Source organism: uncultured Parasphingorhabdus sp. (assembly GCF_963677535.2).
GTDB lineage: Bacteria > Pseudomonadota > Alphaproteobacteria > Sphingomonadales > Sphingomonadaceae > Parasphingorhabdus.
In genome coordinates, this window is the sequence record NZ_CAXXUT010000003.1 from 1,917,434 (window position 1) to 1,975,104 (window position 57,671).

Here is a 57,671-nt window from a genome sequence, read left to right on the forward strand (position 1 = left end):
TTTCATAGCCGATCAGGCGATATTCTTTCACATGGGCCGGATTGAACTCAATCTGGATTTTCACATCCTTGGCGATGGTGAAGAGGGTTGAGCTGAGTTCGGAGCCCAGCACCTTGCGGGCCTCCATCGCGCTGTCGATATAGGCATAATTGCCATTGCCGACATTGGCTATGCCCTCCATCAGCTCGTCGCGGATATTGCCGCTACCGTAGCCTAGCATCGTCAAAGTCACACCGCTTTCGCGCTGTTTGGCGACATATTTTTTCAGCTCGTCCGTATCCGACGTGCCGACGTTGAAATCGCCGTCGGTGGCCATGATGATCCGGTTGATGCCACTATCGATGAAATTGTCCCGCGCTGTCGAATAAGCCAGTTTGAGCGCATCGCCGCCCGCGGTCGATCCGCGAGCCGAAAGGCAATCGACCGCTTCCTTGACATGGTCCTTGTTCGAAGTGGGGGCGAGCAGCAGACCGACCGTGCCGGAATAGACCACGATCGAAACCCGGTCATCGCTGCGCAATTCTCCGGCCAGCGCCGTCAGCGTCGACTTGACCAGCGGCAGCTTGTCGCGGCTGTTCATCGAACCGGATACATCGACCAGAAAGACCAGATTGGCGCGCGGCCGTTCATCGCTGGCAACATCATAGCCGCGCAGGCCAATTCTCAGCAAGCGGCTGGCATCGTTCCAGGGAGTAGTCGAGATATCGGTCGACACGCTGAACGGTGTATCCCGGTTTTGCGGTCTGGGATAATCATAGCGGAAATAGTTGATCATTTCCTCGGTCCGCACCGCTGCTTCGGGCGGCATCTGTCCGTCGTTGAGAAAGCGCCGGACATTGGAATAGCTGCCGGTATCGACGTCGACGGCAAAGGTCGACACCGGTGCATCGGCGACCCGCTTGATGCTGGCAACATCCTTGCCGTCATAGCGTTCCCGATCCTGCGGTTGCTGATAGGGGCGCGGGAGCGGGTGGGGTGCGATGCTCCGTTCGGCCGCCGCCATGCCGCTGGCTGCGGATTTGCTGGCCGTCACGACCACTTGCGACGGGGGAGGCGGCGGCGGTGCTGGCACCATCGATGGCGAGGCAAGCGCAACACCGGAGCGGCGGCCGGTAATATGATCAGCGCGGGGGCGCGAGAAAATCGAACAGTTTACCGGATCGGGCGCGGCCGGTCGCGCAATCGATCGCGCGTCGAGCGATGGCGCGGCGGACGTCAGCGCAAGGCCGGTAACCGCGAGCATCGACATGGTTTTTGCTGGTATATTGAAATGGCGCATAGCTTCCCTCCATCGCTCCGACCCGTTCGCAAAGCTGGCACACCGCGTCTGACTGGAAAATGAACATTTGATATACTGTCACAGCGATCATGATGTTGGGAAAACAATATGTGCGGCTGGAAATTATCGGAATAGTTTACATTTTCGGGTCAGCAGATAAGTTGTGATTTTCTGCGGGGGACTGATTGTGACTGCAAATGGATTTGCGAGATTGGCGCGAAAATGGACGGGCCGGATGGCGCTTGCACTGGTAGCGGGGGCTTTGTCTGTCCCACCGGCGCTGGCGCAGGACGATGTGATGCTGACGGCGCACGAGCAGATGGCGCGCGACATTTATCGCGATATTATCGCTTTTCGCACGGCGCGTGGTCAGCAACAGGTGCCGGCGATGGTGTCCTATCTCGTCGACCGCTTCAAAAAGGCCGGTTTCGACGACGGCGATATACGCGTCACCGATTATGACAGTGACGGCGAAAAGACCCAGGGGCTGATGGTTACCTATCGCGCAAGGCCGGGTAGCACCGCCAAGCCGATTGTCCTGCTCGGGCACATGGATGTTGTCGATGCACTCGCCAAGGATTGGGTGCGTCCGCCGTTCACGCTGACCGAAGAGAAGGGCTATTTTTTCGGTCGTGCCACGATGGACAATAAATATGGCATCACCAATCTGACATCGACTTTCCTGCGGCTCAAGGCAGAGGGTTGGCAGCCGTCGCGCGATCTGGTGCTGGTTTTTTCGGGGGACGAGGAATCGGGCATGGTCTCGACCGAGGACCAGGCGGAATATGTCGCCAAGAATATCGATCCGGCCTTCATCCTGAACAGCGATGCCGGGGGGATCGCGCTGGCCGAGAACGGCACACCGGTCGCCTTTCGCGTCCAGTCGGCAGAAAAGACCTTCGCTACCTTTCATCTGACTGCGACCAATCCGGGGGGGCATTCGTCCCGTCCCCGTGCGGACAATGCGATATATGAACTGGCAGAAGCCCTGACGAAGATTGCAGCCTATAAATTTCCGGTGCGGGCAACCGATTTGACCAGGCAATATTTCGCCACTGCCGGCAAACTCACGCCCGGCGAGACCGGGCGGGCGATGCTGCGTTTCGCGGCGGACCCGACGGATGCTGCGGCGATCGCGACCTTGCAAGCCAATCCGGAGACGGTCGGTACGCTGGGAACAACCTGCGTCGCCACCATGTTGGAAGCGGGCCATGCCGAAAATGCCCTGCCACAGTCGGCTACGGCCACGGTGAATTGCCGGATATTCCCAGGTGTCAGCGCTGCAGCAACCGAGGCCAGGCTGAAAAAGATCATCGGCAATGACAATATTATGTTCACGCTGATGACCGATGTCACCGAAAGCCCGGAATCAAAGCTGCGTGATGAGGTGAAGGCAGCCCTTCGCTACAGTGTCGACAAGCGATATCCGGGACTGACCATATTGCCCTATATGGAATCGGGTGGGACCGATGGCATGCATTACCGCAATCTTGGTTATGACACGGTGGCGGTTTCGGGTGCCGCCATGAAGGCATCCGACATATATGCCCATGGTCTGAACGAGCGGCTGCCGGTCGCGTCTTTCTACGACGGTCTCGATCACTGGTACTGGATATTGAAAAAGCTGGCCGAATAGGCGCGTCAGGCCTTGTCCGGGCAGATCATTTTCAAGCCCCGCGCCGGATCACGAACCGCCAGCTATAGCCGCGATATTGCGGGATGAATTCGCTTTTCGTGCCGTGTTCGTGATCGATTTCGTCGAGAAAACGGCGCAGATGGCGCCGGGGATCGACGTGAAACAGCGCCAGCCATTGCTGCAGGAGCGCGCGAAAAGGCGGCGGCAAGCCCTCGCTCTGACCGAAATCGACAATGTGCAGTTCGCCATTGGGTTCGAGCAAGGTCAGCGCTTGCCGGATCGCGCCCTGCCAGTCGGGGATCATCGACAGGCAGAAGGACAGGAATATCCGGTCAAAGCTGCGCACATCGGACGGCATAGCCAGCGCCGGATTTTCGGCGTCTCCCTGAAACAGGATTATCCGCCCGGCCATTCCGCTCTGCCTCAGATTCCTGCGCGCCACCTTCAGCATTTCCGAACTGATATCAAAGCCGAAAAACTGCGCGTCCGGCCAGACTTTCGCCGCCCGAACCAGATTGCGCGCGGTGCCGCAGCCGACCTCCAGCACCCGGCCCCCGGGGGGCGGATCAAGCTCCTCGATTAACTGGTCCCGGCCGAGCAGATAATATTTGCGGGTCAGATCGTAGATACCGCTTTGGCTGCGATAGACGCGATCCATCAGCTTCGCGTGGCGATCGCTGGCCCGCTTGCGCAAAATATCGTCCATCAGGCTCATTTCAGCCGGTACAGATGCATCGCACCATAAATGGCCGAGCGGTCCTTGCGGGTCAGCGCCTGCGACAGCTGTGCGTCATAATACCAGCCGGAAAGCAGTTCGTCGGCAACCCGACCGGGCAGCAACGTCTCTTCCGCCGCGGTGCGGAACAGCACCCGGGCGCCGGGCTTTGCGGTTCGGTCGATTTCGCTCCACAGCCGGTTGAGCTGCTGGTCGGTCATCCAGTCCTGCGCATCGAGCAATATATAGCGATCCAGCGAACCGGCGTCCTGGCTGGCCAGAAATTCGATAAAATTTTGATGCCTGATCTCCAGCTGCCGGCTGCGTTCGCCAAGCCAGTCAAAACTCGCTTCTTCCAGATAGGGCGGTACCGATCCGGGAGCGGCGCTCTGATAGGCACGGCCAAAGGCCTGCTGCGCGAAATAATTGTCGGCCAGCGCAAAATCGCAGGCCAGTTTGCGGGTCCGCTCGCACAGCACATCGGCCATGTGCCGGTCACCGGCCAGCGCCCGGTATTGCGCAGGTGGAATGCCGAGCCCGAACAGCGCCATCGGGTTGGAGCAAAGGAAGCGCATCAGCTTCTTGTGAAACAAGGGGCCGATGTGCTGTTCGAACAATTCGATCTGCTCCTCGCGCGTCCGTGCCGCCATCATCAGCGACGGTTTCGCACCGCCAATCCGGCCCAGTATATGCACCAGCCCGATAAAATTGCCGAGCAGGCCCTTCCGATAGAAGCCTTTGGCAAAGCCGTTGATCCGCCGCCGCCCGAAATGGTCGCGGCCCTCCCAATATTTGCGGCTGGCTTCGTCGAGATGGGGGCGCAGCCGGTCGCGATAGACAGCAAGATTCTGCTTGTTATCGGCCTGACCGAAAAAGCGGAAGAAATCCTCGTGGCTGTCCAGCCGCTGCGCCGCCACCGATTTCAGCCGGTTGAGCGCAATATGGGCGGCGTTGAGATCGACGGCGGTGATCTTCGCGGGATTGGCGCGCAGATAGGACAAGGCGTTGCAGCCGCCGCTGGCAATGGTGACGATATGGTGATCCGGCCGGATGTCCAGCGCCTCCATGTCGGCAACCGGATCTTCCCAGATCTGCGGATAGACCAGCCCGCGAAAGGCGAGCGAAAAGGCGCGTTCGAGCAGCCCCGCCTTGCTCGCCCGGTTCTGCAATATCGCATCGTTCAATATGGTCGACTGTTTGACGGAACCCGCTTGTACGCTCATGGCGCTTCTCCGATGGTCTGTATCATGGGTGAGAATTAGGCTGGCGGGGTGACGCGGGCGTGACCGGCATGTGACAGGTTTGCGACGGCGGAGGGGATGTGGTGACGCCCAACTTTCGGTGGAAATACTAATCCATGTTATTGAACAAAACAGGAACATGGATTAGGGCGGGCCATGTCAAAAATTTCCCGATCCGATAAACTGGCGATTCTTGCGGATGCTGCAAAATATGATGCATCCTGCGCCTCGAGCGGCTCGGTCAAGCGCAATTCGGCGAAATCTGGCGGCATCGGCTCGACCGGCGGCATGGGCATTTGCCACAGCTATGCGCCGGACGGGCGCTGTATCTCGCTGCTGAAAATCCTGATGACCAACTATTGCATGTTCGACTGCCTCTATTGCATCAACCGCTCGTCGAGCAACGTGCGCCGCGCGGCCTTCACGGTGCAGGAAATCGTCGACCTGACGCTGGATTTCTACAAGCGCAATTATATCGAGGGCCTGTTCCTCTCTTCCGGGATCATCCGCAGTCCGGACTATACGATGGAGCAACTGGTTGAAGTCGCGCGGCGTCTGCGGATCGTGCATAAATTCGGCGGCTATATCCATTTGAAAACCATTCCGGAGGCTGATCCCGAACTTCTGAAACAGGCGGGGCAATATGCCGACCGGCTTTCGATCAATATCGAACTGCCCGACGATGAATCGATCGCCCGGCTGGCGCCGGAAAAGGACGGCAAGCTGATCCGCCGGTCGATGGACAATCTCGGCAAAAAGGTGCGCGAGGCGAAAGCTGAGCGAAAGACTTCCCGCAAGGCGCCGCTATTCGCACCCGGCGGGCATAGTACCCAGATGATTATCGGTGCCGATGCGTCCGACGATGCCAAGATTCTGACGACCAGCAATGGGCTTTACGGCGAATACGGTCTGAAGCGGGTCTATTATTCCGCCTTCAGCCCGATCCCCGACGCCAGCAGCAATCTGCCGGCTCAGGCGCCGCCCTTGCTCCGCGAGCACCGCCTGTATCAGGCAGACTGGCTGTTGCGCTTCTATGGCTTCTCGGTACCGGAAATCATGCAGGGCGGCAGAGCAGGGCAGCTCGACCTGAGCATCGATCCGAAGCTCGCCTGGGCGCTGCAGAACCGCGCCCGCTTTCCGGTCAATATCAATCTGGCCGACAAGGAAGTTCTGCTGCGCATCCCAGGCCTCGGCGGCAAGGGCGTCGGCCAGATTTTGCAGGCCCGGCGGTTCACCGCCTTGCGTCTCGCCGATCTCGAACGCATCTGCCAGTCGGTGAAGAAGATATTGCCGTTCATCACCACGGTCGACTGGCATCCGGGCAAGCAACTGGATTCCCTGAACCTCTACGACCGGTTGAAACCGCCACCCGAACAGCTCAGCCTGTTTGGAGCCTGACGCTTGTGAACATAATGCCAGCCGATATTCGAAGCGTGTACCGGATCACGCTTGCCAGCGAAGTCGACCGCGATGGTTGGCGCGACCATGCGCGACGGCTGTTGCAGGCGGGTGTCGCGCCGGATCAGGTGACCTGGACAGTCGAAGGGCGGGGCAATAGCGGCGAACTGGATTTGTTGCCACCAGCCGCCTTGCCGGAGCAAAGCAGCGACCGGATCGCGTGCCCCGTCCGCATATCGAAGACTTTGCTCTCGCTGATCAACACAGCGCTGCTGCACAGCAACGAGGACCGTTTCGAACTCGCCTATCGCATCCTTTGGCGCGCGCAATCGGTTCCCGCTCTGCACCGCAATCCCGCCGACGCCGATGTGCTGAAGCTGAACCGCTACGCCAAAGCGATCCGGCGTGACATCCACAAGATGCATGCCTTCGTCCGCTTCCGCAAAATCGGCGCGTCAGAGGGCCGCGAGCAATTTGTCGCGTGGTTCGAGCCGGACCATCATATCACCGCAGCGGTCGCGCCCTTTTTCCGCAACCGCTTCACCGGCATGGACTGGCTGATCGTCACCCCCGGCACGAGCATCGCCTGGGACGGGCGCAAGCTTTCGGTCGGTCCCGGCGGCTGCAAGGAGGATGTGCCGCAGGATGATGTGATCGAGGCCGAATGGCGGACCTACTACGCCAATATCTTCAACCCCGCCCGGGTCAAGATCAGCGCGATGAAGTCCGAAATGCCGATGAAATACTGGAAAAACCTGCCGGAAGCAGAGCTGATTCCTGCGTTGCTGGAGCAGGCGGGCACGCGGGTCAAGGCGATGGTGGCGGGCGCGCCCGACGATCTGCTATTTGACCCGAGGATGGATGATCGCGCTGCAAATCTGCCAACCTCTCTGGAGCAGCTCTATGCGCTGCTGGAACAGCAACCGGACGCGCCAAGAGAAAAATTCTCCGACCGATTGATCCGCGGCATTGGCCCGGATCATGCCGAGCTGTTGATCATCGGCGAGCAGCCCGGTGATCAGGAGGACCGGGAGGGAAGGCCGTTTGTCGGTCCGGCAGGCCAGTTGCTCGACCGCGCGCTGGAGCAGGCCCGTATCGACCGGCAGCAGACCTTCCTCACCAACGCCGTAAAACGCTTCAAATTCACCCCGCGCGGCAAGCGGCGCATCCACGAAACCCCCAATGTCGGCGAAATCAACTATTATCGCTGGTGGGTCGAACAGGAGATACGGCTGGTCGATCCGAAGCTGGTCGTGGCGCTCGGGGCAACCGCCGCCCGCAGCCTGACTGGCAAGGCGGTTAAAATCGCCCGCCATCGTGGCGAAATCCTGACCGGTGCCGACGGCCGGCCCGTCCTGATCACCGTCCACCCTTCCTATCTGCTGCGCATCCCCGATGAGCAGGGGCGACAGGTCGAATATGCCAAATTCGTCCGCGATCTGCAGCTGGCGAAAGAATCTGTGAACTGAATCAGGCCGGGCCTGTCGCGATACTCGCGGTTACGCCGCCAGACCGCGCTGCAGATCGAGACCGCTGGGTTGCTGAAACGGACGCAGTCCGAATTCCGGCAGGATCGCCAGCAAATGATCGAAAATGTCCGACTGGATATCCTCATAGGCGTTCCAGTCGGTGGTGCTGGTGAAACAGTAAATCTCTATCGGAAGCCCCTGCGGTGACGGGTCGAGCTGGCGCACGAGCAATGTCATTCCGTCGGCAATTTGGCTGTTGGCGCGCAGATATTCGACGACATAGGCGCGGAACGTGCCGATATTGGTAACCCGGCGGGCGTTGACCTCGTCCCGTCCGGCTTTCTCGATCGGCGCATTCCATTTACTCAGCTCAGTCTGCTTGTGGCCAAGATAGTCGTCGAGCAGCTGGAAGCGACGAAATCCGTCCTTTTCCCCGGGCGTAAGAAAGCGGATGCCGTTCTGGTCGATGAAGATCGACCGCTTGATCCGCCGTCCGCCAGCTTCGGACATGCCGCGCCAGTTCTTGAAACTCTCCGAAATCAGACGATGGGTGGGGATGGTGGTGATCGTTTTGTCCCAGTTCTGCACCTTGACGGTATGCAGCGCGATATCGATGACATCGCCGTCGGCATTTAGCGCCGGCATCTCGATCCAGTCGCCGACGCGCAGCATATCGTTGGACGTGAGCTGCACCGATGCAACCAGCGACAGCAATGTATCCTTGAACACCAGCAATATCACCGCCGCCATCGCGCCGAGGCCGGACAGCAGCAGCAGCGGTGACTGGTCCATCAGCGCTGCGATGATCAAAATCGCCGCGCCAACGTAGAGGATGATCTTGAGCAGCTGGATATAGCCCTTGATCGGCCGGGTCGCCGAACTCGGACGATGCTCGTATATGTCGTTGGCAAGGGTAAGCGCCTTGCTCAGCGCCATTGCGATGAACAGGATGATCGAAGCGGACACCACATTGCTGACCAGGGTGATAACCGGCGCCGGCAGATGGGGAACCGCACCGATACCATTGGAGATGATCAGCGCCGGTACGATATTGGCAAGCCGGGCCGCGACCGGTAGCGGCGTGAGGTCTTCATAGGGCATCCAGCGCGTGACGATGCGCAGCACGATATGCTTGATGATGAAATTGGCAATCCACGCAATCGCGAGCAATATTCCGACGCCGACAAGCGTTTCCGCCCATGGTGCAAGATTGGGCAGAAAGGGAATGCTGTTTATGACCGAAAGGCTGTGGCTCTGGAACTGCTGCATGGTGTCATGCCCGGGGGTGGCGGGCGCTGTCTCCGTCTTCAGGGGGGTATGGAAAGCGCGAATTATGGCCGCCGGCACCGGCGGTGTCAACGGAAGCAAATGCAAGCGTTTCTCCTTTCGACCTGCCTTGCGAAATGCTATTGTCGGATATCCATAACCCCCCGATGGTCAGGAGATTCATGACTTTCTTCGACACCGAACTGACCTTGCTTGTCCTCGGCATGATATTGTTCACGACCGTGCTCGCGGGAACCCTGTCCAGCCGCTTCGGTTTTCCGGCGCTGATCGGTTTTCTCGGCCTCGGCATGCTGGCCGGTGTCGACGGTCCCGGGGGTTTCTATTTCGAGAATTTCGAGCTGACCCAGGGCATCGGCATTGCCTGCCTGCTGTTCATCCTGTTCTCCGGCGGTATGGGCACAGCCTGGCGCGACGTCCGGCGCATGGCGGCCCCGGCCTTGCTGCTGGCCACCATCGGCGTCCTGATCAGCGCGGGGATCGTGGCGCTTTCCGCCATTTTCATACTGGGCTTCGGCCCGCTGCAGGGGGCCCTGCTGGGCGCGGTGATCGCCTCGACCGACGCGGCGGCGGTCTTTGCCGTGCTGCGCAGCTCCGGCCTCGATCTGCACGGCGATGTGCCGGCGCTGATCGAGACCGAATCCGGTTCCAATGATCCGATGGCGATTTTTCTGGTCGGCGCGGCGCTGTTCCTGATCGAAAGCCCGTCCGCTTCACCGCTCCAGCTCGCGCCCGACTTCGTCATCCAGATGGTGATGGGTGCGATCGTCGGCGTCGCCATCGGCTTCGGCATGCCCGAAGTGCTGAAGCGCGGCGGATATCAGCAAGGCGGCCTCGCCTTTGTCATTTCGATCGCCGCCGCCCTGATCGCTTTCGGGCTTGCCGAAGTGCTCGCCGGCAACGGCTTTCTCGCCAGCTATCTTGCCGGCATTGTTGCCGGCAACCGGACCTATGCCGCCAAGGCGACCGTCGCCGGCTTTCAGGACGGCATGGCCTGGCTGTCGCAGGTGGTGATGTTCTTCACCCTCGGCCTATTGGTCACGCCGTCCAATCTCGCGCCGGTCATCATACCGGGGCTTTCGATAACCTTCATCCTGATGTTTGTAGCGCGGCCGCTGAGCGTCTTCCTCTGCCTCGCGCCCTTCCGCCAGTTCGACTGGCGGTCCAAGCTGTTCGTGTCTTGGGCAGGATTGCGCGGCGCGGTGCCGATTGTTCTTGCGACATTCCCTATGGTCGCCGGGGTGCCGGGGGCCTTCGCGATCTTCAACGTCGTCTTTTTCGTGGTGCTGTTGTCCAGCATCATCCAGGGGCCGACGATCAAATGGGCCGCCGACCGGCTCGGAGTCTGAAGCCGGTCATCGCTATCTTGGTAATGGTCGAACCAGTCTAGAAACCAAAGCCAAGCGAGAATCCGATTGCGGTCTCGGCCAGATGGATATTCGCCTCGCCGCCGCCAAAGGGGGCGGGGATCGATCCGGAGCCGCTCACCGTCTGGCGCGGCGCGCGCATCGCATAGCCGGTGATCTCGAATGTCTCCGAAATCTTGTACGTCGCTCCGACGGTGTAGTGATCGCGGACCACGCCCGGTGCCAATATATTGAGCAGGGTCTCCGACTGCGGGACCGGGTTGGCAGAGCGTCCGTAACCGGCGCGCAGGGTCAGCTTGTCGCTGACCCGATAGACAGCGCCGAACTTCCACACGTCGATATCGTCCCAGCCGAAGCCGGGGCCGTCGTCGGCACCGAAGGGGACGCCCTGAAGCAGCGAGGCGATTGGGTTTCCGACCGAATTGACGTCCGAATATTCGATATGCTTGAAATCCGCCCCCAGGGTCAGACGTGGCGTTGCGTCGACCGAAACGCCCACGCCCCAGGAGGCGGGCATGTCGAAACCGCCTTGTTCGGCGAACAGTCCGGCATAGCGGTCAAACTTGCTGGTCCAGACTTTTGACTGGTAAAAGGCGCCGACGCGGAAGTTGTCACCAAAGCTGCCGAGATAGCCGACGCGGAAACCCGCGCCAAAGGCCCAGTCTTCGCCGCGGTTGGTGAAAGCGCCCGGGTTCTGCGAATTGGCCGCGAACGGCTGGATGCCCTCGACCTCAAAGCTCTGCACCACGAAATGCGGCGAAAGGCCAAGGCTCTGTCCCTCGGCAATCTCCACCGCAATGGTTGGCGCAATCGAAATCTGGCGCAGGTTCACGCCCGCCGGGCCGGTGGCTCCGAAACTGGCGAAGGGATTGGTCTCGTAAGCGGTGTTCATGCCGCCATTGCCGTTGACCGCAATGCCGATCGAAACCGTGTCGGACAGCGGTCGGACATAGGCAAATTCGGGCAGGATGAAGGGATTGGCATCATTGCCAGAATAGACCCCGTCGAGCCCCGCCTGGTTGCCGATAATCTCGGAGCCACGATCGGGGATGAAAATCTCGAAGCCGACATCCAGCCGGTGCTCGATGGCGGTCGCCGAAGCCGGGTTGGTGGCAATGGCGAACGCGTCCTGCGGCATCGCAATCGCCACGCCGCCAGCGCCTTTGGACTTGGCGCCGACACCGTTGAGAAAATAGCCGTCCGTCGCCTGGGCCGTACCCGGCATGCCAAGCGCCGCGCCAGCGAGCAGGAGGCTGGCCAGCGAACGGATCGGGCGATTGGCGGCAGGGGTAAGGAAGCGGGACATGACGATACGACTTTCTGTTGGTGCGCCGGCGCAACAGGAGAGGGTGTTTGCCGGAGCGCGTCCCTAGCGATCCCCACTGGCGCCCAGCAAGGCAGGAAAGATTGCGGGCGGCGTAGCTGAGCTTGGCGTGGTGGGGGCTTGTTTCCAATGGGTCGGTGCGGGCAACCGTTTCAAAGGTCATACGCGACGGCCGGTTGGTTTCCTACAAAGGCTGCAATTCTGCGGCCAGGGGGGCAAAGGTCGCAGAAAATAAAACAATTTGTTTGTGTAAAGTTCACCGTGCGACGCAAAATTGCCGGGCTCGCACGAAGACACGAAGCCACAAAGCGCAATCTCTTGGCGCCTTTGTGCGTGCGAGCGAGTCCCATGACCATGCCCCCGGCATACGGACACGCGAAAACCGTTTCTTGGCCCGAACTTTGACACGCAAGCTCGTCGAAAAAACCTAGTTTCCCGCCTCCCGCGCAACCTCGCGCCAGCCGATGTCGCGGCGGCAGAAGCCGCTCTCGAAATCGATCTGGTCAACCGCTGCATAAGCCTTGGCCTGCGCTTCGGTGGCGCTATCGCCTAGCGCGGTGACGTTGAGCACCCGCCCGCCATTGGCGACCAGAGTGCCGTCGACCTCCGCCGTGCCGGCATGGAATATCTTGGCGTCCTCACGCTCGGCTCTGGCGAGATTCTGAATCTTGCCGCCTTTTTCCGGCGTGGCGGGATAGCCTTTCGCCGCTATCACCACGGTCAGCGCGGTTTCCGGCGCGAACACCGGCGCGCTGGTCTGGGCGAGGTCGCCCTTGGCCGTCGCCATCATCAGCTTGGCGAGATCGCTTTCCAGCCGCATCATCAGCACCTGGCATTCCGGGTCACCGAAGCGGGCATTATATTCGATCAGCTGCGGCCCCGTATCAGTCAGCATCAGCCCGGCGAACAGGACGCCGCTATAGGGCGTGCCCTCGGCGGCCAATGTGTCGACGGTCGGCTGGATGATCTGCGCCATCACCTGCTGTTGCAGGGCGGCGGTGAGGACAGGGGCAGGGCTATAGGCGCCCATGCCGCCGGTGTTCGGGCCCGTATCGCCTTCGCCGACGCGCTTGTGGTCCTGCGCGCTGCCGAAGGGAACGACATTCTCGCCATCGGTGATCGCGAAGAAGCTGGTTTCCTCGCCGGTCAGAAATTCCTCGATCACCACTTCGGCGCCGGCGTCGCCAAAGCTGCCGTCGAACATGTCGGTGATCGCGGCTTCGGCCTGCTCGCGGGTCTCGGCGATGATCACGCCCTTGCCGGCGGCCAGGCCATCGGCCTTGATCACGACGGGGATGGAGAAGCCATCGAGTGCCTTGAGCGCATCAGCCGCGCTGGTGGCGCGGACATAGCCGGCGGTGGGAATATTGGCGCGGGCGCACAGGTCCTTGGTAAAGCCTTTCGAGCCTTCCAGCTGGGCCGCTGCCTTGTCCGGACCGAAGACGAAAATATCGGCTGTGCGCAGGCTTTCGGCGAGGCCGTCAACCAGCGGCGCTTCCGGGCCGACAACGACCAGATCGATGTCATGCTCGCCGCAGAACAGGATGACTTCGCCATGGTCGCTGATGTCGAGCGTGACCAGATCGGCGTGCTGCGCGATGCCGGGATTCCCTGGTGTCGCGTAAAATTTCCCGAGCATGGGGGATTGCGCCAGCTTCCAGGCCAAGGCATGTTCGCGGCCACCCGAACCGATCAACAGGATATTCATGGACGATTCCCTCTCATTAGACGCGAAGCTCCTAGCCGAGAGCGGGCAGGGTGACAACGCCCCGCCTTTGTCGGTTTCGGAAATTTCCGGAGCGCTCAAGCGAGTGGTCGAGGATCGCTTTGGCTATGTCCGGATCCGCGGCGAAATCTCGGGCTTCAAACGCGCCGCGTCCGGCCATGTCTATCTCGCGCTGAAGGACGACAAGGCGGTGATCGACGGGGTGATGTGGAAGGGCAATGCCGGACGGCTGCCGTTCCGGCCGGAGGATGGCATCGAGGTCGTTGTCTCTGGCAAGCTGACCACCTATCCGGGCCGCTCCAAATATCAGGTCGTGATCGACAAGATGGAGCTGGCGGGCGAGGGCGCACTGATGGCCCTGTTCGAAAAGCTCAAGGCCAAGCTGCTCGCCGAGGGCCTGTTCGACCAGGACCGCAAGAAAGCGATACCGTTCCTGCCGAAGACCATCGGCGTGGTCACATCGCCGACCGGTTCTGTGATCCGTGACATCTTGCACCGGCTCGCCGACCGCTGCCCCAGCCATGTCATCGTCTGGCCGGTGCTGGTCCAGGGCGAGGGCGCGGCGAAACAGATATCTCACGCCATTCGCGGCTTTTCGGATATGGCGCCGGATGGTCCGGTCGCCCGGCCCGATCTGGTGATCGTCGCGCGCGGCGGCGGCTCGATCGAGGACCTGTGGAGCTTCAACGAGGAAATCGTGGTCCGGGCCGTCGCGGATTGTACGATCCCGATCATCTCCGCCGTGGGTCACGAGACCGACACGACGCTCTGCGATTTTGCCGCCGACCTGCGCGCGCCAACGCCGACGGCAGCGGCAGAAATGGCGGTGCCGGTTCGCGCGGAATGGCTGGCCACGCTTGCCGAGGGCAAGGCGCGGATGGCACGCAGCGTGCAGCGCGGCCTGAGCACTGCGCAAGAACGGCTGGAGGCGCAACGCCGCCTGATGCCGGCGCTGACCGATCTGATCCGTCCGCACCAGCAGCGGGTGGACGAAACGTCCGAGCGGATGAAATATAGCATGAGCCAGAATATCGCTCATGCCCGCAGCCGCTTTGCCAGCAGTGCCGGGGCCTTGCGACCGTCTATATTGAAGCAGCGGCTGGCCCGTTCGCAGGAGCAGTATAAGCGGCTCGATCTGCCGGTCAGCCTCGTGCAACGCCCGCTCGATGACGCGAAGCAACGGCTGGACGCGCTCTGGCGGCTGGCCCAGCAGGTCTCGCCCGACGGTCCGCTAAAGCGGGGCTATGCCCGAGTGTCCGGCCCGGACGGCAGTCTGATCGCCAATCGCGCCGCCGCGATCAAGGCGGGCAACCTTGATCTGCATTTCCAGGATGGAGTCGTTGGCGCGATCGTCACCGACAAGGCGCCGGCAAAACCAAAGCCTGCCTCCTCTTCGCCGAGCCGAGTCAAAAAACCGGCGGATGACAGGCAGCAGGATTTATTCTAGGGGAATTTACGTTAGGATCGGCCCGTTGTGGCTATCAACACTGTAAATCGCAGGTAAAGGATAAAGGGAGTATAAGCGTCCTATGTTAATGTCCAATCGCAACAAGGTAGCCAAGCTGCATTACATGCCGAACGGCTTCCGGCCGCTGTCGTCAGGCGACCATGTCCTGTGCGCGGTGACCGGCGAAGCGATTCCGCTCGAGGAACTGCGCTACTGGAGTGTGGAAAAGCAGGAGCCTTATGCGACTGCCCAGATTTCGGCGCATGCCCATTTGCCGGAAAGTGAAAAGTGAGCGGACGGTTTAAAGCTACCCTGTGCCTTTTTACAGCCGCGGCGGTAGCTGTACCCGCGGCCATGGTTTATGCCGGGACCGCCGAAAGCGCGGAATCGACCGCCGGCGAACAGTCGGCTTTTCGCGATGCGATACAGTTCGGGTTCAGCGGCGAAGCGATTCAGGGCGGCGTCATGATCGGCGATGCACCCGCCGGGACCCGGAGCCTGTCGTTTGACGGCGAACCCGTTTCGTTTGACGAGGATGGCAAGTTCATCATCGCCTTCAACCGCGATGCCGGGCAGGCGGCCAACGTCATTGCGACTCTCGACAATGGCCAGACGGTCCGCAAATTCATCAACATTGCTCCGCGCAAATGGAAGATCGAGCATGTCAGCATCAACCGCCGCGCCACCACCCGGAGCGCCGCCTTCATGGCGCGTCGCGGACCTGAACTGGCGCAGATCAATGCGGCTCGTTCAGTCAAGAGCGACAGCAAGGGCTGGCGCCAGACCTTCATCTGGCCGGCAAAGGGCCGCATCTCTGGCCAGTTCGGATCGCAGCGCATCTATAACGGCGATCCAGGCAGCTATCATAGCGGCATCGATATAGCCGCCCCGACCGGCACCTATTATGTCGCGCCCGCCGATGGTGTGGTGACGCTAGCGGCATCCAGCCCCTTCACGTTGGAAGGCAATCTGCTGATGATCGATCATGGCATGGGGCTCAACAGCGCCTTTCTGCACAGTTCTGAGATACTTGTGGAAGAAGGGCAGGAAGTGAAGCGCGGCGAACCGATCGGTCGGATCGGCTCCACTGGCAGCGCCACCGGCCCGCATCTGCACTGGTCGATGAAATGGAACAAGGCCCGGATCGACCCGATCCTGCTGACCGGACCGATGGACTGATTGTTGTCGGCTTATTGATGAAGCCGGCCACAGATCATTCTACCCGCTTGACCCTGATCGAGCGCTGTCCGTTGATACTCGCGAGATAGCTGCCGATTGCACCGGTCTTGATCAATATCGAATCGCCGCTGCGGGGTTCGGAATTCAGCCGGATCGTATCGGTCTGTTGCCAGCGTCCGCCTTCCTCCAATGTCAGCATCCATTTGCCGTAGCCGAATTGCCGAGCGGACGTGATGGTCGTTTCGAGCTGTTCGATGCGCTCTTCCTTGTCCTTCTCATCCGATCCTCCGCCAAACAGCCGGATTTTGGGCAGTGAGAATCCGAAAAGGCCGCGGCGTACTTCCTTGATCTGCTCTCGATCGGCGACAACCACTTGCCGGCTTTCCTGTGCTGCTGCGAGTGTCGATACCTTCGCGTCATAGCATGCCAGGCGGGCCGTTGTATCGGTAACCTTCTGACAATCAATAACGTCCTGAAAAATTGCCGGCGGCGGAGTGTTCCCATCATCATCCTTCGCCATTGCCGATGCCGGCAGAGCCGTGAGCAGGACCGCATTAAAGGCCAATGCCGCTTTGACAGTGAAATCGTTCATGATGATCTTCGTCCTCTTCTGTTGAGCTGCAATATCAGCGATCTACGTCTTATATCGGTCATAAACTAAACTTCGGGCCGAAAATCCACAACCGAAATAATCGCTTGAAAGCGGGAATCCTGACGCGATTCAAACTGTGGCAAAATAGTTACATTGTCTACAAAATCCGCTCGGGGAGCTGAACAGAAGCTTTACAGCACCAGCATCGATGTTGCATCGCAACGCCAATTCGGCGGAATAATCATTGCGTTTGGGGCGCATAGATTGCCGCCGGTCAACAACCGGGGCAGGCCATGGTGGCTTGCTTCTCCAGAATAAGGGACTGGAATATAATGACAAAATTTACAAAGCTAAAGGCGACCGTAGCACCGATGGTGCTGGGAATCGCTATGGTATCTGTACCTGCCTTTGCGCAGGAAGAAGGTGCTGCTGATGAACAACCAGGCGAATTGATTGTTGTTACCGGTTCGCGCATCGCGTCGGCAACGGTCGAGTCTGCTGCTCCGCTGCAGGTCGTATCGGCTGAATCAATCGACGATGCTGGTGTTACCAACGTTCAGGAACTTCTCCTTGAAAATCCCGTTTTCGGTACACCTGGCCTCAGCCGTACCAACTCCGCATTCCTGACCTCAGGTACCGGTGTTGCAACGGTCGATCTTCGTGACCTCGGTTCCGACCGTACGCTGGTTCTGATCAACGGCCGTCGTGTTGTTGCATCGGTTGCTGGTTCGGCAACCGTCGATCTTAACGTCATCCCGACTCAGTTTGTTGAGCGTGTTGACATCCTGACCGGTGGCGCTTCCTCGCTTTATGGTTCGGACGCTGTCGCAGGTGTTGTCAACTTCGTGTACAAGTCGAACTTCGAAGGCATTGAAGCCAACGCTCAGTACGGCATCACCGAGCGGGGCGATGACGCACGTTACCAGATGAACGTAACCGCCGGCACGAACTTCGCCGATGGCGACGGCAACCTCATGGTCCATTTCGGCTATTCGAACGAAGAAGGCCTGTTGTCCAAGCAGCGTTCGAACACCCAGATCGATGCTCTCGATTCGATCTACTTCGGTGGTGATTATGGCACCGATACCGAGCCGTTCTTCTCCAGCTTCCCGCCACAGGGTCGCTTCATTACTCCGAGCGCAACCTTCACCTACGCTCCAAACGGCCAGTTGCAGGATTGCTTCACCACCAATGGTGACACCTGTACCGCAACTGTCGGACCAGGCCTTGGCCCCAACGGGTTCAACCGCCAGCAGTTCCGTACGCTCGCCGTTCCTGTCCAGCGTTATCTCTTCGCTGCAGCCGGTGAATATGCGCTTAGCGATGATATCAACTTCTTCTTCGAAGGCACGTTCAACAAGACGTCTTCGTCGCGCATCATTGAACCGTTCCCGCTGGAATCCGGTGGTTCCAACGGCATTTTCCCAACCGATGGCGGATATAATGTCGAAAACTATCTGCCAGGCACCACGACCATCGTAGCCAACCCGTTCGTTCCAACCGAAATTCTGAATGCGGCGACGGATAGCAATGGCGACGGTCTGCGCGACATCGGCTTTGTTCGTCGTCTTGCAGAATTCGGTCCACGCTCGGGTCGCACAGAACGCGATTTCTATCGCTTCGTAGTCGGCTTCGACGGCGGCCTGTTTGATGACCGTTTTCGCTGGGACGTAAGCTACAACTACGGCCAGGTTAACGAAAACCAGACCTCTTCGGGTCAGGTCAATGTAGTTAACTTCCGTGACGCGCTTGCCGTCATGACGGATGTCAACGATCTGAATGGCAACGGTTTGACGACCGATGCGATTTGTATCGATGCGGAAGCTCGTGCAAACGGTTGTGTCGCTGCCAACATCTTTGGTGCGGGCTCCATTTCGCAGGGCGCGGTTGATTACATCCAGGCACAGGGCACGTATCAGACTGGCCTGAAACAGCAGGTTCTTCAGGGTAACCTTTCCGGTACGCTGCTTGACCTGCCAGCTGGTCCTCTTGGAATTGCTGTCGGCGTTGAATATCGGAAGGAATCTTCTTTCTCGGATAACGATGCTCTGACAAACCAGGGCCTGAATGCCGGTAACGTTTTGCCGGATACCAGCGGCTCGTTCGACGTCAAAGAAGCATTTGCTGAAATCAAGGTTCCGATCTTGGCTGATACACCAGGCTTCCAGCTTCTCGAAGTTGGCGGTGCTATCCGTGTCTCCGACTACTCGACGGTTGGTTCTGTTGTGAGCTACAACGGTACGGCTACATGGCAGCCAATTGATGATCTCCGGATCCGTGGTACCTATGCTCGTGCTGTTCGCGCTCCGAACATTGGCGAATTGTTTGCGGGTCTTTCGCAGACGTTCCCATCGGGCCTGATCGATCCTTGCGAAGGCATTGGTGCAACTGGCGGCGGTGCAACCGGCGACAATTGCCGGGCTGATGCTGGCGTTGCAGCCAACATTGCCGCAAATGGTGTGTTCACACTCAACCAGGCCGATATTCAGGGTATCTCGGGCTTCAACGGCGGCAACCCCGACCTGTTCGAAGAAACTGCAGACTCCTGGACTGTTGGTGCGGTCATTGCACCTCGTTCGATCCCTGCACTGGGCAACCTGACGATCACTGCCGACTACTACAACATCGAAATCACCGACGTGATTTCGGGCTTCCCACGGCAGTTCTCGCTTCAGCAGTGCTATGATGAAGGTAACCAGACATTCTGTGATCTGATCGTTCGTCGTCAGGCAGGCACGGCCGTTAACAGCGTGGGTTCGATCGATCTGATCAACGCCCTGCAGGTTAACGCTGCTGTTCTGAAAACCTCGGGTGTCGACGTTACCGCGTCCTGGAGCACGCCGCTTGGTTTGACAGCAGGCGATCGTCTCTCGCTTCGCGGTGCCTATACGCACGTGATCAAGAACGATTTCTTCTCGTTGCCAACTGCAGATGCCGATCCATCGGCTGGTGAAATCGGTACGGCCAAAGATCGCTTCACCGCGAACGCGACCTACTCGACCGATGACTTCAAAGTCGGATTTACCGGTACTTTCATCGGCAAGTCTTACGAAGATGACCAGTTCGACGGACCCAAGGCTTACTCGGTACCAGCATACTTCCTGCTGGACATGAACACCTCGTTCTATGTCACCGAGAAGTTCGAGTTCTACTTCGGTGTAGATAACCTGCTCGACAAATCTGCGCCTAACATCTTGACCGGTACGCCGTTCAACGTGACCGGTTCTGATACCGCTGCTGACGTTTATGACGTCTTCGGTCGGCGCTATTACACCGGTGTTCGTCTGCGCTTCTAATCGCATACGATCCAATCGGATAAAAAGAAGGCGGGCTTTCGAGCCCGCCTTTTTTATTGTCTTGGCAAGATTTCCCGTTCCTTGGCCCCGGTCAGGGATCCATCGCCCAGCCCGTGATCGCATAGCGGCCGACCGGAGCAAAAGGAGCGACATAGGAAACCGAGTGGCGCTGCGGCACCAGAAACAGATTCAGACTGTTGAATATTGGCCTGAACCCGGCGTCGACATTGCCGTTTCCGTCAAAAAAATTCAAATAACCGCCCCATTCCGACTTCCAGTCTGGGATAGTCAGGTTGAGGACATAGGCGACGCGCCGAGGATCTCTGCTGTGCAGGTCGTCATGTTCGGTCAGAAAATGACCCGGTCCGAAACAGGTGGCCTGGGCTTCCGCCTTGATCACGGATTGCACGCCGCTGACTTGCCGGATGAGATTGAGAAACGGCTGATCATTGAGATGCTCCAGCAACCGGTTCAGCGGATGGGCCGGATCCCATTGCTCGAGATAGGCGGTAAGCATGGCGTATTGCTTGTAAACGAAGCCATATTCGCCCCGACCGACGGCTTCGCCTGCCTTGTGGCTTATCGACTGTCTTTCAATGTCTGAGAGCGCTTGTGTTTCGGCGAACCGCAAGGCGCGTGGCCCTTCCGCCCCGATTTGCCAAGCCAGCCCCCAGTTTGTCCGGCTCTCAAGGACCGAACGGAAAAACTCGGCGGTTCTGATGTCCAGCGCATCGCGGATCTGGATGCGGCCCTGTGTTTTGAACTGGTCAGCCAATGCCGACAGATCCAGAGCCGGGTTCAGCTGAAACGGTACATTCTGGTCAGGGTTCATAATCTGTTTCGGCCTTTATTCCTGTGAAGAAAGCAACGGTGCGGGCAGATCGAGCGAGAGATTCTGGCTGTCAGCAACGGCGGCAGCCCATTGCACGACCATATCGATTTCTTCTCCGTTCGAATCCTGAACGTTTGAATGCTGGTCCAGACGTGCCGTGGTATCGAATTTTGAGAAATCTTTGGAATGTTGAGTAAAAGCCGGCCCAGCTACAATCCTGTCTATCTGCTTCTCGCCAAGATTGAGCGTAAAAAAGGAGGAGATACGTGCGATAGTGGCCTGCTTGTTGCGCAAAAATACCTCGCTATCGAGGCTTTTGATGCGGTCTCCCCCAAATTGATCGATCATTTTGGCAAATCGTGCATGTTCGGAGAGCCATGCCACGGCGGCGACCTGGATATCGGTCAGACGGAGCAAGTCGGCCGAGGTAAAGCCGCCAATAAGGTCACCGTCATCCATGATACCGATCATATTTTCCCGCGCCCAGATTCTCCCCCACATATTTTTCGCCGCCAGCGACCGCAAAAAGGACTTCAGCGGAGCATGTAGAAACAGCGCTTTCGAATCCGGACGCAATTTCAGGATCGACGGTGCCAGGCAATTGACGACATTGGATGGTTTGATGATGATTTTCTCGCCGCTGGAGAATGGGCGTGCCAGAAGATCAACTGATTGCTGCAGAATCTGATTGAGTCTGGCCGGTGCCGCGCCGCGCCGTTTCATGCCCACCAGATCGTTGAGGACAATCGGTTCCTTCAGTCCCATGGAAACACCATCGATATCGAGGGCGCGTGCCATCATCGTCGAGCAGGCAAAAGCGGAATGAAAGACGAAGTCTACGGGCGCCAGAGTTTCCGGTTTTAGATTAATGTCTTTGGCTTCGATCATAGTCCGGCGCGATTGCGCGGGAATATATTCGTCGGTCAGGAACGTGCAGCGCCGATGCTGCTCGCGGTCTAATGCAACGAACTGAAAAGCATCGCTGGTCTCATCGTAACGGTGGGCGAGAAACTCGGCGTTTCTGGTCATTTCTGTGTTTGAAGTCATAATGGCCCATAATGGGGGGAACAGGGGGATCGCACAATAGGCAGGAGCATCCGGAAGCGGTTCACGGTCTATCCGAGGACGTCAACAAGCACTCTCTGCCAGTTCCCGCCCATGATCTTCGATATTTCCGGCGGGCTGAAGCCTTCGGCCAGCAAGGCATCACGGATCGTCATCATGCGAGACAGATTATTCAGTTCCGGGATCACCACATGTTCCGGATCAACTTCATAGCCGGGGATACCGAGCTTTCGCATGGCTTGCCACCAGCCGAGATATTCCTTGACCCCCTGCTGATTGTCATTGTTCAACTTGCGCAGGTTTTCCTGCCCAGCCATCGGGAAATCATTGGAAATGCCGACTGCGTCAATCCCTCCGACATTGATCGCATGCCGGATATGGGCGACCAGGTGTTCGATCCTCGGCTTGCTGTCGTTCGTCAGCCAGAAGCTCATCATGAAGATACCGATGACACCGCCCTTGTCGGCAATGGCACGAATTCCTTCATCGGTGATGCAGCGGGGATGATCGACAATTGCCCGGCATGCTCCGTGGGAATAGACGACAGGCGACCGGCTTGCCTCCGTGGCCTCCAATATCGTGGGAATCGATCCGTGGGAAACGTCGGGCAGCAGACCCACCCGGTTCATTTCGGCGATGCCGGCGCGCCCCAGTTCAGTCAGACCGCTTTGTTCCCTCTCGATCGCGCCACCGGCAAATTTATTGTCATTATGATGAGTCAGCTGGAGAACCCGCAGCCCCTTGTCGTGGAAATACGCGATCCGGCTGAGGTCTTCGCCAATAGTTTCGCAGGACTGGAATTGCAGAAAGGCTGCACATCCCGGTCTGGACCCGATATCGCTTCCCCGGTCGGCAACGAAGACCTGATCACTGGCTTCTATCCGGCCGATAGCGGCGTCCAGAGCTGCGTCGTTCACGCCAAAATTACGCTGGTACCGCGGTGTCCCGTCGCTATCGCGGACTTCTTCGACTTCCGAGACATCGCAGATCATCGCAGTCAGGCCAGCCTGGCGGATTTCATCCAGATTGTCGGGAAGAAAACTCAAGCCATCAATCACCGGTGCTTGCCGAACGACACCGGTCAGGCTTCTCGCTGCGGCAGTCACATTACTGCTGCCAGCCAAAGCGCAGAGTGTGGAGGCTTGGACAAAGGACCGCCGGGACATGGATCGCAGGTTTTTCATATCCGCAATATGGATGCCCGGCGGCTAATTGTCATGCAGTTTCCATCTTCAGCGCACCGTCGCCTTCGTCGATCTTGACCGTCGATCCATCCGGAACCTGACCGCGCAGGATCATGTCGGCGAGCGGATCCTGAAGATATTTCTGGATCGCCCGTTTCAGCGGCCGTGCGCCGTAAACCGGATCATAGCCGACCCGTCCCAGCCAACGCCTTGCTGCATCGGTAAGGTCGAGTTCGATTTTCCGGTCCTTGAGCAGTTTTTGCACCCGTGAAACCTGGATATCGACGATCGGTGCCATATGTTCTTCGGACAGCCTGTGGAACAGGATGATCTCGTCCAGACGGTTGAGGAATTCCGGACGGAAATGCGCGCGGACGACCTCCATCACCTGTGGTTCGACATCCTTGACGGTCTCGCCATCCTTCATGTTCGCCATATATTGGCTGCCCAGGTTGGAAGTCAGGATGATCAGCGTGTTGGAGAAATCCACCACGCGGCCCTGACCGTCGGTCAGACGCCCGTCGTCGAGAACCTGCAGCAGCACGTTGAACACGTCGCCATGGGCCTTTTCGACCTCGTCAAACAGGATCACCTGATAGGGACGCCGGCGAACCGCTTCGGTCAGTACGCCGCCTTCATCATAGCCGACATAGCCCGGAGGGGCACCGATCAGCCGTGATACGCTGTGCTTCTCCATGAATTCGGACATGTCGATCCGGACCATCGCCTGGTCGTCGTCAAACAGGAAGCCGGCGAGCGCCTTGGTCAGTTCGGTCTTGCCGACCCCGGTCGGGCCGAGGAACAGGAAGCTGCCCAGCGGACGGTTAGGGTCCTGCAGTCCGGCACGACTGCGGCGAACAGCAGCGGAGACAGCCTCAACCGCATCCTTTTGGCCGATCACGCGCTTGCCGATGATGTCTTCCATCGCCAGCAACTTCTCGCGTTCACCCTCGAGCATTTTGTCGACCGGAATACCGGTCCATTTGGAAACGACCGCGGCAATGTCCTCGGAGGTCACTTCCTCGCGCAGCATCGCCCCTTCGGTATCTCCTGCCGCCTCCTCGAGCGCCTTTACCAGATTGGGTATCGTTCCGTAGCTCAGCTCGCCGGCCTTGGCGAGATCGCCAGCCCGTTCGGCCTGCTCCAGTTCGAGCCGGGCATGGTCAAGCTTCTCCTTGAGCTCGGCTTCGGCATTAATCTTGTCTTTCTCACCCTGCCAACGCGTGGTGAGCTCGGTGCTTTGCTGCTGAAGTTCCGCCAGTTCCTTCTCGAGCGTTTCCAGACGGCCCTTGGACGCATCGTCGCTTTCCTTGGACAGTGCCTCGCGCTCGATTTTGAGCTGGATGATCCGGCGGTCGAGCGTTTCGATCTCTTCCGGCTTGGATTCGACTTCCATGCGGATGCGCGACGCCGCCTCGTCCATCAGGTCGATCGCCTTGTCGGGCAGGAAACGGTCGGGAATATAGCGGTTGGAAAGCGCTGCTGCGCTGACGATCGCGCCGTCGGTGATCCGCACGCCATGGTGCAGCTCATATTTCTCTTTCAGCCCACGCAGGATCGAAACCGTGTCTTCCACGGTTGGTTCGCCGATGAACACCGGCTGAAAGCGACGCTGCAGCGCTGCGTCCTTTTCGACATATTTCTGATATTCGTTGAGGGTGGTTGCGCCAATACAATGCAATTCGCCGCGGGCCAGTGCCGGCTTGAGCAGGTTGGAAGCGTCCATTGACCCTTCCGACGCGCCAGCGCCCACCAGAGTGTGCATCTCGTCGATGAACAGGATGATTTCGCCTTCGGCGCCGCGCACTTCGTCGAGCACGCTTTTCAGCCGCTCTTCAAACTCGCCACGATATTTCGCGCCGGCGATCAGCGACCCCATGTCGAGCGCCATCAGACGCCGGTCCTTCAGGCTGTCCGGCACATCGCCATTGGCTATACGCAGTGCCATGCCCTCGGCGATAGCGGTCTTGCCGACGCCGGGCTCACCGATCAGGACTGGGTTGTTCTTGGTCCGGCGCGCCAATATCTGGATCGTGCGGCGGATTTCCTCGTCGCGACCGATGACCGGATCGAGCTTGCCGTCGCGCGCCGCCTGAGTCAGGTCGCGGGTGTATTTTTCCATCGCTTCATAGGCGTCCTCGGCGGAAGCCGTATCGGCCGAGCGGCCGCCGCGCAGTTCGTTGATAGCCGTGTTCAGCGCTTCGGCGGTTACACCGGACGCCTGCAGGGCCTTGCCCGCCGCCGTGTCTTTTGACAGGAGTAGCGCAAGCAGCAGCCGTTCCACCGTGACATAGCTGTCTCCCGCCTTCTCGGCGATCTGTTCTGCCTGATCGAGCACCCGGACGGCATCATTGTTGAGGCCCGGCGTCTGCTGCGCTCCGCTGCCCGAGACTGCGGGAATTTTAGCGAGGGCAGCATCAATTTCCTGATGGGCTTTCCTGGCATCGCCGCCCGCTTTGGTAATCAGCCCTGCGGCCATGCCCTGATCGTCTTCGAGCAATGCCTTCGCCAGATGCGCGGCGGTGATCTGCTGGTGGCTCATCCGGATTGCGACGGTCTGGGCAGATTGCAAAAAGCCCTTGGCGCGGTCGGTGAATTTCTCAAGGTTCATCGGTTCATCCTGTTTCGTCTCGGTGTCTTGTGACAAATATGGTGTTGCAGTCGTGCAACACAACCATATTCAAAACTTTTTCCTTGAAACTTATATGGTAAGCGCTTTCGAGTGTAAAAGAGCACATGGTTTATGGTGCTGGCGGAGAGGATAAAATACGTGAAAACACTTAAGCGTCTGGGGATCGGGCTGCTCGCGATCATTGTGCTGGTGGCTATTGGCCTTGCTGTCTGGGAACCGATGGGTGTGGAGCAACCCGCGCCGCCGCCGGAAGGCACCTATGAAGCCCGTATTGTCCGCGATGAATTTGGTGTGCCGCATATTTTCGGCAAGACCGATGCCGATGTCGCCTATGGCGTGGCCTATGCCCATAGCGAAGATGATTTCTCCACGCTGCAGGAAGTAACGGCGATGACGCGGGGCCGGATGGCGACGCTCAACGGATCCGAAAGCGCGCCGATCGACTATATCGCGGCGCTCCTCGACGTGCGCGGGACGGTGAACCGCAAATATGATCAATTGCCGACCGATGTCCGCGCGGTGCTGGACGGCTACGCATCCGGACTAAACGCTTATGCCGCGGAGCACCCCGAAGAGGTGAAGCTGGCGAAACTATTCCCCGTCAACGGACAGGATATTGCCGCCGGTTTCGTGCTGCGGTCGCCCTTTTTCTTTGGCCTCAACAATCCGATTGAAGCGCTGGTCCAGAACAAGCCGCTGCCGCGCGAAGGCGGTCCGCGCCTCTCCGACGAGCCGGTCAAGACCTCGATCCATCCGCTCAGCCCCGACAAGCTGATCGAAGAGGACTCCGCAACACCGGTCGGCCCCGACCCGGATGAAAATGGCTCCAACGCTTATGCGCTTGCGCCGGAACTCTCGCCCGAAGGGAAGACCCGCCTGATTTCCAATTCGCACCAGCCCCTGCGCGGCAATGTCGCCTGGTACGAACTGGTCGTGCACAGCGAGGAAGGCTGGGACTTTGCCGGCGCCAATTTCCCCGGTTCGCCGTTTCCGTTTCTCGGGCACAACAAATATCTCGGCTGGACCAATACCGTCAACCGGCCCGATCTGGTCGATATCTACAAGCTCACGCTGAACGACAAGAAAGATGCCTATCGCTTTGATGGTGAATGGAAAGCGCTGGAGAAAAAGCGCGTCTGGCTGAAGATCAAGTTCGGGCCGTTCGTCATTCCCTATCCGCAGGTCGCCTATCGTTCGATCCACGGGCCGGTGATCATCAACGACAACGGCGCCTATGCGCTGCGCTATGCCGGTATCGACGAGCTCGACATGCTGACTCAATATTACCGGATCAACAAGGCGCGCAATTTCGACGAATGGCAGGCGGCGATGGCGGGGCAGGGCGTCCCGGCGACCAATTTCATCTATGCCGATGCCGAGGGCAATATCGGGATGTACTATAACGCAATGTTCCCTGACCGGCCCGAAGGCTATGACTGGCGTGGGATATTGCCGGGAGACAGTTCAAAGGCCCTGTGGCAAAAAACCCTGCCCTTCACCCGCGTACCCGCTTTGGTCAATCCGGCATCGGGCTACGTCATGAACGCCAACAATACGCCCTATATCGCGGCGGGGCCAGGGGACGAGCTCAAACCCGACAATTTCTCGCCGCTGCTGGGCGTCGAGAATGACCAGACCAACCGGTCGCGCCGGTCGATTGCCTTGCTGGAGCGCGCCAATGCCGACGGCAAGATCACCGATTCTGAATTGTGGGCGATCAAATATGACACCGGCTACGAGAAAGCGGGCTATGCGAAGGACTGGCTCGACCGGATTGCCGCGCTCGATCTGAAAGACAGTGCCAAGCTGCTCGAGGCGCAGCAATTGCTGGTCCAGTGGGACTGGAATCTCGATGGCAAGGGTCCGGCAGACGCGCTCGCGCTGATGGTGCTGCGCCCCGCCAACAAGTCGCATTATAACCGCGGCAAGATGCCCGATCCGCGCGAAATATTGCAGGAAACCGTCGGCCATCTGACAACATATTTCGACAGGATCGATCCGCCGATGATGGATGTACTACGCATGCGCCAGGGCGATGTCGATCTGCCGGTTGATGGCGGCAATGACACGATCCGCGCGTCGACCCTCTGGGATGTCGAAGGGGACGGGCGCCTGTCCGTGCGCCATGGCGACAGTTTCATCATGTTCATGGAATGGACGAAGGACGGCAAGGTCCACTCCCGCTCGATCCAGCCCTTCGGCGCCGCAACCACACGTCCGGACTCGCCGCATTATACCGACCAGATGCAGATGTTTGTCGACAAGAAACTCAAGCCAGTGCGGTTTGATCCCGCAGAGCTGGAGAAGCACAAGACGAGTGACAAGGTGGTGCGGGGGACCTGACAGACCGGCACGCCTAGTCCGCAGGGCTCCGCGTCAAGCGCGGAGCACATTATTGCAGGCGCTCGCTGGAACAGATGCTGTGCCCCGCACATGATGCGGAGCCTTGGAGGCAAACACTTCCTCAGGATAACCGAGTCCTATTCCCTGCCTCGCGTGGCAGGTCTATGCGGTGCAAAGACCTCGCGGCGGAGACATTCACCCGACCCCGGCCAGTTGCATCGGCTTGCCAACAGGAGGTGAAACCTCTGTCGTTTGAACCAGAACATCCGGCGAAACAGGAGGCGAGCGTCAAGCGGGTGCGATCGACTGGCAAAGCGGCAGGATATTATCCCGTCGACGATGGTCGTGACCTTCGGGCTCACCTGATATGACAGTGTCTTAAAGCGCCGGGATATGACAGGTTCGCTCAAAATCAGATCGCGAGCACAGGAGAATCGCCACCATGCGCACTGTAAAGGCATTTGCAGCCCATCAGGCCGGAAACCAGCTGGAACCGTTCGAATATCAACTGGGGCCTTTGGGCTCCCACGATATCGATATCAGGGTCGAGCATTGTGGTCTCTGCCATACCGACCTCAGCTTGCGCAACAACGCCTGGGGCATCACCGAATTTCCCTTCGTCGGCGGGCATGAAGCCACCGGCACCGTGATCGAGACGGGCACTGAAGTGACACATGTCAAGACAGGCGACCGCGTCGGGCTGGGCGGCCATTCGCATTATTGCATGACCTGTTCACAATGCCTGAACGGCGATCACAATCTCTGCGAGACCGTGCAGTCTACGGTGTCACCCGGCCGTCACGGGGCATTTGCGGACATCGTCCGGGCGTCGGGCGTCAGCGTGATAAAATTGCCGGACGGACTGGATTCCCGGGATGCAGGGCCATTGTTCTGCGCAGGCATCACCGTTTTCAATCCCTTTGTAAAATTTGACATCAAGCCAACCGACCGCATCGCTGTGCTGGGCATTGGCGGCCTGGGGCATCTGGCATTACAATTCGGCAAGGCCTGGGGCTGCCATGTCACGGCGCTGACGTCCAGTGCCTCCAAAAATGACGAAGCTATGGCTTTCGGTGCCCATGATGTAATCAATTCTCGCGACCCCGAGGCGATAGCCGCGGCAGCAGGCAGCTTCGACGTGATTTTGAGCACGGTCGATGTGGCACTGGACTGGAATGCCATTATTGCCATGCTGAAGCCAAAAGGCCGATTGCACTTTCTCGGCGTTCAGGCTGTGCCTGCCGAGTTGCAGCTGATGCCTCTGATGTTTTCCCAATTGTCGCTTTCTTCCTCCCTCGTCGGGAGCCCTCGGACACTTGCCGACATGCTTGAGTTTTGCGCGCGCCATAACATCAAAGCTGTTACCGAGCATTTCCCCTTCGAGAAGATCAACGAGGCGCTGGCGCATCTGGAGAGTGGGAAGGCGCGCTATCGTATCGTGCTGGACAATTGACGCGAGTGCCTGCGATCGGCCGGACTGGAATCCGGTTTAAGGCACCAGCACCGTATCAACCGCCTTGGGCAGCAGGTCCGGATAATCGGTGATATAGTGCAAGCCCCGGCTTTCCTTCCTCGCCAGGGCTGACTTCACGATCAGATCCGCAACTTCGATCAGGTTGCGCAGTTCGATCAGATCCTGGGTCACGCGGAAATTGCTGTAATATTCCTCAACTTCCTCGCGCAGCAGGTTAATGCGATTCTGGGCCCGCTCGAGCCTCTTGGTGGTGCGAACAATGCCGACATAATTCCACATGAAGCGGCGGATTTCGGTCCAGGTCTGCTTGATCACCACCTCCTCGTCGCTGTCGGTGACGCGGCTTTCGTCCCATGGCCGGATCGCCGGCGGAGCAGGGAGCTCGTCCCAGTGTTCGGCAATATCCCGCGCCGCCGCGTCACCGAAGACGAAACATTCGAGCAGGCTGTTGGAGGCCAGCCGGTTGGCACCGTGCAGGCCGCTTTCGCTGGCTTCACCCGCTGCATAAAGGCCGGGCAAGTCGGTGCGGCCGGCCAGATCGATCAATATCCCACCGCAGGTATAATGTTGTGCGGGAACCACAGGGATCGGCCCGGTTGTCATATCGATGCCAAGGCCAATCAGCTTGTCATAGATATTCGGGAAATGCCCCTTCACAAATTCCGGATCGCGGTGCGAGATGTCGAGATGGACATAGTCCAGCCCGAGCCGCTTGATCTCGTGGTCGTTGGCGCGCGCGACAATATCGCGCGGGGCCAGTTCCATCCGTTCCGGATCGAAGCGCCGCATGAAGCGGTCACCGGCTTCGTCGCCGGCATCGGCTGGCAGTGTGAGATGCCCGCCTTCGCCGCGCACCGCTTCGGTGATCAGGAAATTCTTGACCTCGAGATTATAGAGGCAGGTCGGGTGAAACTGCATCATCTCCATATTGGAAACCCGTGCACCCGCGCGCCAGGCCATGGCGATGCCGTCGCCGGTCGCGCCGCGCGGGGCGGTCGAGAACAGATAGGTCCGTCCGGCTCCGCCGCTCGCCATGATCGTCGCGCGCGAAGTCAGCGTCTCGACATGGCCGGTTTCGTTGTTCAGCGCATAGACGCCCCAGACATTTTTCGCGCCGGTCGGCGCCTCCGCATGGCGATCGACGATCAGGTCGATCGCTACCATATGCGGGCGTAGCGTGATGTTCGGGTGGGCCGCAGCGGTATTCTGCAAGGCTTCCTGCACCGCCCAGCCGGTAGCGTCGTCGACATGGACGATCCGCCGGTGGCTGTGGCCGCCCTCGCGGGTCAGGTGGAGGACTTCCGCTTCCTTGTTGAACGGCACCCCCATATCCTCCAGCCGCTCGATCGCGGCCGGCGCATTTTCGACGACAAATTCAACCGTTTTGCGGCGATTGAGACCGGCACCGGCGACCATCGTGTCGTTGATATGGTTCTCGAACGTGTCACCGGCGTCGAGCACAGCGGCGATCCCGCCCTGCGCCCAGGCTGTGGAGCCGCCGGTCAGTTCACCCTTGGCCAGCACCAGCACCTTGTGGGTACGGGCGAGCGTGATTGCCGCGCTCAGTCCGGCGGCGCCGGACCCGACAATGATGACATCGTGATTCATGCCGCTTTGGCGCGGGTCAGGTTGAGAAACACATCCTCAAGATCCGCTTCCCGGGTGGTGACGTCGACGATCGCGAATCCGCGTTCCTGGATCGCTGCCATAACGCCACCGGCATTGGTCCGGTCCTTGTTATAGGTGACGGCAACCGTGCGGGGACCGATGATTTCGGCCTTTTCAAACAGGTCATTGGCAAAAGAAACCGCATCCTGTGCCTCGCTGATGTCGCGGTCCAGCGTCAGTTCGACGAGCTTTTCACGCGCCATATCGACCAGTTCGGGAGTCGGCTTGTTGGCGATCAGCTTGCCGTGATTGATAATCGCGATACGCTCGCAGAGATTTTCCGCTTCCTCGAGATAATGCGTTGTCAGCACGATGGTAACGCCGGCCTTGTTGAGTTCCACCACATATTCCCAGAGCTGCTGGCGCAGATCGATGTCGACGCCCGCGGTCGGCTCGTCGAGCACCAGTATCGGCGGCGAATGGACCATGGCCTTGGCCACCAGCAGCCGCCGCTTCATCCCGCCCGACAGCGTCCGGGCGTAGGCGTCGGCCTTGTCTTCCAGATGGACGGCGCGCAGCAATTCCATGGTCCGGCGCTTCGCTTTCGGGACGCCGTAGAGGCCGGCCTGCACTTCCAATGCTTCTGAGGGCGTGAAAAACGGATCGAAGATGATTTCCTGCGGAACGATGCCGATCGACGCTTTCGCGTTGCGCGGGCTGTCATCGATATCGAAGCCCCAGATGCTGGCACTGCCACTCGTCTTGCGCACCATCCCGGAGAGGATGTTGATCAATGTCGACTTGCCGGCACCATTGGGCCCCAATAGTCCGAAAATCGAACCGCGCGGTACGTCAAAGCTGACATCGTCCAACGCCTGTTTGCCGCCGGCATATGTTTTGGAAAGATTCTGTATCGATATTGCTGCATCATTCATTCGGGCGGCATACCCAGTTTAATTCTCATAATCAAAGGCTTTGGCAGGAGCGCAACATGGAGGGGCAGGCAGCATCCTGAGCAGGCTGTGATGCCGGGGTGTTATCATGCTTGTCCAACCAATATGCGGGTTCGCATCAATTGGTAACCGCTCCGTTAACCATGTTTTCGGCCCATTTGCTTCATGTCTTCCGGCTAGCCCGTAAACAATATGGGAGAAAGAAAATGCGGCCGGTCAACAGGATATTGGGTGAACTTGTTGGCGGCAGAATGAATAATATTATCAAATAATATCAATATTATATGTCGTTATCTTGAAAGGTTACGATGAATTTAACCATGCGGATAAAGATAAAGTTACACCTATCGATATAAGAGAGTTAACATCCGATATAGGACAGATTTTGTGATGACCAGAGAACAAATCTTACCACGCCTGATTGGTGGCCTTTTCGTCGTGCTTGTCATTCTGACAGGTTCGCCGGCCGCCTTTGCCCAGGCTAGCAATACCGATGCCCGGGCGGTGACCATAGGTCCGCTATCCGTGGTGAAGACCCAGGATCTGCGATATGGCAATATCATATCCGGAACCGGAAATGGCACCGTCACCGTCGATACCCGCAACGGCAATGTATCGACTACGGGTGATGCGACGCTGGCCGGTGGCGAGACCGGTCCGGCCAATTTCATAATCTATGGCGGGCCGAACCAGATCGTCGAAATATCGATCCCTGGGTCCTTGATGGTAACCCATACGAACGGCACGGACCAGATGCGGGTGGACCAGCTTGCGATCGGCAACGGAAACCGGAATTTCAGCACGTTCGTCCGCGGTCTGCTGGGGACACTCGGCATTTATAATCTGACGGTCGGCGGGCGGTTGCGCGTGAATGGCAATCAGCAGACGGGGGCCTATCGCGGGTCCTTCATCATGACCGTCGATTATCAATGATATTGTATCATTGCAGACGGGCGTGAGAAAATATTGCGCGCCCGCAAATCTGTTGCTAATTCACCGCCATGATTGAAACTCCCGAAATCGTCAAAACCTCGAAAAAACGCGTATCCTGCGACGGAGCCACCGATATCCCGGGCGGCGCTGCCTTGGGCCACCCCCGCGTCTGGCTGGAAATTGACGAAAAGGGCTATGTCGAATGCGGCTATTGCGACCGGCGATTCGTTCTGATCGGCGGCCCCGCTGACATCTCCCCGGCACTCGCCAAAGATTAATCCGACATAGGGGGTGTAAGCTCCCCAATATATTTCTATATATACGGGATGACAGAAAAGCTCGATCCCCGCTCATTTCTTTATCGTCCCGACGGCCTTGACCCGGAGCGTGCCAAGGCGCTCGTTGCCGAGAGTCTGTCTGCATGCGACGATGGTGAACTCTATCTGCAATATAGCGCTATGGAGAGCTTCGGTTTTGACGACGGCCGACTGAAGACCGCGGACTACAGTACCGATAGCGGGTTCGGCCTGCGCGGGGTATCCGGCGAGATGACGGGTTTTTCCTACAGTAACGAAACCAGCGAAGCGGCGATAAAACGCGCAGCCCAGACCCTGCAATTGCTCGATCCGGCCAAGGGGCAGAAAGCCCCGCCGCCGCGCGGCAGTAACCGGCATCTCTATGGCGAGGCGAATCCGCTGGAGGCGATACCCTTCGCCAAGAAAGTTGCGCTTTGCCAGCAGATTGATACCGCTGCCCGCGCGCGCGATTCCCGCGTCTCGCAGGTTTCCGTTGGCCTGTCCGGCAGCTGGAGTGTCGTCGAAATTGTTCGTCCTGATGGCTTTGTCGCCACCGATGTTCGGCCTCTGGTACGGCTCAATGTTTCGATCGTAGCGGAACAGAACGGCCGGCGCGAAAGCGGCAGCTTCGGCATGGGCGGACGCTATCTTTACGACGATTTGTTCGAGGAAGCGCGCTGGAACCGTGCAGTCGACGAGGCTCTGGCGCAGGCTCTGGTCAATCTCGAGAGCGTGGACGCGCCAGCCGGTGAACAGACCGTTTTGCTCGGCCCCGGCTGGCCCGGCATCATATTGCACGAAGCCATCGGCCATGGCCTTGAAGGCGACTTCAACCGCAAGGGCACCAGTGCCTTTTCCGGCAAGATCGGCCAGCGCGTGGCGGCACCGGGCGTCACCGTGGTCGATGACGGTTCGATCAAGGAACGGCGCGGATCGCTGAGCATTGATGACGAAGGCACGCCGACTCAGGAAAATGTCCTGATCGAGAATGGCATATTGAAATGCTATATGCAGGACCGTTTGAATGCCCGCCTGATGGGCGTACCGGCGACCGGGAACGGCCGCCGGGAAAGCTACGCCCATGCGCCGATGCCGCGGATGACCAATACGTTCATGCGGGGCGGCAAGGATGATCCCGACGAATTGATGAGCCGGGTCAAGAACGGCATTTATGCGAAAAGCTTCGGCGGCGGGCAGGTGGATATTGTCTCCGGCAAGTTCGTCTTCTCCTGTACCGAGGCGTACAAGATTGAAAACGGCAAGCTGGGCGCTCCTATCAAGGGCGCAACGCTGATTGGCGATGGGCCGACCGTGCTGACCAAGGTTTCCGGTATTGGCAATGACATGGCGCTCGACGAAGGCATCGGCATGTGTGGCAAGGGCGGCCAGTCCGTCCCCGCCGGTGTTGGCCAGCCGACCTTGCTGGTAGACGCCCTGACCGTCGGTGGCACGGCTTGACGAAAGGATCGATTGCATTCCCATGAACTGGCCTGCTGACATATTATCCTTCTGGTTTGACGAGTTGGACCCAGAGGACTGGTGGACCAGGAGCGATGCCACGGACGAGCAGATCGAGGAGCGGTTTCTCGAACTCTGGGAAGAGCTGAAATCGAAGACAGCGGACGATTTCCTGTCCTCTCCGGAGAACGCTCTGGCTGCCGTCATCCTTTTTGACCAGTTCCCGCGCAACATGTTCCGCGATAGTGCCGACGCCTATGCGACCGACCATCTGGCGCAGCAGATCGCTGGACAAGCAGTGGATATGGAACTGGATCAGCAATTGCCGGAGGATCGGCGGCCGTTCCTGTATATGCCGTTCATGCATGCCGAGGATCTCCAGTTACAGAACCGGTCTGTGACCCTGTTCACCAAATTGGGCAAGCAGCAGAAATATGCCAACGAGCATCGGGACGTGATTGCGAAATTCGGACGCTTCCCGCATCGCAACAAAATTCTCGGACGCCAGTTCCGCGCCGGAGAACAAGCGGCGGTCGATGCTGGGGCGAGCTGGTAACACCGATGCTGATTGCAGCGGTCAAGCAGACCTGGCGTGCTTTGACCGTCTGGCCCGATGCCGGTCGCTGGAAAGCCGCTTTCACGATTGCCGTTCCGACGGCAGCGATTATCGCACTGGCCGGGTTTCTCGGTGGCTGGCTTCGCCTAGCGCCGGCGCTCGACATGCCTTCGGGCCTGATGGCCGCTCTCATTCTGTTTATCATCCCCGCGCTGATCGAAGAGCTGATCTTTCGCGGCGTGCTCTTGTCCTGGCTCGCAACCTTTTCGCAGCGCTGGGGTAGCTGGCTTGCGGCCTTTCTGTTCATGCTCTGGCATCCGTTTCAGGCTCTGACCTTCGGCCCCCCATGGTCGGCGATTTTCCTGCAACCTTCGTTTCTATTTGCTACGTTCATCCTCGGCATAGTATTGACCCATATCCGGATTGTGTCGCAGTCCCTTTGGCCTGTGATCGTGATCCACTGGTTGCTGGTGTTGGTCTGGAAGCTGCTGTTCGGTGGCCCATTTTACTGAGAAGGGTGAGGCATGGCGGAATTTTTCGATGCACTGAAAGAAGATCATGTAGCGTTCATCGCAAAGCAGCCGATGTTCTTCGTTGCCACGGCGGCGGCGGACGGCCGGATCAATCTTTCGCCCAAGGGCTATGATGCCTTTCGCGTGCTCGGCCCTGACCGCGTTGCCTATCTCGACCTTGGTGGGTCGGGCAACGAGACCCACGCCCATCTCGTCGCCGATGGCCGGATCACCATCATGTTCAACAATTTTGCCAATCCCGCGCTGATCATGCGGCTTTATGGCACGGGCAAGCCGGTGCTGCCGCAGGATGAAGGCTGGAACGGACTGGCCGCGCATTTTGACCTATTGCCCGGCACTCGCCAGATATTCGACATCAAGGTGGACAATATCCAGACCAGTTGCGGCTGGGGCGTGCCGCGGATGGAGATGCTGGCCGAGCGCGAGACCTTGGTCAAATATCACCGCCAGGCCGATCCGGATGCCTGGGTGACCAAGACCGCCGGTCGGGTCAGAAGCATCGACGGCCTGCCAACGCGGGCGTCCGACCGCTATTTTGGCGAGCAGTAGATCAATGAGTCTGGTCGAACTGTCCCGTCATATGCACGGCATCGAAGCGGAGATCATCCGCGGGCGGCTGGAATCCGCCGGGATTGGCGCGGTCTGTTTCGACAGCAATGTCAATATTGCCGAAGGTGCAGGCATTGCCTTGCCGGCGCGGGTAATGGTGCTGGCCGAGGATCTGGCGGAAGCCAGGGCGATATTGGCGGAGGATGTTTCGCTATGAGTGGCGCCGGCAAATTGTCCCTTGCCCTGGGCGGCGGCGCGGGGCTGGGTTGGACCCATATCGGTGTATTGCGGGCGATCGATGATAGTCCGCTGGAAATTGCTGCGATTGCGGGCACGTCCATCGGAGCGATCACCGGAGCGAGCTATGCGGTCGGGAAGCTCGACTATCTCGAAGACATGGCGCGTAACGTCAACTTCCGGAACATGTTGCGCTTCATGGACCCGCATTTCAAGCGCGGCGCGGTCATGGGCGCGCGCAATATCGAGAAAGAACTGGAAACCGAATTCGGTCAGCTCTGCTTCGAAGATTTGCCCTTTCCGGTCGCGGCGGTTGCTGCAGACCTGCGTACCGGCGACACGATCGTGATGAAATCCGGCAAGCTGGTGCCGGCAATCCGTGCATCCATGTCCTTGCCCGGCATTTTCAAACCGGTTCAGCACGAAGGACGCCTGCTCGTTGACGGAGGGGCGGCTCTGCCGGTTCCGGTATCGCCGGTGCGGGCTCTGGCGCCGGAGGCGCTATGCCTTTCGGTCAATCTGCAGGATGATTTCCTCAACCGTTCGATTGCCGCGGGAATTGCAGAGCAGGGCAACAAGGAACCAAACAGCCTGGCGATCGTCAAGGCGTCGGTCGGGCTGTCCTTGCGCAACCTCAGCCGCTATTCGCTGGCGCTCGATCCCCCCGATTTCGCAATGTCGCCGCCTGTCGGTCATATCGACATCCAGAACTTTACCCGGGCCGAAGAACTGATCGATATTGGCCGCCGCGAGACCGAGAAAGTCATACCGCAAATAATCGCGAAAATGGCGGAGCGTGCTGCCTAAAATTTGGCAATAGTATACATGACAAAGCAGGTGATTCGTGTTAGATGATTCTCAGCATGACAGGCCGGTTGATGTTGAGGTTAATTCAGCGATGATTAGGGCTGGCGTTTCCCTTTACCGGCTTTTGGCCCCCTCTTTTGGGCCTTACGATGGGGAAGAAGAGGCCCTTCAAGAGATTTATCAAACGATGTTCTTATTGAGAGAAGGTCGGGCAGATCTGCCGCTAGAAACTTAGCTTTTCTAGCGGCCTCCATAATAAAGTCGCGATGGTAACCGCGGACCAGATTGATTGCTTTACCATCACTGGGGATGTCGGTTCTTGCCGTCTTGAAATTGTATAGCCCGTCGTCATCTATACCGAACAACACCCCGTGCGCGATTGCGTTCCTACACTGAATTATTTCGTCGAACTCCTTGGAAAATATGGAGTCCCAGGCTACTTTATTTTCGTCGCTAGTCATTGCAGTCAAGTATCCACCGATTTCTAATTTTCGGCGCATAGCGAGGGGTGAAGCGAGTAATGAAGTAGAGCTGCCATTCAAGCTGCAATGGCAGGCTATATAGACTTCAAGGGTGTATTCGATTTCAGCGCAGGCGCGAATTAGTATCCCCGTTGCGTGAAGCGAAGCGTCGTCCATTTCGCATTTTCTTGGAGTTTCCTCGTTTGACCTGTATATTTGAACCATGAACAATCCCGATCAAAAAAAAGAAGACGAGGTCCTAAAGCGGATGCTGAAAACACCGCCTAAGCCTCACAAAGAAAAAGGGAGCGACCGCAAAGCCGCTCCCAAAGATTCAAAAGGGGAATGAACCCTGCGCAGGTGGCACGTCTGGATGCCGGCGCTCGTTGATTACCTCGCTAATCCGGCCTTGGTTTACACCAACCAGCGCAGCCGCTTGGTGTTGATATAGGCCTTTTTCTTTAATGAGGTAGCGGATGTGAGCCGCCATTTCCTTGGTTACTGGTTTACTACTCTCACGCTTCATAATGGGTTCCTTTCCCATTGAGTGGTGAGAACAACCCTTGCAAAAGTGAAAATTCAATGTATTATTCCAGTTCTCACGCCGGAATGAAAATTCCACTTTTGGAGCTGGCGGGTTGTCCTCGAAAAACATTTGCCAACTTCAACGATCGGGCTCTGTCCATACGGATGGAGCCCGAGTCGTTTTCTTATCATGAAATTAACTATTTAGCGAGTCATTGTTCCCGATGTGTTCACGGGTAGTATCGTTTACGCTTTTCGCCGATCTGAGGCTTATTAAGCGTATATCGCTCGCTAGGCTGCAACAGGCCGCCGATAGGTCAGACGTTTGCCACGAGCACCTTTGAGGGCTTCTGTGGAGCGTTCAAAGTCATTCAACTCGCGGGTGTTATAGCGGAAGTCAAATTCAGCCGTGTAGCGGCGCAGATGCGCTTCGCTGACATGGTGATAAACGCCGATAATGCCGCGCTTCATAATGGAGAAGAAGCCTTCAATCGTGTTGGTGTGGAAAACGCCGTGACGGCCATATTCGCCGCGACTGTGGGCAACCACGCCGTGACCGACATATTCCTTGCCGACTGATTTGTAGCCGGAGTGTTCGTCTGTCATCAGCCAGCTACCACGGTGGGCATTGGTGACGAGAATATTGCGGAGCAACGGGCCGGTGACATTGGCAACATGGAAGCTGCGGACCTTGCCGCCACGCTCTACCAGAGAGACAACAGGCTGCTTGCCGCTGAATGGGCTTTTATGCTTGCCGTCACGCTGGCTTGCATGGCGGTTTGACAGTTTACCACCAACATAGGTTTCGTCGGCTTCTACGGTCTTGCCGTAGCCGCCAATAGGGCCTTGGTCAGTGTCTTTCATGGCTTCACGGATGCGATGCATCATGAACCATGCTGTTTTGTAGGTAACGCCGATCATACGGGCGATCTGATGTGCGCTCATACCTTTTTTGGATGAGCAAAGCAGATGATTGACAAGCAACCATTTATTGAGAGGGACTTTAGAGCGTTCAAAGACAGTGCCGACAGTCACGGTATATTGCTGGCGACAGTCATTGCACTGGACAACGCCTTTGCGGAGAACGCCTTCTGGATGCGCCTTGGTCTTGCGGCCACGCTGGGCAGGAAGCCGTTTCGCGTTGAACGAGCCACAGTGAGGGCAGACAGGGCCGTCTGGCCAGTGAAGGGCTTCCAGATGCTCACGGGCAGCGTCTTCATTGGTGAAGCGAGGGGCGAAAATGTCGATTGCGTTTTCCATGCATTATCAATGCACTAAAAGGGCTGCTTTGTCAAGTATACAATTGCCTAAAATTTATGCACTCGTGCTGCATTGCACAAAATTTACTCTTTCTTAAGAGGCGCGATTTTGTGAAAATCCCCTGAATCCAAAGACTTCCGATTCTGGCACGAGCTTTGCGAGGTAACCCCCGGTAACAACAATAGGGGGCGTAATGAAATTTATCATAGCCATAATCAAACCGTTCAAGCTTGACGATGTTCGCGAAGCGCTGACCGGTGTCGGTGTGACCGGCATGACCGTAACCGAAGTCAAGGGCTTCGGTCGGCAAAAGGGCCAGACGGAAGTCTATCGCGGTGCGGAATATACCACCAACATGGTTCCGAAGCTGAAAATCGAGGTGGCGTGCAGCAGCGCTGTCGCAGCGCAGGCGGTTGAGGCCATTCAATCTGCCGCCGGTACGGAGTCGATCGGCGACGGCAAGATTTTCACAATCGGTCTGGAAGACGCGGTGCGTATTCGCACCGGCGAAACCGGCGACACAGCAATTTAATCGGGGAATTATGACAATGAGAAAATTTCTAACAATTTCCGCAGGGCTGGCGGTGATGGCTGCGGCCGCGCCCGCGCTGGCACAGGAGGCGGCTGAAGTGGCCGACCCCAGTGCCAACACAGCCTATATCTTCAATACCCTGTTGTTCCTTCTTGGCGGGTTCCTTGTCATGTGGATGGCCGCCGGGTTCGCGATGCTCGAAGCCGGCCTCGTGCGTTCCAAAAATGTTTCGATGCAATGTCTGAAAAATATCGGCCTTTATTCGATTGCCGGTATCATGTTTTGGTTCATCGGCTATTCGATTGCCTATCCGGGCTTCGAAGGCGGCTATTTCGGTATCGCCGATTTCCCTTACGCCATGCAGGGCGTGGGTGAAGCGGATGTCGACACCGGCTATTCGGTAGCGTCAGACTGGTTCTTCCAGATGGTTTTCTGCGCAACCACGGCGTCGATCGTTTCCGGTACCGTAGCGGAGCGCGTGAAAGTCATTCCGTTCTTCATCTTCGTTTTCGTGCTCACCGGTTTCATTTATCCGGTCATCGTGAGCTGGGAATGGGGCGCTGGCTGGCTCGACGCCATGGGCTTCAGTGACTTTGCCGGTTCCACGCTGGTCCACTCGACCGGTGGCTGGGCTGCTCTCGCCGGCGCCTTGATCATCGGCCCCCGTCTGGGTCGCTATGTCGATGGCAAGATCACGGTCATGCCCGGTTCAAGCATTCCGCTTGCTACCCTGGGTACGTTCATCCTGTGGCTTGGCTGGTTCGGCTTCAACGGCGCATCGCAGCTTGCCATGGGCACGATCGGTGATGTCAGCGACGTTTCCAAGATCTTCGTCAACACCAACATGGCCGCAGCTGGCGGTGTGGTAGTCGCGATCATCCTGACGCAGCTCATCTACAAGAAGATCGATGTCACGATGGCACTCAATGGTGCGCTGGCCGGGCTTGTCTCGATCACGGCAGAACCGCTGACACCGTCCGTTCCTGCCGCCTTGTTCATTGGCGGTATCGGCGGCGCGATCGTAGTGTTCGCTGTTCCGATGCTCGACAAGCTCAAGATCGACGATGTTGTCGGCGCCATTCCGGTCCACCTTCTGGCCGGTATCTGGGGCACGCTGATCGTTCCGCTTACCAACACCGAAGTGCCGTTTGTCGCGCAGCTGACCGGTGTGGTCGCAACCGGTGTCTTCGTGCTGATCACCAGCTCGATCATCTGGTTTGCTCTGAAATTCACCCTTGGTGTCCGTCCGACCGAAGAGCAGGAAATGCTCGGAATGGATATCGCCGAAGTGGGCGTCGAAGCCTACCCGGAATTTGCCAAGGGCTAACCTGTTTGGCGCCGGCCTTCTCCTCCCAATTCGGGTCGGCGCCTCACCTTGTTCCTCCTGCGAACAAACAACTTCAGGCCGGAGATGTGAGAGCATCCCGGCCTTTTTTTTATCCGGATTTGATTTCCACAGGTTTTGAACTGAATATATGAACAGTTTCGATTATATCGTGGTCATCGGCTATCTCGCGGCGATGCTGATATTCGGGATGGTCCTCAGCAAACAGAATGACGAGGGCGATTATTTCCTCGGCAACAAGGGGATCGGCTGGTTTCCGCTCGGTCTGTCGGCGATGGCCACCCAGTTGTCGGCGATCAGCTTCATTTCGGCACCGGCCTTTGTCGGGTTGCGGGAAGGCGGCGGGCTGAAATGGCTGACCTTCGAATTCGCGCTGCCGCTGGCGATGCTGCTGGTGATGTTCGTGATCATGCCGCCGCTCTACCGCTCGGGTGTGATCAGCATCTTCGACTTTCTGGAACAGCGGATCGGCCGGTCGACCCGTTTCCTGATCAGCGTTTCGTTCCAGATCGTGCGCGCCTTTGGTACCGGTATCATGGTCTATACGACCGGAATCATCATCGAGGCGGTGCTGGGCGTCCCATTCCTCCAGTCGATCCTGGCGATCAGTATCATAACCATCGTCTATTCCTTTCTCGGCGGCATCCGGGCGGTGGTCTATGCCGATGCGATCCAGATGGTGCTGATCGTTCTGGGCCTGCTGGTCTGTCTGGCCTATGCGATATCGATTATCGGCGGTTTTGATCTATTCTGGGCGAGCATCGATCCGGAACGGTTGCGGGTGGTCGACTGGACCTATGCGGGGCTGGTGACCGACGAATTTGCCCTATTGCCGATGCTTTTCGGCGGATTTGTGCTCTATGTGTCATATTATGCCTGCGACCAGACCCAGGCCCAGCGGTCGCTGTCGGCCAAAAGCCTCGGGGATATCCGCAAGTTACTCACGGCCAACGCCCTGCTGCGCTTTCCCGTCACGCTGCTCTATTGCATTACCGGCCTGGCGGTCGGTGTGATTGCCACGGGCGACAGCGCCTTTCTCTCGCTCATTCCGGATGATCGTCCGGACTATCTGATGCCCTTTTTCATCCTCGAATTTCTCCCTCATGGTGTCATAGGCCTGTTGCTGGTGGCAATCATGTCGGCGGCGATGTCGACGCTGAGTTCGGCGGTCAATTCGCTGTCGGCGGTGACCATCGAAGAACTGAAAGGCTACGGCCTGCGGATCGCTGATCCGCGCCGGGAGGTCCGCTTCGCCCGCTTGCTGGCGCTGCTCTGGGGCGGTGTGATTCTCTGTTTCTCCATCTATTCGGGCGATATTTCCGCCACGGTTGTCGAGGCGATCAATAAGGTTGGCTCGGCGCTATATGGACCGGTTCTGGGCGTGTTCCTGATCGCGATCCTGTGGAAGCGCAGAACCGTTTTGAGCAGCAATATCGGGTTTCTGACCGGCCTGTCGCTGAATCTTTACTTCTGGCAGTGCCAGCCCGGCCTGTTCTGGATGTGGTGGAATCTGATCGGCCTTCTGGTGACTCTCTCGGTTGCCATCGCGCTGTCACTGGCGTCTCGGAAAATGCCGCTTGCCGGCGGTCCTTCCCGCCGGATCACCAGTGGTGTCTCGCGGGCTCATATCCTCCTCGTGACGGCAGGCCTCACCCTGTTCGTTTTTTCGATCATCCTGATCTCCCTGTTGATCGAGAGATTATAGGCAGCGACTAGCCGGCCAGATCCGCCTTGATGATGTCCGCCGCCCGCTCGCCGATCATGATGCTCGGCGCGTTGGTATTGCCACTGATAATTTCCGGCATGATCGAGGCATCGGCGATATAGAGGCCTTCGAGTCCGCGGAATTTCAGTCTGGCATCGACCACCGCCGCATCATCACCACCCATGCGGCAGGTGCCGACGGGATGATAGACAGTGTCGGCGCGGTCGCGGATCAGCTTGTCGAGCGCCGCATCATTGTTGATATCTATCGGGTGCCGGTCGGTGGGCGAAAAATCGGTCAGCGGCGGGGTCTCCAATATCCGCTTCATATGCCGCACGCCCTTGCGTAGCGTCGCGATATCGCGGTTATCATCGAGAAAGTTCGGGTCGATGGCCGGCGGAGAAACGGGGTTCTGGTCGTTCAGCCTGACCGTTCCCTTGCTGTGCGGGCGCAGCACACAGGCATGGCAGCTGAAGCCGTGGCCCTTGACCGATTCTCGACCATGATCCTCGAGCATCGCGGGTACGAAGTGATACTGAATATCCGGAGCAGGGACGTCCGGACCGCTGCTCCAGAAACCGCCGGCTTCGGCATAAGGCGTGGTCATGATTCCGGTGCGCCTGACCCGGTGCTGCACAATTGCCTTGGCCATACGCACGGTGCCGGCGAGTGAATCGCCGATCAGCTCTTTTGACTCGGTCTTGTAGCCGGAAACAAAGTCGATATGGTCCTTCAGATTCTCACCGACTTCCGGCTTGTCCAGCACGACATCCACACCCTTGTCCTTCAGATGCGCCGCCGGACCGATGCCGGACAGTTGTAATATATGGGGCGACCCGAAGGCGCCGGCAGACAGGACGACGGCTGCGCGTGCATTGATCGTTTCGCCGCCGGACCCGCGCTTGATCTGCACGCCGGTCACGCGCCCGTCCTTGACAACCAGCTTTTCTACCAGCGACTTGGTCCTGATTGTCAGGTTCGGGCGCGAACGGGCAGGCTCGACATAGGCGCGGGCTGCGGACCAGCGTTCGCCGGCTTTCTGGGTCACCTGGTAGATGCCCATACCTTCCTGCCGCTCGCCATTGAAATCATCGAGAATAGGCAGCTGTAGATTGCGCGCCGCTTCGACAAAGGCGAGGCTCCCCGGATTGGGCCATTTCTGGTCGGAGACGGACAGCGGCCCATCGCCGCCATGAAATTTATCACCGCCGCGTTCATTGCCTTCCGATCGCTTGAAATAGGGGAGAACATCATCATAGGCCCAGCCATCGCAGCCCATGGCGGCCCAATTGTCATAGTCCCATTTGTTGCCGCGAATATAGATCATCGCATTGATCGCGCTCGATCCGCCAAGGCCGCGTCCGCGTGGCTGGTATCCTGTACGGCCGTTGAGCCCTTTTTGCGGGACTGTATCGAATCTCCAGTTGGCGTTTTTCAACAGGAAGGGCATCATCCCCGGCGTCTTGACGAGGAAATTATTGTTGCGGCCCCCGGCTTCGATAAGGCAGACCGTATGTTTGCCGTCTTCGCTCAGCCGTCCTGCGACTGCACTTCCTGCCGAACCGCCCCCGATGACGATGAAGTCAAATTCTGCCATGTAACTCTCTCCTGTTCTGCCCAGCGTGCCTTTATGGTCTCGCTGCTTTCTCTGGAGCCGTCATGGCTCCATCCGGGCGGTTTTATCAAATAGTTGATCTTGTAGCGCCACGGAGCGCTCCACAAATCCTTCGCAATGCCGATCCATTCATGGAAGGCGGCCCAGAACAGGTTGAAACTGTCGAGGTTCTTGATGATGCCATAGCGGATATTCTCGGCGTCGGTTTCCGGTTCATAGGTGCCGAACATCTTGTCCCAGATGATGAAGACGCCGGCATAGTTGCGATCCAGATAGCGGGGATTGGTTGCATGGTGCACGCGGTGGTGGGAAGGGGTGTTCATCACCGCTTCGAACCATTTCGGCATCCGGTCGATCGCCTCGGTGTGGATCCAATATTGATAGATCAGGTTCAGTCCCGACAGAAAGAATATCAGCGCCGGTGGAAAGCCCAGGTAAAAGAGCGGCATGGAGAAGAGAAAGCTGAGGGCAAAAAAGCCGGTCCAGGTCTGCCGCAAGGCCGTGGTCAGATTATAATGCTGGCTGCTGTGGTGGATCACATGCGCCGCCCAGAACCAGCGGACGCGATGCGCGGTGCGGTGGAACCAGTAATAGGTGAAATCGTCGAGGACGAAGGCCAGTGGCACGATCCACAGCGCATGGGGCCAGCCGAGCTGGATATCGAAAATGCGGTGCTCGTAAACCCACAGGCTCAGCGCCAGAACAAAGCCGCCGGTCAGGATCCCGGCAACCAGACTGCCGGTCCCCAGCGCCAGCGACGTGAAGGCATCTTTGGTTTCATAGCGAACCCGGACGTTTTTCCGGCTCCACCACCATTCTAGTGCAACGGTGATGACGAAAAAGGGAATCGCCCAGGTCGTCGGTGATGGCAGGTTCTCCATAACCGACTATTTACACCAATGTTAGTGACTGTCTAGCCTCTAGCGTCAGCTTCCGGCGGCCAGCGCATCAATCATCGCGCGGACCGGCGTAATATCATAGCCCGCATTGCCTGCGAGTCGAGCGATCTCGTCCGGTGCCACGCCCTGTTTTGCCTGCGCCAGCGCCCATAGCAGAGTCGAGCGGGTGCCCGAGCGGCAATAGGCGAGGGCCTTGTCCCCGTCGGCAAGCGCGGCAATCATCGCATCGACTTGCGGGCCGGAAAAGCCACTATGCGTGATCGGAATCGCGATATATTTCAGGCCGGCATCTCGCGCGGCCGCTTCGATATCGGTGCTTTGCGGGGCAGCCGGATCTTCGCCGTCGGGGCGGTTGTTGATGATCAGGCTGACGCCCTCGGCCTTGGCAGCGGCGACATCGTCCAGCGAGATTTGCGGCGATACGCTGAGATTGTCATTGATCTTGCGGAACATTTTCTGGGTCTCCTCTGTCGGAACATTGCTGTCGTTGGCGGTCGCCGTTGCCGCGCTACAGCCCGCCAGGACAATAGGTAATATAACGGAGGCCAGGTTGATATATCGTTTCATGCCGCTTCGGTCATTTCACGGATCACGGCCAGAAAGGCTTCACCATGTTTCTCCAGTTTGGCCGCACCGATGCCCGGCAGCTCGCCGAGCGCCGACAGGCTGCCCGGTTTCAGACCGGTCATATCCCGCAGCACGCTGTCGTGGAAGATGACATAAGGCGGGACGCCCAGTTCCTTGGCCAGTTCCATGCGCTTTGCCCGCAGTGCTTCGAACAGAGGATCGCCAAAGGGGTTTGGCGATGCCGTGCCCCCGCGCCGTTTGCGTGAGGCACGCTTGGGCGGTTCGACAATAGCAACTTCCTGTTCGCCCTTGAGTATCTTGCGCGCCTCGGGGCCGAACATCAGGCCGCCATGTTCGGTGTTGCGCAAAGCATCGCGGAGTAGCAGCGAGCGGGACACCGGCTTGATCAGCGCAGCTTCCTCTTCTCCGACAATATCGAAAACCGAAAGTTGGTCGTGGCCGCGCGAGAGGATTTTCTCATCCTGCCTGCCGGTGAGCACCGCTTCGAGATGGGTGACCCCGAAACTCTGGCCGGTGCGGTAAACGGCGGACAAGAATTTGCGTGCCAGTTCGGTGACATTGCGGGTCTTCGGAGCGTTCAGGCAATTGTCGCAATTGCCACATTGCTCCGGAGGATTTTCGCCGAAATGGCGGAGCAGCACGGCGCGCCGGCAACCCGGCGTTTCGACCAGACCGCCGAGCGCCGCCAGCCTCGTCCGTTCGCTCTCCAGCCGGGTTTCGTCAATTTCGCCCAGCCGCTGCCGCGCTCTGGCAAAATCTTCCGCACCCCAGAACATATGGGCCTCGGCCGGATCGCCATCGCGACCGGCACGGCCGGTTTCCTGATAATAGGCCTCGATCGATTTCGGTAGGCCGGCATGCGCGACAAAGCGCACATCCGGCTTGTCGATACCCATGCCAAAGGCAATGGTGGCGACCATCACCATATCTTCCGAAGCGACAAAATCATGCTGGTTCTGCTGGCGGACTTCCGGCGGCAGACCGGCGTGATAGGCGCGCGCGCTGCGTCCGGTGCTGGCGATTTGGCTGGCCATTTTCTCAGTTGCGGCGCGGGTCTGCGCATAGATTATGCCCGGTCCCGGGATGCGATCGACCAGATCGCCGACTTGCCGTGCAAGGCCGCTGCGCGGGCTCATGCTGTAGCGGATATTGGGCCGGTCGAAACCGGCAAGGATCAGCCCGTCCTGCTCGATGCCCAGCTGCACCAATATATCGTCACGCGTATGGGCGTCGGCGGTCGCGGTGAGTGCCAGCCGCGGCACCGACCCGAAATGGTCGAGCAACGGACGGAGCAGCCGGTAGTCGGGACGAAAATCATGCCCCCATTCGGACACGCAATGCGCTTCGTCGATGGCGAAGAGTGAAATATCGGTCTGTTCCAGCAATTCCCGGAAATGGGGCTGGGACGCGCGTTCGGGCGCGGCGTAGAGCAGGTCCAGCTCGCCAGCCCTTAGCCGGGCAATCGTCTCCGCGCGATTGTCGTCGGCGGAGGTGAGGGTGGCCGCCCGGATCCCGACCGCCTCGGCGCTGCGCAACTGGTCGTGCATCAGCGCGATCAGCGGCGAGATTACGATGGTGGTGCCACTCTTGGCGAGGGCGGGAAGTTGATAGCAAAGCGATTTTCCCGAGCCGGTCGGCATCACGGCAAGCGTGTTTCGCTTCGCCATCACCCGGTCCATCACTGGTTCCTGCATACCGCGAAAGCTGCTGTAGCCGAATGTCGATTTGAGCAGGGGAAGGAGCGCTTCGGTCATGGATCATTCCCTAGCCAGAGACGCCACCATGCGAAACCGCAAAATCGAAAATGACCGAAAATGGTATTTTGGCTGGCGGTCAGGCGGGTTCCCGCTGGTCCTCCGCCTGCCGCTTCCACATGTCCGCATAGAGCCCGCGCTTGACCAGCAACTGCCGGTGGCTGCCGCGTTCGGCGATCCGCCCTTCGTTGAGCACGATAATTTCGTCGGCATGGGTGATGGTCGATAGCCGGTGGGCGATGATCAATGTCGTCCGGCGCTCCGATATCTTGGCAAGCGTTGCCTGGATTTCGTCCTCGGTACGGCTGTCGAGCGCCGACGTGGCTTCGTCGAGGATCAGGATCGGCGGGTTTTTCAGCAATGTCCGCGCGATTGCGACGCGCTGTTTCTCGCCGCCGGACAGTTTCAGCCCGCGCTCGCCGACCTGTGTGTCATAGCCGTCCGGCAATTTGGCGATAAAGTCATCCAGAGCGGCGCCGCGCGCGGCGTCCTCGATCTCGATCTGGGTTGCCCCTTCGCGGCCATAGCCGATATTATAGCCGATGCTGTCGTTGAACAGCACGCTGTCCTGCGGAACAATGCCGATGGCGCCGCGCAGACTGTGCTGGGTGACTTCGGCTATATCCTGACCGTCGATCAATATCCGTCCGCCCTGCGGATCATAGAAACGGAACAGCAATCGCGCGATTGTCGATTTGCCGGCGCCGGACGGCCCGACAATGGCCAGCGTCCCGTCCGCCGGCACCTCGAAATCGAGCCCGTGCAATATCTGGCGATCATCGTCATAGTTGAACACGACATTTTTAAAGCGCACCGTGCCCTCGGAAATCTGCAGCGCCTTCGCGCCCGGCTTGTCGACGACTTCCTGCTTGGTATCGATTAGCTTGAACATCGCGTCCATGTCGACCAGGCCCTGACGGATGGTACGATAGACCATGCCGAGCAGGTCGAGCGGCCGGAACAGCTGCATCAGCAGGGCGTTAACCAGCACCAGGTCGCCGACCGTCAAATCGCCCTGTTGCCAGCCGTAGACGCTGAACGCCATCGCTCCGATCATCGTCAGATTAGTGATGATCGACTGGCCGATATTGAGCAGGCCGAGCGAATTTTCCGACTTTACTGCTGCCGCAGCCCAGTCTTTCATCGCCCTGTCATAGCGTTCGGCCTCGCGCTGTTCGGCGGTGAAATATTTGACCGTCTCGTAGTTCAGCAAGGCATCGACCGACCGGCCGATCACCCTTGTATCCATATCATTCATCTTCGCCCGCAGCGCGTTGCGCCAGTCGGTGACCTTGCGCGTGAAGATGATATAGATAGCGACCATCGCCATGGTCGCGGCGACCAGCCCGAAGCCGAATTTGATCTGGAAAATGATCAGCACTGCGGTCAGCTCGACGACCGTCGGGGCGATGTTGAACAGCAGGAAATAGAGCATGATATCAATGCTCTTGGTCCCGCGTTCGATGATCTTTGTGACCTCGCCGGTGCGGCGACCGAGATGGAAGCGCAGCGACAGGCTGTGGAGGTGCGTGAAGACATTGGTGGCAAGGCGGCGCGCGGCCTGCTGGCCGACCTTTTCGAACACGATATTGCGCAGATTGTCGAACATCACCTGGCCGAAGCGGGCGAATCCATAAGCCGCGACCAGGGCGAGCAGCACGGTCAGCTCGGTGCCGAGATCCTCGTCCGACATGCCGTCGATGACCGCCTTGTACAGAAACGGCATCGTCAGAACGGCGGCCTTGGCGCACAGCACCAGCAGGCCGGCGATGATGATACGCAACCGCAGCCCCGGCTCGCCCTTGGGCCAGAGATAGGGCAGGAACCGCTTGAGCGTAGGGATCATCGGCGGGTCGATCTGACCCTCGGTGGCATAATCGGGTGGCATGGGCCGGATGTAGGACCGACGGCGCCGAAAGTCTATCCGGCTATAAATTCACCAGCGCGGTGCGTCAGAAGCTGCCGCTGACCGTCAACCGGTAGATCAGGCCGAATTCGCGGCTGCGATCTTCGATAAAGGCGACCGGTCCGTTGCGCCGGCCTCTCATGAATCCGCGGTCCAGACCCCCCGGCTGCCCCAGAAGATCGCCAAAGGCGGTGCGGGTGAAATTCTCGGACCGACCGAACAGATTGCCGAGATTGGCCTGTACGGTCAGTCCAAACACATTCTTATGCTCGACAAATATCCAGCTATAGGGCGCGCCCGTGCGAAAGCGGGTGATCTGGTCCAGCCGCAGAAAATCCGAATAGCGGAAATCCTCGACACCGGCGCCCCATGCCCAGTTGCTGCCGGGAATATCGTGACGCAAAGTGGCTTCATAGGTGAATATCTTGTCGTCACTGATCCGCCGGTGGATGCCTGTCAGGGGATCGCGCAGCGAACTTTTGCGAAGCTCGCCTTCGACATCGAGCTTGGCGCCGTTCCAGCCGATGGGATCGAACAATATGCTGGTCACCATTTCCACGCCATAGCTGGTCGCGCTGTCGAGATTGCCGCGCGCCTCGGTGGTCGCCGTGATCGGGATGGAATCAACAATATCGCTGAATTTCTCGCCGTAAATGTTGACGGTCAGTGATCCCCATGGGCCCAGTTTCTGCGTCGCCTCCAGCTCCGCGCGCCAGCTTTGCGGCGGGACCAGTTCGGGATTTCCGGCATTGCCGTTATTCTGCGAAACATCGACCGACTGGACGAAGTCGAAGAAATTGAGCTGGCCGACCGACCTGTCAATTTTCAGGCTGATGTCGAGAGCCGGCTGCGGTCGCCATGCCAGCGATACGGACCCCTTCGGGCGAATGAACGACCGGCTCTGGCCCGCCGCGCCGCTCTGGCTGATCTTGCTATATTCGCCGCCCAATGTCGCCTGCAGCGTGAGCGTCTCCGTCAGCGGACGCCCATAGGAGCCAATGACTTCACCGCGATATTCGGTGACCTTGCTGTTGGCGTTGGTCAGCGCGACCGGCTGGAATATGCCCTGGTTGTCGAGCACCGCCAGGCTGCCTTGATTGTCGAGAAAATTATAGGCGCCTTCGACACTGACGCCCCAGTCGGTTCCGCCGGTCGTTTTCCAGCCATATTCGGCGCGCAGGATCGACTCGCCCTCGTCGGTCACCGTGTCAAAGCGGCTGCCGTTGGCGGGCGTGACGCCGTCGGTAAATGTCCGGCCGAAAAAATCGTTGACCGGGCTATGCTCGAACCGCTGCAAGCCGATCAGTTTCAGGCGGCCACTGCCAAGGTCGAACTCATAGTCGGCGCTCAATTCGGCATTCCACTCGTTCTCGCGGCTGGAATATAGTTCGGAAATGTCGGGTTGCCCGATTTGGCTGCGATCGGTGTCTACCGTCTCTCTGCGCCGAAACCATTGATAGGCGGCATTGGCATTGAATATCGATCCATTGTTGCCGGTCAGGCTATAGGAACCGCTTAGCTTCGGCTGGTCCTGACGATAGCGGGCGACTTCGTCGCGCTCGAACAACAGATTGTCGAAGCGGTCGGTGACCTGCTCCGGCCCCTCGACGCCGTTGCGGGCACCGTCATTCTCGATCGACAGAGTGAATTCGCCCTTGCCCAGCTTGCCGCTGATCGAGGCTTCGCCGGAAAACCAGTCGTTGCCCGAACGGCGCCACACCGGTTCCCATTTGAAATTACCGCGGAGCCGGCTGGATTCGCTGATATTGGTAACGAGATTGAGAACCTGGCCTGAAAGACCGGTAATGCTCAGCGTAGCGCCGTCAATAATCTCGATGCGCACGACATCGGCCGCCGAAATTCGGCCCAGATAGGTGAAGGCGTCGCTATTCTTGCCGGATATGCGCGCGCCATTGATCAGGACATTTTCGTCGGCCTGGCCAAGTCCGCGTTCGTCATCGTCACCGGTGTCGATGGTAAAGCCGGGCACCTGACGGACCATATCAAGCGCGGTCCGCGGATTGAAACGGGAAAACTGGCTTGCATCATAGATTTGTCGCCCGTTTTCCGCGCGGGGCTGAAGCGATGTCTGCGCTGGCGTCTGGGCTTGTGCGGCAACAGGGGTCAGCAATGACGAGATTGCCGTGGAGAGCGCCACAGCTGTCAAAAAAAATTGTCTGTCCTGCACCAGTCTCCCCCCCTCCGGGCCTCCGCTCTCGATGCAGCGCTGCTATGCCCGATTGGTTGCAGTCGATACCGGCTTTCGATAAACTACATTCGTAGTCGGATGAACAGCTTCTACTGTCCGGAGCAATAAACCATTTAAATTCTATGGTTTATGGAAGAACAGAACCCAGGCCGCCGCACAATTGGCGAGCGTGTAGACGAAATAGAAAATAACCGCGCTGAGCATTCCCATATTGGCGAAAATCATGGCTGCTGCGAGCATGAAAAATTCCAGAAAATAGCTGCCGTGGGGACCTAGAATTTTCCGGAAATTTCCACGCGCTTCGGCCATCAGCGGATGGCTGCTCTCGAGCATGGCCTTGTGCATCGCGAAATTGCCAACGCCGCACAGGAAGATGATAAAAATGTACATGGCTTCAATATAGGTCGTTTTGCTGTCATTGTCATTGGATCAGATAAACAAGCCTCCGGTCGAGAGGCGAGGGAGGATCATATGGACTTTGCAGGCAAGACAGCGGTCATCACCGGCGGAGCAACGGGCATCGGACTGGCGCTGGCCGGGCAGATGGGCGGTGCCGGGGCCCGGATCATCCTGTTCGAGCCGCGCGAGCATCGTTTGCAGGAAGCCGTCGCCGCGCTCGCTGCGGCGGGAATCGATGCGAAATATATGGTCGGAGATGTCACTAAACCGGAACAGGTTGAGGCGCTCGCGGATTTTGCCTGGGCGGAGAATGGACGCGGCGATATTATCGTCAACAATGCAGGAGTCAGCGGCGGGCGCAGCCGCGTGCTCGACATGGACATGGTCGAGGCGCGGGCGTTGTATGAGGTCAATTTCTGGGGTGTGTGGCATGGCATTGCCGCCTTTGGCAAACGCTACAAGGCGGATGGACTGCCGTCGGCAATCTATACCACCGGATCGGAGAACAGCCTGTTCAACGCCTTGCCGAAAACCGGCGGGGCCTATGTCTCGAGCAAACATGCCGTGCTCGGTCTGATGGACGTGTTGCAACGCGAGGCTCCGGACAATATTGAACTGGGGCTGATCATCCCCGGCTGGGTGAAGTCGGAATTGTCCGAGCTACAGGCTGATGAGGCGATGGACACCGACGAATTTGCCGCGACCATTTTCAAGCAGATGCAGGCCGGCGAATTTTATCTGGTCAGCCATCCCTATAATGTCGTGCGGATGGAAGAGCGCTGGACCGAAGTATATGGTGCCTTCGAAAAATATGCACCGCGCCATGAAGGCGATGACCGGATGGATGTCCAGCTATGGGTGGAGCGGATGCAGGCGGCGCGTTAAAACGGATTGCCGGCAGTCGCCCCAGCCTGGGCAGGGGCGACTCCCTAAACCCGCGGGGTCAGACGCCTTCGAGCAAACCTTCTTTCCTGATCTTCTCCTGCCACACCAGCGGCGCCAGATGGTGCACGCTCTGGCCTTCGGCATCGACCGCGACCGTGACCGGCATGTCCTGCACTTCGAATTCGTAGATCGCCTCCATGCCGAGCTCTTCAAAGCCGACGACCTTCGAGCCTTTGATGGCGCGGGACACCAGATAGGCGCTGCCGCCAACCGCCATCAGATAGGCGCTCTTGTGCTTCTTGATCGAACCGACCGTGTCCAGCCCGCGTTCGGCCTTGCCGACCATCGCCAGCAGGCCCTGTTCCAGCATCATGTCGGTGAACTTGTCCATCCGGGTCGCGGTGGTCGGGCCAGCCGGGCCCACCACTTCCTCGCCGACCGGATCGACGGGCCCGACATAATAGATGACGCGGCCTTTGAAATCGACTGGCAGCTCTTCGCCGGCTGCCAGCATATCCTTGATCTTCTTGTGTGCCGCATCGCGGCCGGTCAGCATCTTGCCATTGAGCAGCAGCCGGTCGCCATGTTTCCAGGTCGCGACTTCGGCGGCATCCAGCTGGTCGAGGTGCACGCGCTTCGCTTCTGAGGACGGCGTCCAGTTGACGTCCGGCCATTCGTCGAGCTTCGGCGCTTCGAGATAGGCCGGCCCACTGCCGTCGAGCGTGAAATGCGCGTGGCGGGTGGCGGCGCAATTGGGGATCATCGCGACCGGTTTGCCCGCCGCATGGCAAGGCCAGTCATTGATCTTGACGTCGAGGATGGTCGAGAGTCCGCCCAGTCCCTGCGCGCCGATGCCCAGCGCGTTGACCTTGTCGAAAATCTCGATCCGCATTTCCTCGATATCGTTGCGCGGACCGCGCTCCTTGAGCTGGCCCATGTCGATCGGGTCCATCAGGCTCTGCTTGGCCAGCAATACGGCGCGTTCCGCAGTGCCGCCAATGCCGATGCCGAGCATGCCCGGAGGACACCAGCCGGCGCCCATCTGCGGGATCATTTCCAGTACCCAGTCAACGATATTGTCGCTCGGGTTCATCATCTTGAACTTGGATTTATTCTCCGATCCGCCGCCCTTGGCCGCGACATCGACGGAGACCTTGTCGCCGGGCACCATTTCGACATGCAGCACGCTTGGCGTGTTGTCCTTGGTGTTGCGCCGGGTGAAGGCGGGATCGGCCAGGATCGAGGCGCGCAGCTTGTTCTCCGGATGGAGATAGGCGCGACGCACGCCTTCATCGACAATTTCCTGCATCGATTGCGATGTGTCATCCAGCCGGCAATCCATGCCCCATTTGACGAAGACATTGACGATGCCGGTATCCTGACAGATCGGCCGGTGGCCTTCGGCGCACATTTTCGAATTGGTCAGGATCTGGGCAATCGCATCCTTGGCAGCTGGCGATTTTTCCGCTTCATAGGCTTTGCCGAGTGCCCGTATATAATCCATCGGGTGATAGTAAGAGATGAATTGCAGCGCGTCTGCGACGCTCTCGATCAAATCGGCGGTCTTGATGGTCGTGGTCATGAATGCTCCAGAATATCGACGGAATGCGGTTGGACTGCCTTTAGGCCGATATGACCGGACCGGGCAAGTTTTTGTCGCTATGCTTTGCTTTGTGAATATAGACCCCGGATATCATGGGCGAACGGTGCCAGGCGGCTATCAATATGATGCAATATATAATCGGTTGCCGTTACACGCTGTGATTGCGGACGAGCCGATGAAGCGATACGGATGATCGAGCGGGAAATTTTATCGGTACACCAAGGAACCCCAAAGCTATGCGCGCGCGTGATTTCCTGCTTCTCATATTGATATGCCTGATCTGGGCTTCGAACAATGTCTTGAGCAAGATCATCGTCGATGACTGGGCGGTTCCGCCTGTATTCTATGCGGCGCTGCGCTTTGCGGTGGTGGCTCTGGTGATGCTGCCCTGGCTGCTGCCGATGCCCCGACCGGCCTGGCGCATCATTTTGATCGGCATGCTGATGGGGGGCGGCAATTTTGCGCTGCTGTTTATCGGCCTGCAGACGACCTCGCCGTCTTCGGCTGCCATCATCCTGCAGCTGGGGGTTCCGTTCACGCTGCTGCTGTCGGTTATCATGCTCGGCGAGCGAATTCACTGGCGGCGGGGAGCCGGCATTGCTCTGACTCTGCTAGGGGTGATGCTGGTTATATGGCGTCCGGAAGGATTGGCCCTGTCGACGGGCCTTTGGTTTGTGGCGGCCGCTGCCTTTGCCGGATCCGCCGGGGCGGTTCTGATGAAACGCGTAGACAATGTTACGCCATTCCGCTTTCAGGCCTGGGTCGGTCTGGTGTCGGTGATCATCCTGACCCTGAGCTCGGCGCTGTTCGAGCAGGGTCAATGGTCCGCCGCAATCGCTGTCGGCTGGCCTCTCGCCGCCGCCGTGCTGTTTACCGCCCTGATCGTTTCGGTCGGTGCGCATTCCGCTTATTATTCCCTGATCCGCCAATATGAAGCCAATCTTCTGGCGCCACTCACGCTGATAACGCCGCTGGCGACGATCGGATTGGGCGTCTGGATCACCAATGATGCGTTCGATCTGCGCATGGCGCTGGGCGCGGCGCTGGCGATTGGCGGGGTATTGATCGTGGCCCTCAGACCCAAACCGGCCACCGCATTGCTCGTCGATCGCGAACAGCGTTGAGATTCGGGAAGGCATTGGCAACGGTCCGTGTCTGACGCCTGTTTCAACGCTGCCGGTCATCGATCCGGATCGTTCTTTTGATCGCGGTCGGTTGATGACAGAGCGATTCCTTTCCTCGGCAGACTTTCTTTCGCGCAAAATTTCCCATTGCCGCCAATATGGTTAATGGCGAGGCGTCAAAAATTCTGGCGCGGCGAAATGGAGATCGAACATATGACCCACCAGATATGGTGTCATAATTGTGTCACCACACCCTGTGGATGATTTGTGGGAAAGTTTTTTTGTAAATATTGGCTTCGGGTCTTGCGCATCGCGGCAGGCCTAGAAGGTCCACGCGTCGCGGCCTGTCGGGCAAAATCGGCCGACGACGAAGCGATTCATTTATACGACGAACAGAGTCGTTAAAATGTAATTTACCCCCTTGCATAAAATTCTGATTCAGCCACTATAGGTTGTGGTTCGGCCAAGGGGGCACACCAACTGATAGTATTGAACGTCATTAACACCGACTCGGTGGACACCTCCCTTTGTGCCAAATGTACAGTGAGAAATACCGGATTCGGGCAAGAAAAATATGCCCGCCGGGGCTTGGAAAATGTTACAGTAGATGTTTCGGCAATGAGTCGAACAAGACAGGAACAGGCGCCCGGATTCAATCTCGGTGATCGAACGGCTGATACCCGTTGTGATCGGTGAATGCGTAGAGTGATTTGAGGGGGCTGTGATGGATTTTAGAGACATCCGCGACAATGAGAATGTGTCGGGAACAGATGTGAGTGAGAGTGAAATGGGCGCGGAAGTACTGGACAAGCCGGAAAGCAAAACCGAAAATACAAAGCCGGCTGCCGAGCCGGAGGTCAGCAAAAAGGCGGCTGCAGAAGCGGCCGCAACAAAGGCCAATGACGAAAAGGAGCTGAAGGCAGAGCGCGACAGTCACAGCGTCGAAAAGCGCCGTTTCAAGATTGTGACGGACGAATCCCGCGATGATCTGCTGACCGACTTCGGCAAAGAAACGCTCAACGACCGCTATTTGCTGCCCGGTGAATCCTATCAGGATCTGTTCGCCCGCGTTGCCGACGCCTATGCCGATGATCAGGATCATGCGCAGCGGCTCTATGACTATATTTCGCGGCTCTGGTTCATGCCGGCGACACCCGTGCTGTCCAACGGCGGCACCGGACGCGGCCTGCCGATCAGCTGCTATCTCAACAGCGTCGACGACAGCCTCGGCGGCATCGTCAACACCTGGAACGAGAATGTCTGGCTCGCCTCGCGCGGCGGTGGCATCGGCACCTATTGGGGCAGCGTTCGCGGGATCGGCGAGCCGGTTGGCCTGAATGGCAAGACATCGGGCATCATTCCGTTCGTCCGCGTGATGGACAGCCTGACCCTGGCGATTTCGCAGGGTTCGCTGCGCCGTGGTTCGGCGGCGTGCTATCTCGACGTCA

Annotated in this window: 48 protein-coding genes (2 of these 48 running past the window's edge); 24 read left to right on the top strand and 24 right to left on the bottom strand. The window is 58.5% G+C overall.

The window, feature by feature from the left end:
* Window positions 1-1,279: the 5' portion of a VWA domain-containing protein gene (locus ACHZCJ_RS16340; protein ID WP_321327626.1), read on the bottom strand. 461 nt of this gene lie to the left of the window's left edge; only the first 1,279 of its 1,740 coding nucleotides appear in the window; it begins with the start codon at window positions 1,277-1,279; its stop codon lies off the left edge, out of view.
* Between the two features lie 235 nt (window positions 1,280-1,514).
* On the opposite strand from ACHZCJ_RS16340, the gene ACHZCJ_RS16345 reads away from it, so the two are divergent.
* Window positions 1,515-2,915, top strand: coding sequence for a M20/M25/M40 family metallo-hydrolase (locus ACHZCJ_RS16345; protein WP_321327628.1), 1,401 nt, complete (start codon window positions 1,515-1,517; stop codon window positions 2,913-2,915).
* A 31-nt stretch (window positions 2,916-2,946) separates the two neighbouring features.
* Here ACHZCJ_RS16345 and ACHZCJ_RS16350 read toward each other — a convergent pair whose 3' ends face one another.
* Both ACHZCJ_RS16350 and ACHZCJ_RS16355 read right to left on the bottom strand, forming a co-directional pair.
* Window positions 2,947-3,621, bottom strand: a complete 675-nt coding sequence (locus tag ACHZCJ_RS16350) for a class I SAM-dependent methyltransferase (protein ID WP_321327629.1) — start codon at window positions 3,619-3,621, stop codon at window positions 2,947-2,949.
* Window positions 3,622-3,626: 5 nt separating this feature from the next.
* On the bottom strand, window positions 3,627-4,853 hold the full coding sequence (locus tag ACHZCJ_RS16355; RefSeq protein ID WP_321327630.1) for a DUF3419 family protein: 1,227 nt from the start codon (window positions 4,851-4,853) through the stop codon (window positions 3,627-3,629).
* A 174-nt stretch (window positions 4,854-5,027) separates the two neighbouring features.
* Between ACHZCJ_RS16355 and ACHZCJ_RS16360 the strand changes: the two genes are divergently transcribed.
* On the top strand, window positions 5,028-6,269 hold the full coding sequence (locus tag ACHZCJ_RS16360) for a putative DNA modification/repair radical SAM protein (RefSeq protein ID WP_321327632.1): 1,242 nt from the start codon (window positions 5,028-5,030) through the stop codon (window positions 6,267-6,269).
* 14 nt (window positions 6,270-6,283) lie between these two features.
* A complete protein-coding gene (locus tag ACHZCJ_RS16365) occupies window positions 6,284-7,738 on the top strand; it encodes a UdgX family uracil-DNA binding protein (protein ID WP_321327633.1) in 1,455 nt (484 codons plus the stop codon).
* Window positions 7,739-7,768: 30 nt separating this feature from the next.
* Here ACHZCJ_RS16365 and ACHZCJ_RS16370 read toward each other — a convergent pair whose 3' ends face one another.
* The gene (locus tag ACHZCJ_RS16370; RefSeq protein ID WP_159647962.1) at window positions 7,769-9,007 is read right to left on the bottom strand and encodes a mechanosensitive ion channel family protein; all 1,239 of its coding nucleotides are present in this window, start codon (window positions 9,005-9,007) and stop codon (window positions 7,769-7,771) included.
* 179 nt (window positions 9,008-9,186) lie between these two features.
* Between ACHZCJ_RS16370 and ACHZCJ_RS16375 the strand changes: the two genes are divergently transcribed.
* Window positions 9,187-10,371, top strand: a complete 1,185-nt coding sequence (locus tag ACHZCJ_RS16375; RefSeq protein WP_321327636.1) for a potassium/proton antiporter — start codon at window positions 9,187-9,189, stop codon at window positions 10,369-10,371.
* Between the two features lie 37 nt (window positions 10,372-10,408).
* On the opposite strand, the gene ACHZCJ_RS16380 is transcribed toward ACHZCJ_RS16375, so the two are convergent.
* Both ACHZCJ_RS16380 and purD read right to left on the bottom strand, forming a co-directional pair.
* Window positions 10,409-11,695: a porin gene (locus ACHZCJ_RS16380; RefSeq protein ID WP_321327637.1), complete on the bottom strand. Its 1,287-nt coding sequence runs from the start codon at window positions 11,693-11,695 to the stop codon at window positions 10,409-10,411.
* Window positions 11,696-12,140: 445 nt separating this feature from the next.
* Complete coding sequence (purD, locus tag ACHZCJ_RS16385; RefSeq protein WP_321327639.1) at window positions 12,141-13,421, bottom strand: phosphoribosylamine--glycine ligase; 1,281 nt, start codon at window positions 13,419-13,421, stop codon at window positions 12,141-12,143.
* On the opposite strand from purD, the gene xseA reads away from it, so the two are divergent.
* The 3 genes from xseA (at window position 13,420) to ACHZCJ_RS16400 (ending at window position 16,065) form a co-directional block, all read left to right on the top strand.
* Window positions 13,420-14,886, top strand: a complete 1,467-nt coding sequence (gene xseA / locus ACHZCJ_RS16390; protein ID WP_321327640.1) for an exodeoxyribonuclease VII large subunit — start codon at window positions 13,420-13,422, stop codon at window positions 14,884-14,886. The genes purD and xseA overlap by 2 nt on opposite strands.
* A gap of 82 nt (window positions 14,887-14,968) precedes the next feature.
* Window positions 14,969-15,178: a DUF2093 domain-containing protein gene (locus ACHZCJ_RS16395; protein ID WP_100094108.1), complete on the top strand. Its 210-nt coding sequence runs from the start codon at window positions 14,969-14,971 to the stop codon at window positions 15,176-15,178.
* Window positions 15,175-16,065, top strand: a complete 891-nt coding sequence (locus ACHZCJ_RS16400; protein WP_321327641.1) for a M23 family metallopeptidase — start codon at window positions 15,175-15,177, stop codon at window positions 16,063-16,065. The genes ACHZCJ_RS16395 and ACHZCJ_RS16400 overlap by 4 nt, the downstream gene beginning before the upstream one ends.
* 34 nt (window positions 16,066-16,099) lie before the next feature.
* Here the strand turns inward: ACHZCJ_RS16400 and ACHZCJ_RS16405 are convergent, their stop codons facing one another.
* The gene (locus ACHZCJ_RS16405) at window positions 16,100-16,657 is read right to left on the bottom strand and encodes a hypothetical protein (RefSeq protein WP_159644078.1); all 558 of its coding nucleotides are present in this window, start codon (window positions 16,655-16,657) and stop codon (window positions 16,100-16,102) included.
* Between the two features lie 332 nt (window positions 16,658-16,989).
* Here ACHZCJ_RS16405 and ACHZCJ_RS16410 point away from each other — a divergent pair, with 332 nt between their 5' ends.
* Window positions 16,990-19,953, top strand: coding sequence for a TonB-dependent receptor domain-containing protein (locus tag ACHZCJ_RS16410; protein WP_321327643.1), 2,964 nt, complete (start codon window positions 16,990-16,992; stop codon window positions 19,951-19,953).
* Between the two features lie 91 nt (window positions 19,954-20,044).
* On the opposite strand, the gene ACHZCJ_RS16415 is transcribed toward ACHZCJ_RS16410, so the two are convergent.
* The 4 genes from ACHZCJ_RS16415 to clpB form a co-directional block, all read right to left on the bottom strand.
* Window positions 20,045-20,785: a 2OG-Fe(II) oxygenase family protein gene (locus tag ACHZCJ_RS16415; RefSeq protein WP_321327644.1), complete on the bottom strand. Its 741-nt coding sequence runs from the start codon at window positions 20,783-20,785 to the stop codon at window positions 20,045-20,047.
* Between the two features lie 15 nt (window positions 20,786-20,800).
* A complete protein-coding gene (locus ACHZCJ_RS16420; protein WP_321327646.1) occupies window positions 20,801-21,832 on the bottom strand; it encodes a hypothetical protein in 1,032 nt (343 codons plus the stop codon).
* Between the two features lie 68 nt (window positions 21,833-21,900).
* Entirely contained in the window at window positions 21,901-22,956 is a 1,056-nt protein-coding gene (locus ACHZCJ_RS16425; protein ID WP_321327647.1) for a membrane dipeptidase, read from the bottom strand.
* 109 nt (window positions 22,957-23,065) lie between these two features.
* Window positions 23,066-25,645: an ATP-dependent chaperone ClpB gene (gene clpB / locus ACHZCJ_RS16430; protein WP_321327649.1), complete on the bottom strand. Its 2,580-nt coding sequence runs from the start codon at window positions 25,643-25,645 to the stop codon at window positions 23,066-23,068.
* Between the two features lie 159 nt (window positions 25,646-25,804).
* On the opposite strand from clpB, the gene ACHZCJ_RS16435 reads away from it, so the two are divergent.
* Both ACHZCJ_RS16435 and ACHZCJ_RS16440 read left to right on the top strand, forming a co-directional pair.
* A complete protein-coding gene (locus ACHZCJ_RS16435; protein ID WP_236553922.1) occupies window positions 25,805-28,009 on the top strand; it encodes a penicillin acylase family protein in 2,205 nt (734 codons plus the stop codon).
* A gap of 442 nt (window positions 28,010-28,451) precedes the next feature.
* Complete coding sequence (locus ACHZCJ_RS16440) at window positions 28,452-29,462, top strand: NAD(P)-dependent alcohol dehydrogenase (protein ID WP_321327651.1); 1,011 nt, start codon at window positions 28,452-28,454, stop codon at window positions 29,460-29,462.
* 36 nt (window positions 29,463-29,498) lie between these two features.
* Here the strand turns inward: ACHZCJ_RS16440 and nadB are convergent, their stop codons facing one another.
* Window positions 29,499-31,091 (bottom strand): L-aspartate oxidase, encoded by a 1,593-nt coding sequence (gene nadB / locus ACHZCJ_RS16445; protein WP_321327652.1) that lies wholly within the window; start codon window positions 31,089-31,091, stop codon window positions 29,499-29,501.
* Window positions 31,088-32,026 (bottom strand): ABC transporter ATP-binding protein, encoded by a 939-nt coding sequence (locus ACHZCJ_RS16450; RefSeq protein ID WP_321327653.1) that lies wholly within the window; start codon window positions 32,024-32,026, stop codon window positions 31,088-31,090. The genes nadB and ACHZCJ_RS16450 overlap by 4 nt, the downstream gene beginning before the upstream one ends.
* 408 nt (window positions 32,027-32,434) lie before the next feature.
* On the opposite strand from ACHZCJ_RS16450, the gene ACHZCJ_RS16455 reads away from it, so the two are divergent.
* The 8 genes from ACHZCJ_RS16455 to ACHZCJ_RS16490 all read left to right on the top strand — a co-directional run bounded on the left by ACHZCJ_RS16455 (window position 32,435) and on the right by ACHZCJ_RS16490 (window position 37,413).
* The gene (locus tag ACHZCJ_RS16455) at window positions 32,435-32,977 is read left to right on the top strand and encodes a DUF4402 domain-containing protein (protein ID WP_321327655.1); all 543 of its coding nucleotides are present in this window, start codon (window positions 32,435-32,437) and stop codon (window positions 32,975-32,977) included.
* Between the two features lie 68 nt (window positions 32,978-33,045).
* Window positions 33,046-33,255 carry a zinc-finger domain-containing protein gene (locus tag ACHZCJ_RS16460; RefSeq protein ID WP_159644050.1) on the top strand — a complete coding sequence of 70 codons (210 nt, stop codon included), beginning with the start codon at window positions 33,046-33,048 and terminating at the stop codon, window positions 33,253-33,255.
* Window positions 33,256-33,303: 48 nt separating this feature from the next.
* On the top strand, window positions 33,304-34,731 hold the full coding sequence (gene tldD / locus ACHZCJ_RS16465) for a metalloprotease TldD (protein WP_321327656.1): 1,428 nt from the start codon (window positions 33,304-33,306) through the stop codon (window positions 34,729-34,731).
* A gap of 22 nt (window positions 34,732-34,753) precedes the next feature.
* The gene (locus ACHZCJ_RS16470) at window positions 34,754-35,287 is read left to right on the top strand and encodes a DUF924 family protein (RefSeq protein WP_321327657.1); all 534 of its coding nucleotides are present in this window, start codon (window positions 34,754-34,756) and stop codon (window positions 35,285-35,287) included.
* A 5-nt stretch (window positions 35,288-35,292) separates the two neighbouring features.
* Window positions 35,293-35,799 (top strand): type II CAAX prenyl endopeptidase Rce1 family protein, encoded by a 507-nt coding sequence (locus ACHZCJ_RS16475; RefSeq protein WP_321327659.1) that lies wholly within the window; start codon window positions 35,293-35,295, stop codon window positions 35,797-35,799.
* A gap of 12 nt (window positions 35,800-35,811) precedes the next feature.
* Window positions 35,812-36,369 (top strand): pyridoxamine 5'-phosphate oxidase family protein, encoded by a 558-nt coding sequence (locus tag ACHZCJ_RS16480; RefSeq protein WP_321327661.1) that lies wholly within the window; start codon window positions 35,812-35,814, stop codon window positions 36,367-36,369.
* A 4-nt stretch (window positions 36,370-36,373) separates the two neighbouring features.
* Window positions 36,374-36,586, top strand: a complete 213-nt coding sequence (locus tag ACHZCJ_RS16485) for a DUF2007 domain-containing protein (RefSeq protein WP_321327663.1) — start codon at window positions 36,374-36,376, stop codon at window positions 36,584-36,586.
* Window positions 36,583-37,413, top strand: coding sequence for a patatin-like phospholipase family protein (locus ACHZCJ_RS16490; RefSeq protein ID WP_159644036.1), 831 nt, complete (start codon window positions 36,583-36,585; stop codon window positions 37,411-37,413). The genes ACHZCJ_RS16485 and ACHZCJ_RS16490 overlap by 4 nt, the downstream gene beginning before the upstream one ends.
* 95 nt (window positions 37,414-37,508) lie before the next feature.
* Here the strand turns inward: ACHZCJ_RS16490 and ACHZCJ_RS16495 are convergent, their stop codons facing one another.
* From ACHZCJ_RS16495 to ACHZCJ_RS16505, 3 genes are all read right to left on the bottom strand, one after another.
* Entirely contained in the window at window positions 37,509-38,051 is a 543-nt protein-coding gene (locus tag ACHZCJ_RS16495) for a hypothetical protein (RefSeq protein ID WP_321327665.1), read from the bottom strand.
* 157 nt (window positions 38,052-38,208) lie between these two features.
* Window positions 38,209-38,400, bottom strand: coding sequence for a helix-turn-helix transcriptional regulator (locus ACHZCJ_RS16500; RefSeq protein WP_321327667.1), 192 nt, complete (start codon window positions 38,398-38,400; stop codon window positions 38,209-38,211).
* A gap of 290 nt (window positions 38,401-38,690) precedes the next feature.
* Window positions 38,691-39,659: an IS1595 family transposase gene (locus tag ACHZCJ_RS16505; RefSeq protein ID WP_321327669.1), complete on the bottom strand. Its 969-nt coding sequence runs from the start codon at window positions 39,657-39,659 to the stop codon at window positions 38,691-38,693.
* Between the two features lie 193 nt (window positions 39,660-39,852).
* Between ACHZCJ_RS16505 and ACHZCJ_RS16510 the strand changes: the two genes are divergently transcribed.
* The 3 genes from ACHZCJ_RS16510 to ACHZCJ_RS16520 all read left to right on the top strand — a co-directional run bounded on the left by ACHZCJ_RS16510 (window position 39,853) and on the right by ACHZCJ_RS16520 (window position 43,241).
* Window positions 39,853-40,191, top strand: coding sequence for a P-II family nitrogen regulator (locus tag ACHZCJ_RS16510; RefSeq protein WP_089134556.1), 339 nt, complete (start codon window positions 39,853-39,855; stop codon window positions 40,189-40,191).
* A 16-nt stretch (window positions 40,192-40,207) separates the two neighbouring features.
* Entirely contained in the window at window positions 40,208-41,518 is a 1,311-nt protein-coding gene (locus ACHZCJ_RS16515) for an ammonium transporter (RefSeq protein ID WP_159644034.1), read from the top strand.
* 148 nt (window positions 41,519-41,666) lie between these two features.
* Window positions 41,667-43,241, top strand: a complete 1,575-nt coding sequence (locus ACHZCJ_RS16520) for a sodium/solute symporter (protein WP_321327670.1) — start codon at window positions 41,667-41,669, stop codon at window positions 43,239-43,241.
* 7 nt (window positions 43,242-43,248) lie between these two features.
* Here ACHZCJ_RS16520 and ACHZCJ_RS16525 read toward each other — a convergent pair whose 3' ends face one another.
* From ACHZCJ_RS16525 to ACHZCJ_RS16555, 7 genes are all read right to left on the bottom strand, one after another.
* Window positions 43,249-44,838 carry a GMC family oxidoreductase N-terminal domain-containing protein gene (locus ACHZCJ_RS16525; RefSeq protein WP_321327672.1) on the bottom strand — a complete coding sequence of 530 codons (1,590 nt, stop codon included), beginning with the start codon at window positions 44,836-44,838 and terminating at the stop codon, window positions 43,249-43,251.
* On the bottom strand, window positions 44,772-45,737 hold the full coding sequence (locus tag ACHZCJ_RS16530; RefSeq protein WP_321327673.1) for a sterol desaturase family protein: 966 nt from the start codon (window positions 45,735-45,737) through the stop codon (window positions 44,772-44,774). Before ACHZCJ_RS16530 ends, ACHZCJ_RS16525 begins: the two co-directional genes overlap by 67 nt.
* Window positions 45,738-45,782: 45 nt before the next feature.
* Entirely contained in the window at window positions 45,783-46,208 is a 426-nt protein-coding gene (locus tag ACHZCJ_RS16535) for a TIGR01244 family sulfur transferase (protein WP_321327827.1), read from the bottom strand.
* A gap of 110 nt (window positions 46,209-46,318) precedes the next feature.
* Window positions 46,319-48,097: a DNA helicase RecQ gene (recQ, locus tag ACHZCJ_RS16540; RefSeq protein WP_321327674.1), complete on the bottom strand. Its 1,779-nt coding sequence runs from the start codon at window positions 48,095-48,097 to the stop codon at window positions 46,319-46,321.
* 79 nt (window positions 48,098-48,176) lie between these two features.
* Window positions 48,177-49,985, bottom strand: a complete 1,809-nt coding sequence (locus ACHZCJ_RS16545; RefSeq protein ID WP_321327675.1) for an ABC transporter ATP-binding protein/permease — start codon at window positions 49,983-49,985, stop codon at window positions 48,177-48,179.
* A gap of 64 nt (window positions 49,986-50,049) precedes the next feature.
* Entirely contained in the window at window positions 50,050-52,161 is a 2,112-nt protein-coding gene (locus ACHZCJ_RS16550) for a TonB-dependent receptor plug domain-containing protein (RefSeq protein WP_321327828.1), read from the bottom strand.
* Between the two features lie 171 nt (window positions 52,162-52,332).
* Entirely contained in the window at window positions 52,333-52,602 is a 270-nt protein-coding gene (locus ACHZCJ_RS16555) for a hypothetical protein (RefSeq protein ID WP_159644020.1), read from the bottom strand.
* Window positions 52,603-52,683: 81 nt separating this feature from the next.
* On the opposite strand from ACHZCJ_RS16555, the gene ACHZCJ_RS16560 reads away from it, so the two are divergent.
* Window positions 52,684-53,496: an SDR family oxidoreductase gene (locus ACHZCJ_RS16560; RefSeq protein WP_321327677.1), complete on the top strand. Its 813-nt coding sequence runs from the start codon at window positions 52,684-52,686 to the stop codon at window positions 53,494-53,496.
* Between the two features lie 58 nt (window positions 53,497-53,554).
* Here ACHZCJ_RS16560 and ACHZCJ_RS16565 read toward each other — a convergent pair whose 3' ends face one another.
* Entirely contained in the window at window positions 53,555-55,078 is a 1,524-nt protein-coding gene (locus ACHZCJ_RS16565) for a fumarate hydratase (RefSeq protein WP_159644016.1), read from the bottom strand.
* Between the two features lie 257 nt (window positions 55,079-55,335).
* Here ACHZCJ_RS16565 and ACHZCJ_RS16570 point away from each other — a divergent pair, with 257 nt between their 5' ends.
* Together ACHZCJ_RS16570 and ACHZCJ_RS16575 are read left to right on the top strand one after the other, a co-directional pair.
* Entirely contained in the window at window positions 55,336-56,223 is an 888-nt protein-coding gene (locus tag ACHZCJ_RS16570; protein WP_159644014.1) for a DMT family transporter, read from the top strand.
* Window positions 56,224-56,947: 724 nt separating this feature from the next.
* On the top strand, window positions 56,948-57,671 hold the 5' portion of the coding sequence (locus ACHZCJ_RS16575; RefSeq protein WP_394700157.1) for a ribonucleoside-diphosphate reductase subunit alpha. Its footprint extends 1,337 nt past the window's final position; only the first 724 of its 2,061 coding nucleotides appear in the window; it begins with the start codon at window positions 56,948-56,950; its stop codon lies off the right edge, out of view.

What these genes read in the sequence shown, in the direction of transcription:
- ACHZCJ_RS16345 (WP_321327628.1), top strand. Translation starts at nt 1,515, where the DNA reads ATGGCGCTTGCACTGGTAGCGGGGGCTTTGTCTGTCCCACCGGCGCTG.
- ACHZCJ_RS16350 (WP_321327629.1), bottom strand. Translation starts at nt 3,621, where the DNA reads ATGGACGATATTTTGCGCAAGCGGGCCAGCGATCGCCACGCGAAGCTG.
- ACHZCJ_RS16355 (WP_321327630.1), bottom strand. Translation starts at nt 4,853, where the DNA reads ATGAGCGTACAAGCGGGTTCCGTCAAACAGTCGACCATATTGAACGAT.
- ACHZCJ_RS16360 (WP_321327632.1), top strand. Translation starts at nt 5,028, where the DNA reads ATGTCAAAAATTTCCCGATCCGATAAACTGGCGATTCTTGCGGATGCT.
- ACHZCJ_RS16365 (WP_321327633.1), top strand. Translation starts at nt 6,284, where the DNA reads ATGCCAGCCGATATTCGAAGCGTGTACCGGATCACGCTTGCCAGCGAA.
- ACHZCJ_RS16370 (WP_159647962.1), bottom strand. Translation starts at nt 9,007, where the DNA reads ATGCAGCAGTTCCAGAGCCACAGCCTTTCGGTCATAAACAGCATTCCC.
- ACHZCJ_RS16375 (WP_321327636.1), top strand. Translation starts at nt 9,187, where the DNA reads ATGACTTTCTTCGACACCGAACTGACCTTGCTTGTCCTCGGCATGATA.
- ACHZCJ_RS16380 (WP_321327637.1), bottom strand. Translation starts at nt 11,695, where the DNA reads ATGTCCCGCTTCCTTACCCCTGCCGCCAATCGCCCGATCCGTTCGCTG.
- xseA (WP_321327640.1), top strand. Translation starts at nt 13,420, where the DNA reads ATGGACGATTCCCTCTCATTAGACGCGAAGCTCCTAGCCGAGAGCGGG.
- purD (WP_321327639.1), bottom strand. Translation starts at nt 13,421, where the DNA reads ATGAATATCCTGTTGATCGGTTCGGGTGGCCGCGAACATGCCTTGGCC.
- ACHZCJ_RS16395 (WP_100094108.1), top strand. Translation starts at nt 14,969, where the DNA reads ATGTTAATGTCCAATCGCAACAAGGTAGCCAAGCTGCATTACATGCCG.
- ACHZCJ_RS16405 (WP_159644078.1), bottom strand. Translation starts at nt 16,657, where the DNA reads ATGAACGATTTCACTGTCAAAGCGGCATTGGCCTTTAATGCGGTCCTG.
- ACHZCJ_RS16410 (WP_321327643.1), top strand. Translation starts at nt 16,990, where the DNA reads ATGACAAAATTTACAAAGCTAAAGGCGACCGTAGCACCGATGGTGCTG.
- ACHZCJ_RS16415 (WP_321327644.1), bottom strand. Translation starts at nt 20,785, where the DNA reads ATGAACCCTGACCAGAATGTACCGTTTCAGCTGAACCCGGCTCTGGAT.
- ACHZCJ_RS16420 (WP_321327646.1), bottom strand. Translation starts at nt 21,832, where the DNA reads ATGACTTCAAACACAGAAATGACCAGAAACGCCGAGTTTCTCGCCCAC.
- clpB (WP_321327649.1), bottom strand. Translation starts at nt 25,645, where the DNA reads ATGAACCTTGAGAAATTCACCGACCGCGCCAAGGGCTTTTTGCAATCT.
- ACHZCJ_RS16440 (WP_321327651.1), top strand. Translation starts at nt 28,452, where the DNA reads ATGCGCACTGTAAAGGCATTTGCAGCCCATCAGGCCGGAAACCAGCTG.
- nadB (WP_321327652.1), bottom strand. Translation starts at nt 31,091, where the DNA reads ATGAATCACGATGTCATCATTGTCGGGTCCGGCGCCGCCGGACTGAGC.
- ACHZCJ_RS16450 (WP_321327653.1), bottom strand. Translation starts at nt 32,026, where the DNA reads ATGAATGATGCAGCAATATCGATACAGAATCTTTCCAAAACATATGCC.
- ACHZCJ_RS16455 (WP_321327655.1), top strand. Translation starts at nt 32,435, where the DNA reads ATGACCAGAGAACAAATCTTACCACGCCTGATTGGTGGCCTTTTCGTC.
- ACHZCJ_RS16460 (WP_159644050.1), top strand. Translation starts at nt 33,046, where the DNA reads ATGATTGAAACTCCCGAAATCGTCAAAACCTCGAAAAAACGCGTATCC.
- tldD (WP_321327656.1), top strand. Translation starts at nt 33,304, where the DNA reads ATGACAGAAAAGCTCGATCCCCGCTCATTTCTTTATCGTCCCGACGGC.
- ACHZCJ_RS16470 (WP_321327657.1), top strand. Translation starts at nt 34,754, where the DNA reads ATGAACTGGCCTGCTGACATATTATCCTTCTGGTTTGACGAGTTGGAC.
- ACHZCJ_RS16475 (WP_321327659.1), top strand. Translation starts at nt 35,293, where the DNA reads ATGCTGATTGCAGCGGTCAAGCAGACCTGGCGTGCTTTGACCGTCTGG.
- ACHZCJ_RS16480 (WP_321327661.1), top strand. Translation starts at nt 35,812, where the DNA reads ATGGCGGAATTTTTCGATGCACTGAAAGAAGATCATGTAGCGTTCATC.
- ACHZCJ_RS16485 (WP_321327663.1), top strand. Translation starts at nt 36,374, where the DNA reads ATGAGTCTGGTCGAACTGTCCCGTCATATGCACGGCATCGAAGCGGAG.
- ACHZCJ_RS16490 (WP_159644036.1), top strand. Translation starts at nt 36,583, where the DNA reads ATGAGTGGCGCCGGCAAATTGTCCCTTGCCCTGGGCGGCGGCGCGGGG.
- ACHZCJ_RS16495 (WP_321327665.1), bottom strand. Translation starts at nt 38,051, where the DNA reads ATGGACGACGCTTCGCTTCACGCAACGGGGATACTAATTCGCGCCTGC.
- ACHZCJ_RS16500 (WP_321327667.1), bottom strand. Translation starts at nt 38,400, where the DNA reads ATGAAGCGTGAGAGTAGTAAACCAGTAACCAAGGAAATGGCGGCTCAC.
- ACHZCJ_RS16505 (WP_321327669.1), bottom strand. Translation starts at nt 39,659, where the DNA reads ATGGAAAACGCAATCGACATTTTCGCCCCTCGCTTCACCAATGAAGAC.
- ACHZCJ_RS16510 (WP_089134556.1), top strand. Translation starts at nt 39,853, where the DNA reads ATGAAATTTATCATAGCCATAATCAAACCGTTCAAGCTTGACGATGTT.
- ACHZCJ_RS16515 (WP_159644034.1), top strand. Translation starts at nt 40,208, where the DNA reads ATGAGAAAATTTCTAACAATTTCCGCAGGGCTGGCGGTGATGGCTGCG.
- ACHZCJ_RS16520 (WP_321327670.1), top strand. Translation starts at nt 41,667, where the DNA reads ATGAACAGTTTCGATTATATCGTGGTCATCGGCTATCTCGCGGCGATG.
- ACHZCJ_RS16525 (WP_321327672.1), bottom strand. Translation starts at nt 44,838, where the DNA reads ATGGCAGAATTTGACTTCATCGTCATCGGGGGCGGTTCGGCAGGAAGT.
- ACHZCJ_RS16530 (WP_321327673.1), bottom strand. Translation starts at nt 45,737, where the DNA reads ATGGAGAACCTGCCATCACCGACGACCTGGGCGATTCCCTTTTTCGTC.
- ACHZCJ_RS16535 (WP_321327827.1), bottom strand. Translation starts at nt 46,208, where the DNA reads ATGTTCCGCAAGATCAATGACAATCTCAGCGTATCGCCGCAAATCTCG.
- recQ (WP_321327674.1), bottom strand. Translation starts at nt 48,097, where the DNA reads ATGACCGAAGCGCTCCTTCCCCTGCTCAAATCGACATTCGGCTACAGC.
- ACHZCJ_RS16545 (WP_321327675.1), bottom strand. Translation starts at nt 49,985, where the DNA reads ATGCCACCCGATTATGCCACCGAGGGTCAGATCGACCCGCCGATGATC.
- ACHZCJ_RS16555 (WP_159644020.1), bottom strand. Translation starts at nt 52,602, where the DNA reads ATGTACATTTTTATCATCTTCCTGTGCGGCGTTGGCAATTTCGCGATG.
- ACHZCJ_RS16560 (WP_321327677.1), top strand. Translation starts at nt 52,684, where the DNA reads ATGGACTTTGCAGGCAAGACAGCGGTCATCACCGGCGGAGCAACGGGC.
- ACHZCJ_RS16565 (WP_159644016.1), bottom strand. Translation starts at nt 55,078, where the DNA reads ATGACCACGACCATCAAGACCGCCGATTTGATCGAGAGCGTCGCAGAC.
- ACHZCJ_RS16570 (WP_159644014.1), top strand. Translation starts at nt 55,336, where the DNA reads ATGCGCGCGCGTGATTTCCTGCTTCTCATATTGATATGCCTGATCTGG.